Here is a 54,230-nt window from a genome sequence, read left to right as displayed (position 1 = left end):
TCTGTGGCCCGCCCCTACTCCCCCCACCACCCCCCCCCCGGGGGGGGGGGGGGGGGTGCGCGCCCCCCCCCCCCCCCCACCACCCGCCAACAACCCGGCAACTCCTCCACGCAGCAGAAACGTTCATCCACGGCGAGCGACTGCGGGCCTAGCGGCTCGACACAGGAAGTCGAGGCGGCCGACTTCCTGCGCAGGAACGAGACGTCCGAGGGGTCGGCCTTCCACTCCGGTTGCCGCTCGCCCGGATCGGGCGAGCGGCAACCGAACCGGTTGCTGGAGTGGGAAGTCGGAGAGGCCGACTTTCCGTTCCGCCTGCCGGTCGGCTCCTGGCCGCCCTTCCGGGCGGGAGGCATGGCCGGGGTGTGGGTTCTGCGGCGGGGCCAACGGGTCCGAAGGGTCTTGCTTCCGGTGCCCCCTTGCGGTTCGCAAGGGGGCACCGGCCTGCTGTGGTGGCGACCGGCCCCGAAGTGGGAAGTCGGCCTCACCGACTTCCCACTCCGGACTCCTGCCGCTCGCTCGGCCCGAGCAAGCAGCCCCCTTGACTCGGGTCGGCGCGGGAAGTCGGCCTGCCCGACTTCCCGGTCCAGGGGGCAACACGCTCGAGCACCGCCGCCAACGACCCAGCAACTCCCCCGCGCAGCAGAAACGTTCATCCACGGCGAGCGACTGCGGGCCTAGCGGCTCGACACAGGAAGTCGAGGCGGCCGACTTGCTGCGCAGGAACGAGACGTCCGAGGGGTCGGCCTTCCACCCCGGTTGCGGGACTGGAAAGTCGAAGAGGCCGGCTCCCCACTCCGCCTGCCGGTCGACTCCTGGCCACCTTCCCGGGCGGGAGGAACGGCCGGGGTGGATTCTGCGGCGGGGGTCCACGGGGCCGACTTCCTGAGGACGGTTATGCGTTCGGTACCCCCTTGCGGTTCGCAAGGGAGTACCGGCCTGCTGCGGTGGCGACCGGCCCCGTAGTGGGAAGTCGGTGGGGTCGACTTCCCACTCCACGATCCGACCGCCCCGGACCGCCACCCGGGTGCCGCTCGCTCGGCCCGAGCGAGCGGCACCCCCTCAGCAACTGGGGTGGCAAGTCGGCAGTCCCGACTTCCCACCCCGGGGTTCTTCGTTCGGTGGCCCCTTGTCGCTCACAAGGGGCCACCGGGCAAGCACGGGCGAGAGGTTGGTGGAGTTGGTTCGCCCTCCGCCCAGTGCCTGCTGCCCCTCACTCGGATCTGGCGAGGGGCAGCCACTCCCGACCTACCACCTGCGGTGCGATCTAGGAGCAGGAAGTCGATGCGACCGACTTCCTGCTCCTGGGTACTGCCCCGGTGCCTCCCTCGCCGCCAGTAAGGGAGCCACCCACGATCGGGCCGCGCGCCACCGGGTACCGGGACGTCGGAACGGTCGACTTCCCACGCGCAGTTGGTTCTTCCGAGATACACAGCCGGGATCGGAGTGGGAAGTCGGCGGGTCCGACTTCCCACTCCACGCTCTGGCGGCGGGGCGTCCCACTCGATGCTTGCTGCCCCGTGCTCGAATCGAGCGAGGGGCAGCAGTCCACAGCCGACCGCTTCTCGGACCAGGTCGAGCGTGGGTCGGCGCAGGAAGTCGACGGGATGGACTTCCTGCGCCTTCCCGATGAGCCCCTTACTGGTCGCAAGGGGCCACCGCTGGGGTGCGGTTTTGGGGCCAGTGGGGCTGCGGGCTGTCGGGGTCGGCTTGGTGGGGGGTCCAGGTGTGTTCGGTGGTGCCGTCGGGGTGGGTGTGGGGTTCCCAGTGGCCGTGGCGGGTGATCGGGGGTGGGGGCGGGCCGATCTTCAGGGCGGTGACGACGCCGGTGATCACGGTGGCGATGGCGAGGGCGAGGAGGACGGTGAAGGCGGCGCCGACGAGGAAGGTGCTCATTCCCGGGTCACCTCGCGCAGCAGGGTGAGGAGGTTGAGGAGGGTGGAGACGGGGGCGTCGCCGAAGTCGACGAGCAGGCGGCCGTCGATGGTGGGGTCCGAGACGGCGGCGGAGCCCCAGCGCAGACCGAGGGGTCTGCCGCGTTCGTGGAGTTCACGGAGGAGGGCGGTGACCTCGGGTTCGGTGTAGGTGCGCAGGATGCGGTCGTGGGGGTCGATGGGGGTGTTCACGCGGCGAAGTCCAGTTCGAACCAGACGACCTTGCCGGTCTTGGTGGAGTCGGCGCCCACCCGGTGGGTGAGGGCGCGCACGAGGTGGAGGCCTCGCCCGGAGACGGCGTAGGGATCGGCGGAGATCCGGGGCGAGGGCAGGTCGGGGCAGTCGTCGCACACCGAGACCCGGAGCATGGCGGGCCGGAGGCAGACCAGGACGGGCGGCGCCTGGCAGCCCCCGTGCTGCCAGGCGTTGATGTACAGCTCCTGGAAGGCGAGTTCGGCATCGTCGATGACGCCCGGCGGCCAGCCGGCGGAGGTGAGGGCGGCCCGGAGTTCGGCACGGGCGAGAGAGCAGTCGGGCGGGATGAGGGCACGCATGAGAGACCTCCAGGGGAGGGGCAGGGAGGGAGAACGAGGGATGCCACGAACGAGGCCAGCCCGGACCCGGCTGATGCGCGGCGAGAAGCGGGCAGCCTGCGCCTACTGCCCGAAGAAAAGGCACTGATGACGATCAGTCATGTGACCGACGCAACACTGACGGTAGGCCATTAGGTTCCACGTGTGCAACACGATCCGGGAAGATGGCCGGGCGGGGGCGAGAGCTCTCACTCTCGCGAGTGGCATCCCGGGCCTTCACAGCGAGAGACTTCCCAGACACGGAAGGACACCCCTTGGCACTCAGGACCCAGATCAGTGAGAGGCAGCGCCGCTTCGGCGCTGAGCTGAGACGCCTGCGCGAGGCCGCCGGACTGGCGGTCAAAGACGCCGGTGCGCTCGTCGGCATGGGCGGCCCGCAACTCAGCCACATCGAGGCCGGACGCACCGGGCTGGATCCGGACCGACTCACCACCCTGCTGAACGCCTACGGTCACATGGATGAGACCTATGTGACGGCTCTCCAGGAGATGGGGCTCAGCAACGGCAAGGGTTGGTGGAGCGCCTTCAAGGGGTCGGTCAACGCCTCGGCCCTCGATCTGGCCGAGTCCGAATCGACCGCCGCTTCCCTCTCCAGTTACGAGACCCTGCTGATCCCCGGACTGCTCCAGGTACCTCGTTACAGCGAGGTCATCCTCAGCAGCGACGAGAAGAAGATGGAGTTCCGTCGTAGCCGCCAGCAGGTCATAGACGGGGACGGGGCCATTCCCTTCCATGCGGTGATCCATGAGGCCGCTCTGCACACCCGGTTCGGCGGCCCGGACGCCATGAGAGATCAGCTGGACCATCTGGTCGAGATCAGCGAACTCGACCACGTGACAATCCAGATCCTTCCCTTCCGTTGCACCGACTACGTCTCCACGGGCACACCGTTCATGATCGTGCATGGCGCGCACCGTGATCTGGACACAGCACTGATGGAACACCCCGGCGGTACCTCGTATTTGAGCGACCAGGCGGAGGTTGCCGCCTACCGTGCGAAGTTTGATGCGCTCAAGGCACTTGCGCTCCCGGCGCTGGACGCATCGCTCCCTCTACGATCTCGTGTCGAACACGACTCATGGGGATTGGTCCAGCACCTCCGTTACACCCTCTGAAGAAGGCGAATATGGCACAGCTCGATTGGCAGAAGTCCAGCTTCAGCGGAGACGACTCCAACTGCGTCGAGATCCGTACCGGGGACGGCCTGGTCGAACTCCGGGAGTCCGACGACGGCGACACCGTCCTCCACACAACCCCGGCCGCCTTCGCCAGCCTCCTCCGAACCATCAAGGCCGACCGACTCGACCACCACGCATAACTTCCAGGTGCCCTCGCTCGGATAGAGCGAGGGCACCAAACCCGCCCCAAAACCGCGGCACGGGAGGCAAGCAATGCGAGATCACCACTGGCAGAAGTCCAGCTTCAGTGGCGCATCCAATGAGTGTGTCGAGGTCCGCATCGGGAGCGGCCTGGTCGAACTCCGGGAGTCCGACGACGGCGACACCATCCTCCGCACCACCCCGGCCGCCTTCGCCAACCTCCTCCGCACCATCAAGGCCGACCGACTCGACCACCCCTTCTAGCCACCACGGCGCTTCCATCGCGCAGGAAGTCGGCCGATCCGACTTCCTGCGCACAGCGCTGTGGCCCCCAGGACCCCGACAGTGTGCAGCCCGAACGATTCCTGGTACTGATGGGGCGTGCGCTTCGACACTGTCCCGATACCCCCGTCCATTGATGCCCGGCCCCGCGACGTGCGCGGCTACCCCGTTCCGGCGATCACGCCGTGGGAGGGCGAGCAGCCCCAGTTCGCGTTGACGGACTACGGCCGCAGCGCCGACTGCGCGCGGGGGCGGCTCTGTTCGGTCTGCAACAAGCTGATGCCCAAGGGGCCGGTGTGGCGGGTGGTCGGTGAGACGGAAAGCGCCGCGATCGCCGAGGCGCTGGCGGCCGGCCGCCCCTACCGCAATCTCTCCCCGACCCTCGAGGGCCCCGGCCACCGCGCGTGCATGCTCTACGCCTCGATGGTCTGCCCCTACCTGGCCCGGCCCAACGCGCGGCGCCGGCAGTCGGCCGAGCAGCCCGACGAGATGACCGAGCACGTCGTCCGGGGCGCGGTCCGGGGCACGACCGGCGCCGTGGTGGGGTTCGCCGACTACGAGTACGGGATCACCGAGACCCGGGTGCTGTTCCGCTTCGTCGACGTGGTGGAGTTCTTGCCCCACGACAACGCGGACGAGCATCTCCCCGACCTCCAAAAGGAATTGGACCGCCTGGCCGGTAGCTGACCCGGCCGGGCGGTCCAACGGTCCTCGAGCTCGTCGGTGTCAGCCGCGGTAGGCCGGCAGGCCGACCCGGCTGGTGACCACGGTGGGCTTGGCGGCACCGCTCGCCGGGAGGGTGACGATGCCCTTCGGCGTGCGGGCGGCGATGGTCCGACCGTCCGGGGAGAAGGTCGGCTGGGTGTAGTCGGTGGTGGCCTTGGGGGTCAGGTCCTTGGCCGTCTTGTCGTGCACGCCCTGCACGAACAGGTGGTCGTGGCCCTGCACCGAGCGGACGAAGACGACGTCCTCACCGTCGGGCGAGAGCGCGGGCTGGGAGCCCTTGGTCAGCACGTCGCTCTGCGAACGCAGGTAGTCGTCGTGGATGTAGACGGTGCCGGTGCCGGGGTTGGCGTAGACGGCGGTGCCCTTCTTGCTGCTCGCGTTCGGCCAGATGTTGCCCGTCTCCGGCAGCTCGGGACCGTCGAAGCCACCCGAGACGGCCAGGTCGGTCGGCTGGCCCTGGACGGCGTTGGCCGGGATGGTCTCCAGGCGGGAGACGCCGTTCTTCCGGGCGACGAAGACGATGTTGTTCCGGGAGAGCAGGCCGCCCTCGGCGTAGCCCGGGATCGTCTGCCAGGTCGGGTGGTTCCAGTTCTGGCCACCGGGGTTCTTGGCCACGGTGACCCGGTTGCTGCCGTCCGCGTCGGAGATGACGAGGTTGCTCGCACCGTCGATGAAGACGGCCTTGTTGCCGTCCGGGGACCAGGCGAGGTCCCGCACCACGGTGCGGAAGTCGACCGTCTTGCCGTCGATCTGCACGTACCGGGTGCCGTTGCTGACGGTCAGCACGTTGTGCTTCAGCCCCTTCGGACCCGCGGCAGCGGCCGAGGCGGCCTGGGCGGCCGGGCTGACGGCGGCCACGAGGCCGACCGTGATGGCGCCGATGGCGGCGAGCTTGGCGATGCGGGACGAGGACTTGCGGAACGAAAGGGCCTTGCTCATGATCGTGTATCCCCCGAGAACGCTGTGACGGTCCGATGCTGTGCCAGAGCCGCTTCCATCGCCCCCGGGACTGTCGTCCACTCGTTCGGCCGCTCGCTGCTCTGTGCGATGAGAGAAGCCTGTCAGCCGAGCTTCCTTGATCTGTACGGCAACCGTCACAGGCGTGAAACAGCGTCACACGATCTACACAAACGGGACATCGAGCTCCGGCGCCGACCGGGGATCCACCACCCGGCACACCACCTCGGCTCCGTCGGCTCCCCCGCCGAGCACTGTGGCCCTCGCTCGGACCGAGCGAGGGCCACAGTGCACTTCGGACCGGATGTCAGACGCTGAGCGACTTCCGGTGGCGGGCCAGGGCGGTGGCGCCGCCGCCCAGGAGCAGCAGGCCGGCGGCGGTGGCCAGCAGCGGGACGACCGGGGTGTCCGAGCCGGTGGAGGCCAGCACGCCGGAGCCGCCGAGCGAGGAGGAGCTGCCGCCGGTGGTCAGCGAGGCGCCGCCGACCGTGCCCGCGCCGGAGACGCTGCCCGTTCCGGTGCCGGTGCCGGTGCCACCGACGGAGCCGCCGGCACTGCCCGCACCGCCCGTACCGCCGCCCGCCGTGCCGGTCGGCAGCTGGGCGTTCTTGTCGAAGGCCAGCGAGACGGTGACCGGGTCGAGCGCCTCGCCCGCCTTGTAGTTGGCGAAGGCCGGCACGCCCTCGGCGGTCAGCTTGGCCGGGACGGCGTTCAGCGTCACGACACCGTTGACCGGGGCGAGGCTCGCCTTGGAGAGGTCCAGCTCGGCTATCCGGGCGCCGGACAGCGTGGTGGTCTTCCCGTCCAGCGACTTGGCGTTGACGTCGGCGGTCAGGAAGGCGCCGTCCTTGTCGATGCTCAGGCCCAGCTTGGAGAAGGTGGTGTCCAGCTGGTAGCCGCCGCCCTCGCCCGGGTGGCCGAGGAAGCGCACCGAGCCCGCGAAGCCCGCGGAGAGCGCGTGGGTCTTGGTGTTGTACGCGCCCTTGGCACCGCTGAACCGGTAGTCGGCCGCGCCGCCCGCGAACTCGACCTTGCCGTTGGCCACCGGGCTCTGCAGGTACTTGCGGAAGCTCTCCTTGACCTGCCAGTCCAGGGTGCCGTTGACGACGGCGAGCTCACCGTTGCTCGGCGCGGTGGACGGGCTGCCGGTCGCGGTGGGCGAGTTGGTCGCGCTCGGCGAACCGGTGGCGGTGGGCGAGGAGGTGGCGGTCGGGCTGCCGGTCGCGGTGGGCGAGGCGGTCGCCGTCGGCGAGGCCGTGGCGGTGGGCGACGCCGTGGCGGTCGGGGAGGCGGTGGCCGTCGGGCTGCCGGTGGCGGTCGGCGTGGCGGTGGCCGTGGGGGTCTGCGTCGGCGTCGGCGTGGCGGTCGGGGACGGCGTGGCCGGGCTCTGCTTGAGCAGCAGCGACAGCGGGTCCATGTCCGACCCGGCGGCGTAGAAGCCGGCGAAGGCCTTGGCGCCCTCCTCGGTCAGCTTCGCCGCCGTCGGCGTGCCGTTGGTGGTGTCCCGGCCGACCGTGAAGGTCACCAGCGGGACGTCGTCGCGGCGGGTCGGCTCGGGGGCGCCCACCGTCTCCTTGGACGCGGTGTCGGCGGTGAGGGTGCCGACCGTGCCGGCGGTGGTGATCTTCAGGTCGCTCAGGCCCACGTCCAGCGCGCCGTGGTGGGCGGTGAACCGCACCCCGCCGGTGAAGGCGGAGGTCAGCACGTGGGTGCCCATGTCGTAGCTGGCGCTCGCCAGCCCGAAGTGGAAGCTGCCGTCGGCGTTGGTGGTCGCGCCGCCGCTCAGCTCCACCGCACCCTGGCCGACCGGCCCGGTGACGTAGCTCCGGAAGCTGGCCTTGACCCCCCAGTCCAGCGAGCCGGTGTCGTAGGTGACACTGCTCGGCGCGCCGGCACCGAAGGCCAGGACCGGAGCGCCGAAGGCGGTCAGGCCGAGGCCGGCGGTGACGGCGGCCAGGGCGGCCATCCGGGTGCGGTTGCGGGACATGGGGGTCTCCGTTCGTGAGCGGGGAAGTGGAAGGGGGGGTCAGGCCGCGTCGGCGGGGGTGGCGCGACGGCGGCGGAGGACGAACAGGCCGGCGGTCACGGCCAGCGCGACGGCGAGCAGGCCTCCGCCGACCAGGGCCGCGGTCGGGACGCCGCCCGAGTCGCCGGCGTCCGCGGCGACCGGCGCCGCGGCGGGCGTGGCCGGCGGGGCGGTGGTGGCCGACGGGGTCGGCGCGACCGCCGGGGCGCTGCCGAGGTCCGGCAGCGGCGGGAGCGCGGCCGCCGGGTCGAGCGCGACGGCGAAGCTCAGCGGGTCCATCGCGGTGCCCGCCGGGTAGAGGCCGCCGAAGGCCTTGCCGCCCGCCTCGGTGAGCGTGAGCGGGAGTTCGACGGCCTTGAGCAGGCCGCCCTCGGTGCTCAGCCCGGCCGGGTCGAAGGTGCCCAGCTCGACACCGGTGAGCTGCTGGGTGCCGCCGTCCGGGGTGCGGCCGGCGACGTCGGCGCGCAGCACGCCCTTGCCGTCGGCCACGGTGACGGCGGTGTTGGCCAGGGTCAGGTCCAGGCCGTAGGCGTCGCCGCTCTTCAGACCGGTGAAGCGGACGCTGCCGGTGAAGGCGGCGGTGAGCGCACCGGTGGCCTGGTCGTAGCTGCCCTTGGCGGGCGTCCAGCGGTAGAACGCGCCGCCGTCGGCCGCGCCGCCGGACAGCTCCCACCGGCCCTGGGCGATCGTGCCGGTGACGTAGTCGCGGAAGGTCCGGCGCACGCCCCAGTCGAGCGCGCCGTTGGCGAACTCGGTGGCCGGGGTGGCGGCCGGGGTGGTCGGAGCTGCGGGGCTGGCCGGAGCAGTCGGCGCGGTCGTGCTCGGCACCGGCACCGCCGGGGCCGACGCGGACGGCGACGCGGAGGCGGTCGGCGAAGCGGGAGCCGTCGGCGTCGGCGTGGCCTGCGCCGCCGGGAGGTTGACCGAGAGGCTGACCGGGTCGAGGGCCGTCCCGGCGGTGTAGAAGCCGCCGAAGGCCTTGGCCCCCGCGTCGGTCAGGGTCGCCGGGACGTTGCTGAGCGACAGGGTCCCGGCCGCGCCGCGCAGGTCGACGCCGGCCAGCGAGAGCTCGGCCAGCTTGGCCTGGCTCGCGTTGCTGACCTGCCCGGTCTCCCGGGACTTGCTGCTGACGTCCGCGTAGAGCCCGGCCGCGCCGCCCGCGGCGGCCCGGAAGGTGAGCCGGCCGATGCTCAGGTCGAGCGCGTTCGTGCCGTTCTCCTGGTGCCCGGTGAACCGGACCCCGCCCGAGAACGCGGCCGTCAGCGCGCCGTTCGCCGGGTCGTACGAACCGGTGGCCGAGTGGAACCGGAAGCCGCTGCCCGACACCGTGGCAGCGCCCCCGGTGAGCGCCCAAGTGCCCTTGGCGATGGGGCCGGTGACGTAGGTCAGGAAGGACTGCTTGATCCCCCAGTCCAACCGCCCGCCGGACACCTTGCCCTCGGCCGCCACCGCCTGGCCGGGGAGGACCACAACGGTCAGCAGGGCCGCCAGGGCGGTCACCAGGGCGGCGGCCAAACGGCGGAGCCGATGGGGCAGAGGCACGCGGATCACTCCTCGGCGCGGCGGGAAGGGCAAGTGGGAATTCGGGGTCGGCGCAGCACGGACCCCCTTGCGAGCTTTAGGTAAGGCTAACCTAATATATGAGTCAAGAGCCCCGCCGGGCACCCCCCGCACCCCCGCACCCCGGCGGCGACAACTCCCACCGAAGGGAACGATCTTGAGCGGCAGTACACCCCGAACCAGGGCCGCCCGCCGGCCCGCGATCCTGCTGCTGCTCCTCGGTCTGCTGCTCGCCCTGACCGCCTGCGGCTCGGCCTCCGGCGGCGCCGGAGCGGCCGCCGGGAAGGGCGCCTCGCGCGCCCCGGACGCGGTCGAACCGCTGGCCGACGCACCGGTCCCCGCACTCCCGGCCACCGCGACCTCCGCCGACGGCCGGACCGTCACCGTCGCCAGCGCCGAGCGGATCATCCCGCTCAACGGCAGCCTGGCCGAGATCGTGTTCAGCCTCGGCCTCGGCCCCAAGGCCGTCGCCCGGGACGTCTCCACGACCTTCCAGCAGGCCGCCGCCCTGCCCGTGATCACCCAGGCCCACGACGTCTCCGCCGAGGGCGTGCTCTCGCTGCACCCGACCGTCGTGCTCGCCGACCGCTCCACCGGCCCCGCCGAGGCGATCGCCCAGATCCGCGCGGCGGGCGTCCCGCTCCTCGTCCTCGACGACGCCAAGCGGCTCGAGGACGTCGGCCCGCGGATCGACACCGTCGCCGCCGCACTCGGCGTCCCGGACGCCGGCAAGCGGTTGAAGGAACGCACCGAGCAGCGGATCACCGCCGCCAGGGCCGACCTGCCCGCCGTCGAGCGGCACCCCAAGGTCGCCTTCCTCTACCTGCGCGGCAGCGCCTCGGTCTACCTGCTCGGCGGCCCGGCCTCCGGTGCCGGCTCGCTGATCACCGCGGTCGGCGGCGAGGACGCCGGCACCGCCGCCGGTCTCACCGGCGACTTCACCCCGCTCACCAGCGAGGCCCTGGTCAAGGCCGCCCCCGACGCGATCCTGGTGATGAGCAAGGGACTCGACTCCGTCGGCGGCGTCGACGGCCTGCTCAAGCTCCCCGGCGTCGCCCAGACCCCGGCCGGCCTCGACCGCCGGATCGTCTCGATCGAGGACGGCCAGCTGCTGAGCTACGGCCCGCGCACCCCCCAGGTGATCAACGAGATCGCCGAACAGCTCTACCCCAAGGCCGCCGAGTGACCGCCGCGGCACCCGGGAAGAGCATCCCGCTGACCGCCCGGCGGCCCGGCCGGACCACCCTGCTCACCGTCGGCCTGGCCGTCGCCCTGGTGGTCTTCGCCGTGCTCGCGGCCGGGATCGGCGCCTACCGGATCCCGCTCGGCGACATCCTCGCCTCCTTCGGCCACCGGCTCGGCCTCGGCGGCCACGCCCTCGACCGGGTCCCCGAGTCGGTGCTCTGGAACGTCCGGCTGCCCCGGGTGGTGCTGGCCCTGCTGGTCGGCGGATCGCTCGGCTGCGCGGGCGCCCTGATGCAGGGTGTGTTCGGCAACCCGCTGGCCGAACCGGCCGTCATCGGCGTCTCCTCCGGCGGCGCGGTCGGTGCCGTCGGCTGCATCGTGCTCGGCCTGGACGCGCTCGGCACCTGGACGGTGACCGCCTCCGCCTTCGTCACCGGCCTGCTCACGGTCTTCGCGGTGTACGCGATGTCCCGCTCCGGCGGCCGCTCCGAAGTGGTCACCCTGATCCTCACCGGCGTCGCGGTGAACGCCTTCTGCGGCGCGCTGATCGGCCTGTTCCTCTTCACCGCCGACACCGCCGCGATCAGCCAGGTCACCTTCTGGCAGCTGGGCTCGCTCTCCCAGGCCACCTGGGGCAAGGTCCTCGGCGTGCTCCCGTTCGCCCTCGTCGGTCTGGCCGTCGCCCCCCGCTACGCCCGCTCGCTGGACCTGCTGGCGCTCGGCGAACGGCCCGCCCGGCACCTCGGCGTGGACGTCGAGCGGATGCGGCTGGTGCTGATCACCCTCGTCGCCCTGCTCACCGCCGCCGCGGTCGCGGTCAGCGGCATCATCGGCTTCGTCGGCCTGGTCGTCCCGCACCTGCTGCGGATGCTCGCCGGACCGGGCCACCGCTTCCTGCTGCCCGCCTCGGCACTCACGGGCGCGCTGGTCCTGGTCGCCGCCGACCTCGCCGCCCGCACCCTGGCCGAACCGGCCGAACTCCCGCTCGGTGTCCTCACCGCGCTGATCGGCAGCCCGTTCTTCTTCTGGCTGCTGCGCCGCACCCGGACCAAGCAGGGAGGCTGGGCATGAGGCTCGGACTGCGCAACCGCCCCGAGGTGCCCGAACGCCCCTCCCCGGGCACCGAACTGCTCACCGCGAAGGCCGTCCGGCTGAGCCTCGGCGGCCGCGAACTGCTGGCAGGCGCGGACGTCCGGGTCACGGCCGGCGAGGTGGTGGCCCTGCTCGGACCGAACGGCGCCGGCAAGTCCACCCTGCTCTCCGTCCTGGCCGGCGACCTCGTCCCGACCGCGGGCGAAGTCCGGCTGGACGGCCGCCCGCTGACCGACTACCGGCCGCTCGACCTGGCCCGGCGGCGCGCGCTGCTCCCGCAGGCCGCCGCGCTGTCCTTCCCGTTCCCCGCCGACGAGGTGGTCCGGATGGGCCGCGCCCCCTGGGCCGGCACCACCGCCGCCGAGGAGGACGAACGGGTGGTCGCCGAGGCGATGGCCGTCACCGAGTCCGCCGCGTTCACCGGACGGCCGTTCACCGCCCTCTCCGGCGGCGAACGGGCCCGGGTCGCGCTGGCCCGGGTGCTCGCCCAGCGCGCGGCCCTGCTGCTGCTGGACGAGCCCACCGCCGCACTCGACCTGCGGCACCAGGAACTCGTGCTGCGCCTCGCCCGGAGCCGGGCCGCCGCCGGGGACGGCGTGGTCGTCGTCCTGCACGACCTGTCGCTGGCGGCGGCCTACGCCGACCGCGTGGTGCTGCTGGCCGACGGCGCCACCGTCGCCGACGGGCCGGTGGCGGAGGTGCTGCGGGCACCGCTGCTCAGCGAGGTGTACGGGCATCCGGTCGAGGTGCTGCCGCATCCGCGGACGGGTGTGCCGCTGGTGCTGCCGGAGCGCCGGTAGGCCCGGCGGCGCCCCGGCGCCGTCAGCTCTCGTCGTCGAGCCGGAAGCCGATCTTCAGGCCGACCTGGAAGTGCTGGATCCCGCCGTCCGCGAGATGGCCCCGGACCTGCGTGACCTCGAACCAGTCGAGGTTGCGCAGGGTCCGGGAGGCCCGCTCCACGCCGTTGCGGATCGCGGCGTCGATGCTCTCGGTCGAGGACCCGACGATCTCGGTCACCCGGTACACGTGCTCGCTCATGACGGACTCCCTCAGCTGTGCGACGGCCCCCGGTCCACCGTGCACCGGGCCCCGCCCGTCCGCACTCCGGCAACCGCCGGACGGAGAGAGGTGCCTCGGGGCGGGGCGCGACGCCCCGCCCCGGGAACCGTCCGTCAGAAGGTCGCGCGCACCTCGCCCACCGGGATCCCGCCGCCCAGCAGCGGCGCGGCGGCGATCCGGTCGATCGTGCCGTCCCCGGTGGTGACCCCGAGCCGGCGCAGGGCGGCGGCGAGCACCGGGCCGCGGGCCCGCTCCGCACCGTCCTCGATCTTGAAGGCGAGCGCCCGGCCGTCCGGCAGCGCGACCGCCTGGACCGCCTCGGCGCCCATCTTGGCGAGCGCGCCCGGCACCGCGCGCATCAGCCGGGTGTCGGCGCGGCGGGTGCCGGCCACGTACTCGGGGTGCGCCCGCATCGCGTCGGCGACCCGGCGCTGCGGGGTGCCGGGCCCGGCCAGCAGCAGGGAGCGGTAGCCGCGGGCCAGGCCGGTCAGGCTGACGGCCAGCAGCGGCGCGCCGCAGCCGTCCACCCCGGCGTGCGCGGAGGTCTCGCCGACGGCCTCCTCCAGGGCCTCCTGGGCCAGCCGCTGGATCGGGTGCGCCGGGTCGAGGTAGCTGTCGGTGGGCCAGTCGTTGGCCACGCAGGCGGCCAGCCAGCCGGCGTGCTTGCCGGAGCAGTCCATCAGCACGGGCTCGTGGTCGCCGCCCCAGCGCAGGTGGAGTTCGGCCTCCGTCTCGTCCAGCGGGAGGTCGGCCGGGGTCCGCAGCGCGGTCTCGTCGAGGCCGGCATCGGCCAGTATCCGCCGCACACCGGCGAGGTGAAACGATTCTGCCGAGTGGCTGGACGCCGCCAGCGCCAGCAGCTCGCCCTCCAGCGCCAGCCCGGCCCGCAGGGTCGCCACCGCCTGGAAGGGCTTGGCGCAGGAGCGGGGGAACACCGGGGCGTCCGGCGCGCCGAGGGCGAACTCGACCGAGCCGTCGGCGGCGAGCAGGACCAGCGAGCCGTGGTGCCGGCCCTCGACGAAGCCCGAGCGGACGACCTCGGCGAGCACGGGCAGGGCGGGGTTGGACATGGCGAAGAGCCTTCCGGAGGTGAGGGTGGGCCGGGGGCGAGCCGGGCCCGTCCCCACCCCGGGTGCCTCGTCCGATCAGAGCGGGCCGCCTGCGAGCAGGTCCTCGACCCGTGCTTCCCCATCACGGTACCTGCGGGTGATTTCGGCGTTGCAGCCGTCCGCCGTCCGCAGCAGCCGCTGCCGCCGCCCGGACACCTCGCGCTCGTGCGCGCGCAGCCGTTCCAGCGCCGCCAGCAGCTCCGCCGCCGGGTGCGCCGCCAGGTCGGCCAGCTGCACGTCCCCCATCAGCGTGTCCGCCTCCAGCTGGGACTGCTGCCCCCGCGGCGGCCCCAGGGTGACGTGCCGGGCCGAGCGGCGGACGGTCGGCGCCGCGTCCGTCAGGATCGCCGGCAGCCGTTCCAGCAGGGCGCCGGCCGGCTCCGCCGGGTCGGCCGGACGGGCCGCGCCGCCGTCGGGCCGGCGGTCCAGCTCGGCCAGCAGGATGTCCATCCGGCCGTGCAGCAGCCGCCGCAGGTAGGAGAGGTCCTCCTCCTGCTCCAGGGTCTCCCGGCGCAGGATCCGCAGCTGGTCCAGGCCCAGCCCTTCGAGGTCCGGTCCGGAGCCGGGCTCCTCCGGCGCCCGTCCGTACCGGTCCTGTGCCGTGCCGATCGCGTCCATCAACCAACCCACCTGCCGTCGTCCCGATCCCGCCCGCTCGCGGCACCCCGTCGCCTGCCGCCGGTCCGGCCCGTCACCGCCGCGCGCGCCGTCGGCGCGTTCCCGTCCGGAGGCACGCCCGGACGCCCGCGATGGTTCCCTCCCCCGGCCGTGGCCACCCACCGGGGCGACACGACCAGAACGCCTGACCTACCGGCTCGACCGCCCGGCCGAACCGGGCCCGGCGCGGCGGACCTTCGGCGCCCCGGACCACGGACGTGCCCGGCCTCCCCCCGCATGACGCGGCGGACGGCCGGCTCCGCCCTTGTACGGTCCCCCAGCGTGCCACCCCGCCCGCCGCCGCCGCACCGCCCGTGCACCCGAACGGCCCCCTGGCGAAGAGGGGTGGCTGATACGACCGAAGCTTTTCGCAGCAGGAGCGGCGCCAAGGAGCGCGCAGGCGCACGCTACCCGGCGCACGCCAGGCCGACAGGCGCCCCTGGGGGGCCTGCTCGCGCCCCCACCGCCTCCGGCAGAATGACCGCATGCGAGCAGTGGTGCAGCGAGTGAGCGAGGCCCGGGTGACGGTGGCCGGCGAGACCGTCGGCGCGATCGAGGGGCCCGGGCTCTGCGCCCTGGTCGGCGTCACCCACGACGACACCCCCGCCAAGGCGGCCCAGCTCGCCCGCAAGCTGTGGACCCTGCGGCTGCTGCCCGCCGACGGGGACGGGGTCGAGCGGTCCTGCTCGGACATCGCGGCGCCGCTGCTGGTCATCAGCCAGTTCACGCTCTACGGCGACGCCCGCAAGGGCCGCCGCCCCACCTGGAACGCCGCCGCGCCCGGCCCGGTCGCCGAGCCGCTGGTGGACGAGGTGGTCGCCCAGCTGCGCGCGCTCGGCGCCGAGGTCGAGACCGGCCGCTTCGGCGCCGACATGAAGGTGGCGCTGGTGAACGACGGCCCGTTCACCGTCCTCGTCGAGGTCTGATCCCCGGCCGGGTCCGGTCCCGCCGGACCCCGCCGGACTGCCGCTACTGCCGCTACTGCCGCTACTGCCGCTACTGCGGGACGATCACGTCCTGCGTCCCCGGCACCGTGCCGGCCAGCAGCACCGCGTCCACCGGCACGTTCCGCTTCACGACGGCCAGCGCGACCGGCCCGAGCTCGTGGTGGCGCGCCGAGGAGGTCACGAAGCCGAGCGACCGCCCCTGCGGGTCCGAGGCGAGCCGCACCTCGGTCCCGTGCGGGGGCAGCACCTCCTCGGTGCCGTCCAGGTGCAGGAAGACCAGCCGGCGCGGCGGCCGCCCCAGGTTGTGCACCCGGGCCACCGTCTCCTGCCCCCGGTAGCAGCCCTTCTGCAGGTGCACGGCGGTGGCCAGCCAGTCCACCTCGTGCGGGATGGTCCGGTGGTCGGTCTCGAAACCGAGCCGCGGCCGGTGGCCCTCGATCCGCAGCGCCTCGTACGCCCACACGCCCGCGGCCGGGCCGTACCCCGCGGTCAGCGCGGCGAGCTCGGCGCGCGGCAGGAAGAGGTCCCGGCCGTACGTCAGTTCGCGGACGGCGGCCGCACCCTCGGCGGAGGCGGTCGAGCCGGCCGGCAGGTGGACCACCGCGAAGTCGGCGGTCGCGTCGGTCACCTCGACCCGGTAGAAGAACTTCATGCTCTCGAGGTAGCCGATCAGCGCCTGCTGGGTGCCCGGCTCGACGTGCGCCCAGGTGGTGGTGCCGTCGTCGACCAGGTAGAGGGCGTGCTCGACGTGCCCGTTGGGCGAGAGCACCAGCGCCTCGGTGGCCTGCCCCGACGGCAGCGCGCTGACGTGCTGGGTGAGCAGCAGGTGCAGCCAGCTCAGCCGGTCGTCGCCGGTGACGGTGAGCACCCCGCGGTGCGAGAGGTCGACGAAGCCGGCCCCCCGGGCGAGGCTGCGTTGCTCGCGGAAGAGGTCGCCGTAGTGGGCGGCGACGCCCTCGTCGGCGCCCTCGGCGGGGACGGCTCCGGGCAGCGCAAGCAGCGGGCTCTTCAGACCGGTCATACCGGCAAGCTTACGGCCGCTCGGCGGCGCGCTTCGCGGAGCAGTCGGCGCAGCGGCCGAAGATGGCGAAATGCTTGAGGTCGGTGTCGAAACCGTGCGCGGCGCGCAGGCTGTCGATCAGCGGCTGGGCGATCTCGGTGCCGGTCTCGGTGACCTTCTCGCAGTCCCGGCAGACCAGGTGCAGATGGTGGTGGCGGCCGGCCAGGTGGTAGGTCGGGGCGCCGTGGCCGAGGTGGGCGTGCGAGACCAGGCCGAGTTCCTCCAGCAGCTCCAGGGTCCGGTAGACGGTGGAGATGTTGACGCCGCTGGCGGTCTGCCGGACGTGGCAGAGGATGTCGTCCGGGGTGGCGTGGTCGAGCGCGTCGACCGCCTCCAGGACGAGCTGGCGCTGCGGGGTGAGCCGGTAGCCGCGTTCGCGCAGGTCGGCCTTCCAGTCGCCGGAGAGCTGCCAGTCGGTGGTGCCGGTGTCCGCCACGGTCCTGTTCCCTGCCAAACGTCGGGGGTCCTGGAACAAGTGTAGGGACCGGCCGACGGGCCGGTCCCTGCACCTGTGCGCCTCGGCGGACGCCGCGTGCTTCCTACTTGAAGAACGCGATGCCGTCGTCCGGCAGGTCGTTGATGTCCTTGATCAGCTGGGCCGGCGAGAGCACCTTCTTCAGCTGGGCGGACATGTACGGGCGCAGCGGGACGTTCGGGGCGGCCTTCTCGCCGACCCAGAGCAGTTCCTCGTTGACGAAGCCGTAGAGCCGCTTGCCGCCCGAGTACTCCGGGGAGCCCTCGATCCGGGCCACCGCGTCGGTGGAGACGTCGATCTGCGGCTTGCCGTCGGCCAGCTCGCCGTACCAGATCTCCACCGTGCCGTCGTCGCGGACGGAGGAGATCTCGATCCCGCGGGCACCGCTGGCGCCGTGCTGGTTGCTGGTCACGCGCCAGAAGGCGTGCTCGTTCTCCAGCGGACGGACCTTCTCGCCCTCGTTGTCCAGCACCCAGGTGCGGGAGCGGAACTCCAGGAAGGGCCGTCCGTCGTGGCGGATGACGATCTCCTGGCCGAAGTTGCACTTCTCGGTGTCCTGGCCCTCCGAGCCCGGCAGGGGGGCGTAGACGCCCGCGCCCTCCCAGGTGCCGAGGAGGAAGGCCAGCGGGACGACGTCCTTGTGGAGGTCAGAGGGGATCTCGATCATGTTCCTGGTCGCTGTCGTCGGTGCGGGATCACTTCAACCGTACGGCAGTCGCTCAGCGCTGGCCCTGGTACAGCTTCATCACCGAGAAGACGGCGAACCAGGTGATCAGCACGGCCATGAGGGCCAGCAGACCGTCGAAGAAGATTTCCAGACCGGACACGGGGGGCTCCCAGGGCGGCGACAGTGTGTGGATTTTGCTGCCGCTCACTCTATCCGGCGGGCCCGGACGGGTCTCGGTGAGCCCCACCACGTCGGCGATCTAGTGTGTCGGGCATGTCGTCTCAGAAGAAGCTCGTCATCAAGGTCACCGCCGGAGCGGACGCGCCGGAGCGGTGCTCGCAGGCGTTCACGGTGGCGGCGGTCGCCGTCGCCAGCGGGGTCGAGGTCTCGCTCTGGCTGACCGGGGAGTCGTCCTGGTTCGCCCTTCCGGGGCGCGCGGCCGGGTTCGAGCTGCCGCACGCGGCCCCGCTGCCGGACCTGCTGGAGTCGGTCCTGGCGGCCGGCACGGTCACCCTCTGCACCCAGTGCGCGGTGCGGCGCGGGATCGAGCAGAAGGACACCGTCGAGGGCGTCCGGATCGCGGGCGCCCAGGTCTTCGTCAGCGAGATCATGGCCGACGGCGTGCAGGCGCTCGTCTACTGAGGCCGGCGCGGGTCCTCACCGCCCGTCTGGGCGGTCCCGGTCGGGGCGGTCCCGGTCGTGGCCGGGCTCGTCCCACTTCGGGTCCTCCCAGCGCGGGTCGTCCCACCAGTCGTCCTCGGGGTCCCGCCGGTTGGCGAACACCGCCGCGACCGGCGGGATCACCATCGCGACCACGCACATGCCGATCGCGGCCGGGACGGACCAGAACCGCACGACGCCCCAGGCCAGCACGAACAGCCCGAGGCAGACGCCCATCATGGCGAAGTAGTAGCGGTGTCGCCGGCGTGCCTGCACACCTCCACGGTATGCCCGAGGGCCCCCGCACGGCAGGGGCCCTCGGTGACGCCGGTCCGTCGTGGACGGTCAGACCGCGATCGCGACCTCGGTCAGGTTGCCCTGGGAGGCGACCACCTGGCGGTCCACGGTCTGGCCCGGGACGAGCGCCCGCAGGGTCCACTTGCCCGGGCGGGCGAAGAACCGGAACTGGCCGGTCGCCGAGGTGGGCACCTCCGCCGTGAACTCGCCGCCCTCGTCGAGCAGTCGGACGTAGCCGTTGACCGGCTCGCCGTCGCGGGTCACGGAACCCTGGATGATCGTCTCGTTCGCCACGTCAACTCCTGCCAGGTCCGGCCCACCGGCCTTCGCACCGCACATGTCTTGTCTTCCCTTCAGCCTTACGGGTGGAGCGGGCGGCTCAGTTGCCGAGCTCGATCGGCACGCCGACGAGGCTGCCGTACTCGGTCCAGGAACCGTCGTAGTTCTTCACGTTCTCCTGGCCGAGCAGCTCGTGCAGGACGAACCAGGTGAGCGCGGAGCGCTCGCCGATGCGGCAGTAGGCGATGGTGTCCTTCGCCAGGTCGACGCCCTCGGCCTCGTACAGGGCCTTGAGCTCGTCGTCGCTCTTGAAGGTGCCGTCGTCGTTGGCGTTCTTCGCCCACGGGATGTTGCGCGCGGAGGGCACGTGGCCGGGGCGCTGCGACTGCTCCTGCGGGAGGTGGGCCGGGGCGAGCAGCTTGCCGGAGAACTCGTCGGGCGAGCGGACGTCGACCAGGTTGAGGGTGCCGATGGCGGCGATCACGTCGTCGCGGAAGGCGCGGATCGAGGAGTCGACGGCCTGCGCCGTGTACTCGGTCGCGGCGCGCTGCGGCACCTCGGAGACCAGGTCGCGGGAGTCGAGCTCCCACTTCTTGCGGCCGCCGTCGAGCAGGCGGACGTCACCGTGGCCGTACAGCTTGAAGTACCAGTAGGCGTACGAGGCGAACCAGTTGTTGTTGCCGCCGTAGAGGACGACGGTGTCGTCGTTGGCGATGCCCTTGGCGCTGAGCAGCGCCTCGAAGCCGGCCTGGTCGATGAAGTCGCGGCGGACCGGGTCCTGGAGGTCGGACTTCCAGTCGATCCGGACGGCGTTGCGGATGTGGTTCTTGTCGTAGGCGGAGGTGTCCTCGTCGACCTCGACGATGACGACCTTCGGGTCGTCCAGGCGGGCCTGGACCCAGTCGGCGTCGACCAGGACGTCGCTGCGGCTCATGGTGATGTTCTCCATCCGGGGGCGGTTTGCGGAAGGTGGTGCTGCTGGTGGCTGCTTCGGGTGCTGCGGCGCAGCGGGGGTGCGGCCGCCCGCCGGACGCCGGTCCGAATTCCTGTCCGAATACTGGGACATGCGGCGGCGTGCGGTGCGAGCGGGCGAGAGGTGCGGAGCAGGGCGGCCGCGCCCGGCCCGAGGGGCCGGCACAGGTCACCGGAGAAATCGGCGGCGGGCGGCAACTGCCCTGCCAGGACGCCGAGTCAGCGCATTCGACACAGACAGGCGGCCACGCGGCACAGGTCTACCGCCCGCCGCTTCGTGAGGTCCGTCTGTCGCTTCATGCCAACGATGCTAGGGACACCCGGCGCCCGCTGTCATCAGCGTATCGAATAACGAGACCAGATCGCTCGAATGCTGGGATTTGACCCTCTCATGGGCGTCCGGAACCGGCCACGGCCCGAACGAGGGGGCCCCGGGGGCCGGTCCCGGGGCGGGAACAGCACAGCTCCGCGACCGGCGCTGGACAGCGCGTCTCGCGGAGCGGAACGGTGGACGGCGGGGTCCGGTCAGCCGATGAGCTTGACGTCCTTGCCGTCGAAGGCCAGCCGGAAGCCCTCCTCCTGCGGTGTCACCGAGGCGAGGTTCAACCCGGCGGGCAGCGCGGAGAGGGTGAAGCTGATCGGGTCGATGGCCTGGTCGGACACCCCGGCGAGCAACGAGGCCATCGCGCTCATCCGGAAGCCGTCCACCGTCACGGTGTTCCCCTTGTTGTGCACCGAGGCCTCGCCGACCGGGAACGGCCCGAGCGAGGCCTTGACCTTGCCCGGCCCGCCGTAGGAGAGGGTCAGCCTGGTGTTGGCGCCGAGCGAGAGCCGGCCCGCGTTCGGCACCAGCTCCGAGGCCGGCGGCAGCAGCCGCGACAGGTCCGCGTAGTCGATCAGCCCCGAACCGGACCCGGTGTCCACGGTGGCGCTGCTCATGTTGTCGCTGACCTCGACACCGGAAAGTCTGGCCGAGAAGGAGTGCAGCGCGACCTTGTCCTTGCCCTCGCCGACGGTCAGCCCGTCCGCGGAGATCCGCACATCGTCCAGCTTCTGCGAGACGACCTGGGTGAGGAACGGGAAGCCCTCGATCGACACGTGCGGCTTCTGGCTCATCCGGCCGCTCTTCAGGATCTGGTCGGCCGCCTCGTCCTCGGCGACCCCCACGGCTATCCGGTCGGCGCCCACCAGCACCCCCGAGAGCACCACCAGGCCGATCGTCGCCTTCAGCCAGCCGCGCATCGCTCTCCCCCGTCGTCGCCGGTCGCCGTCGTTCGCTGTCGTTCGCTGTCGTTCGCTGTCGTTCGTTCCGGTGCGCTGTCCGGCACCGTCCCCGCACCGCGGTCGTGCCGCGGTCGGTGCTCGCGGCGGCGGATCCGGGCACTCCGGTACGACCGCTCCGCACGACCGTACGACGTCCCGCCCCGGAGCATGGTTCCGGAGCGGGACGCCGTGGGGAAGGCCGCCGCGGCGGCCGCGGTCAGCCGAGCAGGTCCGTGGCGATCCACACCAGCGGCGCCGCGACGGCGAGCGGCAGCGCCACGCCGGCCGTCATGTGCACGAACCGGGACGGGAAGTCGTACCCCGCCACCCGGCGACCGATCAGCGCGCCGAGACCGGCCGCCGCGCCCAGCGCCGGCGGGGCGCCGACCGCGAGACCCAGCCCGACCGCCGCGAGCAGCCCCAGCAGGGGTCCCAGCCACTTCGGCCCGGGCAGCGGCGCGGCCGCCAGCAGCGTCGCCAGCGCGACCGCCCCGACCGCGGCCGGCACCCAGTCGGCCAGCAGCAGCGCGGTGCAGAGCACCGTCACCACGGTGGCCGAACCGAGCACCGTGAGCGCGTAGAACCGCTCCTTCGGATCGGCCGGCCGGAACGTCTGCAGCACCAGGACCAGCAGGAAGAACCCGCCGAGCGTGCCGACCACCGCGGCGATGCCGCCGTCCCCGTCGGCCAGCAGCACCGCCGCGTCGGCCACCACGCCGGACAGCGCGGCCAGCGCGATGCCCTGCCGGGCCGGCCACATGCCGTTCAGCCGGAACCAGCCGGCCGCGGTCAGGCCCTGGAGCAGCACCAGGACCAGGGCGAGCGGGATCTGGCCGAGCGCCGCGCCACCGGCCAGCAGGGCGGCGGCGCCGGCGGTGATCAGCGCCGGCTGGAGGCCGGGGTCGTTGATCGGCGAACCGGTCCGGACGGCGGGCGCCGCCGGGGCCGCGGCCCGGACCTGGGCCGGGGCAGGCGCCGGGGCGGTGAACGGCGCGGCCGGCGCCACGGGGGCGCCGGGGCCACCGGGTGCCGCGTGCGGGTTCTGCGCGGCGCGGGCCGCCCTGGCCGCGCGGGCGGCGGCCGGGTCGGTCAGCACCGGGGCCGGCGGCTCCGGGCGCTTCAGGGTCATGGTCGGCTGGTCCAGGCCCTGCCCCTGGTCCGGCACCGGCACCGGCGCCTGGGCCGGCGCCTGCATCGGGGCCTGAGGGTGGGACGGGGCGCGGTCCCGCGCCGGGCCCTGACCGTACGGGGCACCGGCCGGGGCCTGGCCCTGCGGCCGGCCGTGCCGGGCCCGGGGCTGCGGCTGGGCCTGCGGCTGCGGCTGGGCGTGGCCGGGCGGCACCGCACCGGACACCCGCACGGGCGGGAGCAGCGCCGTCGCGGCGTCGTCCAGCGGCGGCACCGGCGGCAGCAACGCCGTCGCGGCGTCGTCCACGGCCGGACCGCCGCCCGGCCCCGCCCCGTACGGCGACTGCGCGTACGGCTGCTGACCGTAGGCCTGCTGACCGTACGGCTGCTGCTGCGGGTACCCCGCCGGCTGCGCCGACGGTCCGCCGTACGACGGTGCGCCCGCCCCGGGGGCGTGCGGCTGCGCCGCGAGCCCCTGCTGCGCATAGGGATCCGGCGCGTACCCCTGCTGGGGGGCGTACGGATACGGCGGCTGCTGCGGGTGGTACCCCTGCGCCCCCGGCTGCTGCGGCCGCGCCTGCCCCGGCCCGGACTGCCCCGGCTGCTGCGGCGGCTGCCCGTACGGGTACTGCGGTTGCTGCGGTTGCTGCGGCGGCTGCTGGGGGTGCTGCCGCGGCCGGCCCTCGGGGGTCCCGTTCGTCCCGGTCATGCCGCTCACCCGCCCGCGAACGGCGGGAGGACCTCGACGGTGCCGCCCTCGCTGAGTGCCACCGTCGTGTGGTCACGGCCGCCCACCGGCGAACCGTCCACCAGGTAGGAGCAGTGGCCGAGCAGCAGGACCAGCTTCGGCCGGTCGGCGTGCCGCGCCTTGGCCTCCGCCAGCGCCTCGGCCAGGGTCGCCGCCAGGTACGGCTCCTCGGCCAGCCCGGCCTCCGACTTCGCCGCCGCCCAGTAGCGGATGGTTCCGCTCACCCGAACGGCGGCCGCCGGGTCGTGCCCGGTGGTCGCGCCCATGGCAACCCCTTCTCGTCGTCCTCGCCCGTTCCCGGGTACCCCGGCCGGGTCCACCACCGGAGGTGTCCGCGCCTCGCCCGAAAGGTGTACGCGCACGGTGCCGCCGATGTGCGTCCCATGATGGCGTGTTCGCCCGCACGAGCGGCAATCGCCCTGGCCCGGTCCCCGGCGGCGCCGTCGCGAAGCTGTGGCGGGACTCACCCGGGGCGGGCCCCGAAAGGGCCGAACCGCCGGGTCGGAGCCCTCCCGGCCCGGGGACCGGTCGGCTATCCTCGACCCCTGAGGGATCCGGGCAGAGTCGCCCCCGGGTCCTTTTGTGCTTTCAGGACGCCAGTACGGACGTTCTTGCGAATCGTCGGCCCACCCCCGGCGGTCCGCGGGAACCGCCCCCGCCACGCACGGCACAACGACGTGCCGGACCCGGCAGGGGCGTCGGACAACCCCGGCTCCGGGCCGCCGCCCGGGACGGGCCAGGACCGGAAGGTTCGCGGGATGAACAGGGCAGAAACGGTGCATCGCGGGTTGCGGGACCCCCGGCACGTGCCCCGTTCCGCCGTCCGCGCCGTCGGGTCCGGCGGTTCCCGCCCGGCGTCCCCCTCCTCCCCCTCACCAGCACGTGCGCCATCCGGCTGTGGCGGCAGCCGGAACGCGACCGCGACGACCCGGAAAGGGGACTACCGGGTATGAGTTCTCTGCTCCTCCTCACCAACGCGCTGCAGCCCTCCGCGGAGGTACTGCCCGCGCTCGGCCTGCTGCTGCACAGCGTCCGGGTGGCGCCCGCCGAGGGTGCCGCCCTGGTCGACACCCCCAGCGCCGACGTCATCCTGGTGGACGGCAGGCGCGACCTGCCGCAGATCCGCAGCCTCTGCCAGCTGCTGCGCTCCACCGGCATCGGCTGCCCGCTCATCCTGGTGGTGACCGAGGGCGGCCTCGCCGCCGTCACCGCGGAGTGGGGCATCGACGACGTCCTGCTCGACACCGCCGGCCCGGCCGAGGTCGAGGCCCGACTGCGGCTGGCCCTCGGGCGGCTCCAGGTGACCACCGACGACAGCCCGATGGAGATCCGCAACGGCGACCTCTCGGTCGACGAGGCGACCTACTCGGCCAAGCTCAAGGGCCGGGTGCTCGACCTCACCTTCAAGGAGTTCGAGCTGCTCAAGTACCTCGCCCAGCACCCCGGCCGGGTCTTCACCCGGGCGCAGCTGCTGCAGGAGGTCTGGGGATACGACTACTTCGGCGGCACCCGGACGGTCGACGTGCACGTCCGACGGCTGCGGGCCAAGCTCGGCGTCGAGCACGAGGGCCTGATCGGCACCGTCCGCAACGTCGGCTACCGCTTCGTCGTCCCGGAGAAGCCGGACAAGGGCGAGCGTCCCGACCAGGCCGCCCGGCGCCCCGCGACGGTCCTGGAAGCCTGACCGGCGGGCCGGGCGGGACCACTCCGCGCCGCCCGGCCCGGCCTGTCCGGATTCGCCCCACCCCGTCCGGCGGACGCCGCACGATCGCCCCTGGCCGGGGGCGATCCCCACTGCCCCGCCGCACGCCACACGCGTAGACTCCCCCCGTGGCCAAAGTGACGCGCGACGATGTAGCCCGACTGGCTGGTACCTCGACCGCGGTCGTCAGCTACGTGATCAACAACGGGCCGCGGCCGGTCGCGCCCGCCACCCGGGAGAAGGTGCTCGCCGCGATCGAGCAGCTCGGCTACCGGCCGAACAGCGTCGCGCAGGCGATGGCCTCCCGCCGCACCAACCTCATCGGCATGGTCGTCCCGGACGCCCGCCAGCCGTTCTTCGCCGAGATGGCGCACGCCGTGGAACGGGCCGCCTCCGAACGCGGCAAGCTGGTGCTGATCGGCAACTCCGACTACGTCGACGACCGCGAGGTCCACTACGTCCGCGCCTTCCTCGGCATGCGGGTCTCCGGCCTGATCCTGGTCAGCCAGGGCCCCTCCCAGCGGGCCGCCGAGGAGTTCGCCGCCATGGAGGGGGCCAAGGTCGTGCTGCTGCACCGCCGCCCCGAGGCGATCGACGACGTCGCGGTGGTCACCGACGACGTGGGCGGCGCCGAGACCGTCGTCCGCCACCTGCTGGAGGTGCACGGGCACCCGTACGTGGCCTGCTTCGGCGGCCCGGTCGAGTCCCCCGCCCCCGGCGACCCGGTCATCGACCACGTCGAGGGCTGGCAGCGCGCCATGGACGCGCACGGCCTGCCGACCGAACCGCACCTGATCGACGCGCCCTTCCACCGCTACGGCGCCTACGAGGTCGCCCTCGGCGTGCTGCGCTCCGGGAACCGCCCGCCGGCGATCTTCTGCTCCACCGACGACCAGGCCATCGGCGTGCTGCGGGCCGCCCGCGAGGTGGGCCTGCGGGTGCCGGAGGACCTCGCCGTGGCCGGCTTCGACGACGTGCCGGAGGCCGCGCTCGCCGACCCGCCGCTGACCACCGTCGCCTCCGACCGCGACGCGATGGCCCGGGCCGCGGTGGACCTCGTCCTGGACGACTCGCTGATGGTGCCCGGCTCGGACACCGAGCGGGTCCGCAAGTTCCCGTCGCGCCTGGTCGTACGGCGTTCCTGCGGCTGCTCCCCGGACGGCGCCGACGCCTAGGCCGGGCCTGCGCCTGACCAGGCTTTATGAGAAGTCAACGGGCTTCTCGGACCCTTCTGAGCGCACTCTCACCGGATTCTCATCCACCGGGCGGACGTTGGTCGCCATGAGCGATCACCAGCAGTGGCAGCACCGCACCGACGGCCCCCACGACGGACCGTCCGAGCCCCCGGCGGGGCCCTCCCGGGACCGGATCATCCCGGGCACCGTGCTCGGCGGCAGCCGGTACGAGCGCACCGGGGACGCGAGCACCGTGTACGCGAACACCGGGGAGCCGACCACCGGGGACCCGAGCACCGCGTACGCGAGCACCGAACACGGCAGCGCCGGGTACGGCAGCGCCGCCCACCCCGCCGCCGGCACCCCGCCCCCTCCCCCGCTCCCGCCGTTCCCGCCCGAGCCGGCCGGCCCGGCCCCGTCCGGGGGCCCCGGCCACCGGGCCCGGCGCGGCCTGCTGCGCGGACGGCTCGCCCTGGTCACCGCCGTCGCCGCGGTCGCCGCCGTGCTCGGCGGCGTCACCGGCGGCGTCGTCGCCGCCCAGGACCACGGCTCCGTGAGCCGCACCGGCACCGTCGCCAGCCCGGTCGCCGCCCGTTCCGACGGCAGCGCCGACGTCGCGGCCGTCGCCGCCGCCGTCTCGCCCAGCGTCGTCCAGATCACCGTGCAGACCGCGAACGGCACCGCCACCGGCACCGGCGTGGTCCTCACCGCCGGCGGCCAGATCCTCACCAACTACCACGTGGTCTCCGGCGCGGCCGACGGCGGCCGGATCACCGTCACCTTCCACGACGGCTCCACCGCCGGCGCCGCCCTCACCGGCACCGACAAGAGCCTGGACGCCGCCGTGATCACCGCGAGCGGCGCCAAGCAGCTCACCCCCGCCGTGCTCGGCGATTCCTCCGCCGTCTCGGTCGGCGACCCGGTCGTCGCCATCGGCAACCCCGAGGGCCTCACCGGCACCGTCACCTCCGGCATCATCAGCGCCGAGCACCGCGAGGTCACCGTCCAGCTCGACGAGGGCACCACCAGCGGCAACGGCGGCTTCGGCCTCCCCAACCTGCCCGGCCTGCGCGGCAACGCCCCGCAGAGCGGCGGCAGCACCGCCACCTACCAGGCCTTCCAGACCGACGCCGCGCTCAACCCGGGCAACTCCGGCGGGCCGCTGATCAACGCCTCGGGGCAGGTCATCGGCATCAACTCGGCCATGTACTCGCCGAGCGGATCGAGCGCCACCGCCGGCGGCAGCGGGGCCGGCAGCGTCGGCCTCGGCTTCGCCATCCCGATCGACGACATCAAGCAGGTGCTGCCCCGGCTGCAGTCCGGCCAGAACGTCTGAGCACGTCCGACAATTGACCCGAGCAGGGCCTCCCGCCACCAGAAAGGGCAACCGCCGATGACCCCGTCCGCCGACGACCGCACCCCCGCCGAGCCCGGGCAGCAGAGCACCGCCCGGCTCCTCGTGGTCGACGACGAACCCGCCCTCCGGGACGCCCTGGAGAGCAGCCTCGTCTTCGAGGGCTACGAGGTCGCCACCGCCACCGACGGCTACGAGGCCCTCGAATCCGTCGAACGCGACCGGCCGGACCTCGTCCTGCTCGACATCATGATGCCCCGGATGGACGGCCTCACCGCCGTCCGCCGGATGCGCTCCCGCGGCGACACCGTCCCGGTGCTGATGCTCACCGCCCGCGACGCCGTCGGCGACCGGGTCACCGGCCTCGACGTGGGCGCCGACGACTACCTCGCCAAGCCCTTCGAACTCGACGAACTGCTCGCCCGGGTGCGCGCCCTGCTGCGGCGCAACGCGCTCGCCAACGAGGCCGCCGCCCGGGCGGCGGCCGTCGAGGAGGAGACCGACGTCCTGGCCTTCGCGGACCTGCGGATGAACACCGCCACCCGCGAGGTCACCCGGTCCGGCCGGCCGGTCGAACTGACCCGCACCGAGTTCATGCTGCTGGAGATGTTCCTCGCCCACCCCCGCCAGGTGCTCACCCGGGAGCAGATCCTCAAGGCGGTCTGGGGCTTCGACTTCGAGCCCTCCTCCAACTCGCTGGACGTGTACGTGATGTACCTGCGCCGCAAGACCGAGCAGGGCGGCCTGCCCCGGGTCATCCAGACCGTCCGCGGGGTCGGCTACGCACTCCGCCCGGCCGCCGGCACCGCGGCGTGAGCCCCACCGTCCCGCCGCCGCCGCTCACCCCGCCGCGCATCCCGCGCCGCGGCCGCCTCACCACCTGGTACCGCGCCCGCTCCCTGCGCAGCCGGTTCGCCATCCTCACGGCGGCGGCGGTCGCGGTGGCGATCGCGCTGTCGACGCTGGCCTGCTGGTTCATCGTGGAGAAGCAGCTCTACGACCAGGTACGGAACGATCTGGAGAGCGTTCCACCACCGCAGGCGGCGACTTTCCAGCGGCCCTGCCCGCCGACTCCCGAAGCAGCCCTCGAACAGTCCCAGACGGCCCAGCGGGCCGGAGACCTTCCGGACCTCCCGCGCGGTGGACCCGCACCCCGGGACACCCAGTTCGTCTGGGCCGACCAGGGCTGTGTCTCCGTCCCCGCCGGCGCCACCCGGGCCATCGTGATCCAGCCGAACGACACGACCGCGGCCCTTTCCCTCAGGCCGAACCAGGCCATCATCCGCGACGGCAGGTACACCAACGGCGATCCCGCCATGGTCCGGCTCACCCTGGTGCGCGGCCCCGCCCACAACTCCATCGTCGTCATGGTCGCCACTCCCACCAAGGGCGTCGACGAATCCCTCCGCCAGCTCGCCTTCGTCCTCGGCGGCGTCGCCCTGGGCGGCATCATCCTCGCCGCCGTCGCCGGGCGACTCGTCGCCCGCTCCGCGCTCAAGCCGGTCGACCAGCTCACCGACGCCGTCGAGCACATCGCCCGCACCGAGGAGGTCGGCACCACCATCGCGGTCCAGGGCGACGACGAGATCGCCCGGCTCTCCACCTCGTTCAACTCCATGAGCACCGCGCTCGCCAACTCCCGCGAACGGCAGACCCGGCTGATCGCCGACGCGGGCCACGAGCTGCGCACCCCGCTCACCTCGCTGCGCACCAACGTCGATCTGCTGATCCGCAGCGACGACACGGGCCGGCCGCTGCCGCCCGCCACCCGCACCAAGCTGCTCGGCAACATGAAGGCCCAGATGCAGGAGCTCACCGTGCTGATCGGCGACCTGCTCCAGCTCTCCCGCCCGGACTCCCCCAAGCCGGTCCGCACGCTCTCCGTGGTGGCCCTGCACGAGATCGCCGAACGGGCCGTCGAGCGCGCGAAGCTGCGCGGCCCGGGGCTGGCCTTCGAGACCTCCACCGCGCCCTGGTTCGTGCACGCCGACGCCGCCGGACTGGAGCGGGCGGTGATCAACCTGCTGGACAACGCGGTCAAGTACAGCCCGCCCGGCGGCACCATCGCGGTCCGGCTCGACGGGGGCGTGCTGACCGTCCGCGACCACGGTCCCGGCATCCCGCAGGACGAGCTGCCGTACGTCTTCGACCGGTTCTGGCGCTCCCCGTCCTCGCGCCAGCTCCCCGGCTCCGGCCTCGGCCTGTCGATCGTCGCGCAGACCGTCCGGGAGGCCGGCGGCGAGGTGTCGCTCGGACCGGCGCAGGACGGCGGCCCGGGCGCGCTGGCCACCGTGCGGCTGCCCGGCGGCCCCTCCCCCGAGTGAGACCGGGCGCCGACCGCCGGACCTGGACGCGGGCACGAAGAGGGCACAAAAAAAGGGCGGGGCGCCCCGACAGCGCCCCGCCCCGGCCGGCTCACGGCCAGCGACCCTCGACTAGTCGAGGACGCTGCCCGGGCCGATGACCTTGATGCGGTCCTGCGCCGGCGCCTTCAGCGGCGCGGCGGCCGAGCTGTTGGCACCGAGGTAGGCGGCGAAGACGTCCAGGTCGGAGGCGCCCACGAGCTTGTCGGTACCGGCCGCGAAGGCCGGGAAGCCGTCGCCGCCGCCGGCCAGGAACTCATTGGCCGCGACCCGGTACTTGGCGGCCGGGTCGACCGGCGCGCCGTTCAGGCGGATCGAGTCGACGACGACCCGGTCGGCGCCCTTGTTGCGCATGTCCAGGGTGTAGGTGAGGCCCTTGGACGGCTGCAGGATCTTCGGCGAGGCGTCGTTGGAGCCGCTCACCTGCTGCTGCAGCAGCTGGATCAGCTGGGCCCCGGTCAGCGTCTTGACCTGCATCATGTTGGTGAACGGCTGGACGGTGAACGCCTCGCCGTAGGTCACAACGCCGTCGCCCTCGGCGCCGCTCTGCTTGTAGACCAGGTCGGAGCGGATGCCGCCGGGGTTCATGAAGGCGACCTGCGCGCCGCCCTTGTCGGCGGCCGCGAGACCGGCCTGCTGGGCGTCGGCGATGACGTCGCCGAGCGGCTTCTCCGGGTCGTTGTTGCCACGGCCGTTGATGTCCGAGGCGATGTAGCCCAGCGGACGGTTGGCGATCGGGGCGGCGAGCTTGGAGTAGTGCGAGATCAGCTCCGTCATGTCCGGAGCCTTCTCGACGGTCCGGCGCACGATGTGGTTCTCGGCCTTGACCGACGGGCGGACGATCGCGCCGGTGGTCTTGTCGAGCTTCAGGTCGATCTCGGTGTACAGCCGGCCGAACGAGGCGGCGCTGGTCACCGAACGCGGCACGCCCTGCGGGTCGGGGATGGTGCAGGAGTACGCGTTGTGGGTGTGGCCGGTGACGATGGCGCCGACCGCCGGGTCGATCTTCTTGGCGATGTCGACGATCGGGCCGGAGATGCCCTCGCCGGCCGCGCCGCAGTCGTAGTTGTAGGTGCTGCTGGCCGGCAGACCGCCCTCGTGGATCAGCGCGACGATCGAGTTGACGCCCTTGGCCTTCAGCTCGGCGGCGTACTTGTTGATCGTGCTGACCTCGTTGGCGAACTTGAGGCCCTTGACGCCCTCGGCGGTCACGATGTTCGGCGTGCCCTCCAGGGTGACACCGATGAAGCCGACCTTCACGCCCTGCGACTTGGCCACCCAGTACGGGGCCAGCAGCGGCTTGCCGGTCTTCTCGTTGGTGACGTTGGCCGAGAGGTAGTTGAAGTTGGCGCCCTTGAACGTGCGCCCCTCCTCGTAGCAGCCGTCGGTCGGGTGGCAGCCGCCGTCCTGGAGCCGGAGCAGCTCGGCGGAGCCCTCGTCGAACTCGTGGTTGCCGACCGAGGTGACGTCCAGGCCGAGCTTGTCCAGCGCCTCGATGGTGGGCTCGTCGTGGAACAGCGCGGAGGTCAGCGGCGAGGCGCCGACCAGGTCGCCGGCGGCGACGGTGATCGAGTCGTCCGCGGGGATGCGGGCCTGGCGCAGCGCGGTGGCCAGGTACTCGATGCCGCCGGCCGGGGTGTTGACCGGCTGGCCGGTGGCCGGGTCGATCTCCCGGATGGTGCCGGAGGAACCGGCCGGGGGCTCCAGGTTGCCGTGCAGGTCGTTGATGGCCAGCAACTGGAGGTTGACGGTCTTGGGCTTCTTGGCGGTCGCGGCCTGGGCCGCGGACGGCATGGCCACCGTGCCGACGAGGCCGGCGGCGGCGACGACGGCCAACGCAGACCGTCGGGTTCTGACGGAGAGCATGTAGGGGGTCCCCTGCACCTGTGAGAGCGCCCAGCTGTGGACAGGCCCGGGCGCGCGAGACGAGTGTCGTTGCGCGAGTGCAGCCTAGGGTCAACGCGCGTAGCTGTCAGGCCCCTGGACGTAACGACAGGGTTACCTACTGACGAATCGTCGTTGGATTCCGACCGCCGCGCGGCCGTGCGCACCGCCCGCCGGACGCGCGCCCCGGGGCGCGCGTCCGGGGCCCGGGAGCGCGCCCCGGGCCCGTCGGCCCCGGGCTCAGATCCCCGGCTCGGCCGCCAACTGGTGCTCGGCGCGCGCCCGTTCGGCCACCGCGTCCTCGGTCATCGCCCGGTCGGTGTAGACCAGTGGGCGCTCCGCCTCGGTGATGATGTGCTTCACCACCTGGACGTTGCCGTTGACGTCCCAGACCGCGATGCCCGGCGAAAGTGTGGGGATGATCTCCACCGCCCAGCGGGGCAGACCGAGCACCCGCCCGGTGGCCCGCGCCTCCTCGGCCTTCTGCATGTAGATCGTCCGGGTGGAGGCCATCTTGAGGATCGCCGAGGCCTCCTTGGCCGCCGCCCCGTCCACCACGTCCGACAGGTGGTGCACCACGGCCACGAAGGACAGGCCGAGCCGGCGGCCGAACTTCAGCAGCCGCTGGAACAGCTGGGCGACGAAGGGGCTGTTGATGATGTGCCACGCCTCCTCGACCAGGAAGATCCGCTTCTTGCGGTCCGGCCTGATCCAGGTGTGCTCCAGCCAGACGCCGACGATCGCCATCAGGATCGGCATCGCGATCGAGTTGCGGTCGATGTGCGACAGGTCGAAGACGATCAGCGGCGCGTCCAGGTCGATGCCGTCGGTGGTCGACCCGTCGAACATGCCCCGCAGGTCACCGTCGACCAGCCGGTCCAGCACCAGCGCCACGTCCAGGCCCCAGGACTGCACCTCGTCCACGGCCACGCCCAGCGACTCCACCGAGGAGAGGTCGGGGTTGCGCAGGGTGTCGATGATGTCGTCCAGCACCGGCTGGCGGTCCCGGACCGTCGCCACCACGTGCCCGTGCGCGGCCTTCAGCGCGAAGCCGGCCCGCTCCTCCAGACCGCGCCCCATCGCCACCTCGACGATGGTCCGCAGCAGCGACAGCTGCCCGGTCTGGGTGATCGCCGGGTCCAGCGGATTGAGCTTCACCCCGCCGTCCCTGGCCGCCATCGGGTCCAGCCGGATCGACTTTATGCCCAGCGCGTTCGCGATCAGGTTCCACTCGCCGACCCCGTCCTCGCCCTGCGCGTCCAGGACCACCACCTGCCGGTCCCGGAACCGCAGCTGGCGCAGCACATAGGTCTTCTCCAGCGCCGACTTGCCGTTGCCGGACTCCCCCAGCACCAGCCAGTGCGGGGCGGGCAGCTGCTGGCCGTACAGCTGGAACGGGTCGTACACGTACCCCTTGCCGCTGTACACCTCGCGCCCGATGATCACCCCGGAGTCGCCCAGCCCGGGCGCGGCGGTCGGCAGGTACACCGCCTGCGCCTGGCCGGTCGAGGTGCGCACCGGCAGCCGGGTGGTCTCCACCTTGCCGAACGCCAGGCTGGTGAACGCGTCGGTGAGGTTGCCGATCGCCATACGGGGGCCTCCAGATCAGTCGCCCGGCCGGGACCCGCTCAGCGGCGGATACCGGTGGCGAACGGCAGGGTGTTGACGAACGCGCGGTGGTGCTCGCGGTCGCACCACTCCAGCTTCAGATAGCTCTTGCCGGCCGAGGCCCGGATCGTCCGCTTGTCCCGGGCCAGCGCGTCCGGATTGCGCGAGGAGACCGTGATGTACCCGACCAGGTTCACGCCGGCCGCGCCGGACGCCAGGTCGTCGCCCCGCTGGTCCACCCGGCCGGTGTGGGCCAGGTCGCGCGGGTCCACCGTGCGGTTCATCTTGGCGGCGCGGCTGGCCTCCGCCTCGTCGTTGGTCTTCTCGGTGAGCATCCGCTCGATGGCGACATCGGTCGGTTCCAGGTCCATCGTCACCGCCACCGTCCGGATCACGTCCGGGGTGTGCACCAGCAGCGGCGCCAGGAAGTTGACACCGACCGGGGTCAGCGGCCACTCCTTGATCCACGCGGTGGCGTGGCACCACGGCTCCCGGGTCGCCGACTCCCGGGTCTTCGCCTGGAGGAACTGCGGGTGCGTGGCGTCCAGCTCGGCCGGCCAGGCGTTGCGCCTGGACATCGCCTGGATGTGGTCGATCGGGTGGTCCGGGTCGTACATCGAGTGCAGCAGCGAGGAGAGCCGCGCCTGGCCCAGCGGCTGCCGCACCCGGATGTCCGCCTCCGCCAGCCGGGCGCAGATGTCGGTCAGCTCGCGGGCCATCACCGAGGCGAGACCCTCGTCGTCCCGGGCCCGCCGGCCGGTGGCCGTCCGCCCCATCGCGTGCGCCTCGGCGGCGAGGTCCCGGGTGTAGTGCATGCACGCCACCAGGTACGCCCGGTGCTGCTCGGACGAGGTCGACACCATCGACTGCAACTGGTCGTACGAGTCCTTCAGCCAGTTCGGCGCGCCCGGGTCGCCGCGCCGCTCCACGTCCTTGGCGTGCGCGTCCGGGTCGGCCGGCAGGGTCCGGGCCAGGATCTGCAGCCGGGTCACGAAGCCGTCCCCGTTCGCGACGTGCTTCAGCAGCGTCCCGAACCGGTCGACCAGCGCCTCCTGGTCCTCCGAGTCCCGCAGCCCGACGCCCGGGCCCTCGATCTCGATCGCCGCCGTCACCGTGCGCCGCTCCAGGTGCATCAGCACCCCGACCTCGTCCGGCCCGAACGGCGCCGACAGCCAGCGCAGCCGCCCCACCCCGGGCGGCGGGCCGATCTCCACCTCACGGCCGTCCAGGCGGGTCCCGGCGTCGACCGCGTCCGACTTCCACACCGCCCGCCCGCTGCGGACCGTCCGCCGGTAGGTGCGGTTGATCTCCACCCACTTGTAGAACGTCCGACGCCGGTACGGCACGTACACGGCCGCGATCGCCAGCGCCGGCAGACCCACCAGACCCCCGATGCGCAACGGCAGGACCGGCATCAGCAGACCCCAGAGCATGCCGAGGAACGCGCCGAAGATGATCAGCACGATCTCCCCGGACTCCCGGTTCCGGCCGATCGGCGCGTTCGGGCGGGCCTTGCCGATCAGGTAGGTGCGGCGCTGGTGCACGTACGGCTGGGCGTACTGGGCCCCGTACTGGCCGAGCGGTTCGCTGCTCACTTACCCGTCACCCTCCCTTCGCTGGATTGCTGTCGCGGATCGGACCCGAGGCCTGGGCCGGCGGCCCGGCCTGCGGCGGCGGCGAGGGCGCCCGGGACGCGTGGGCAGCGATGCCCGGGGCGACCGAACCGCCGCCGGCGGCCCCACCGCCCCCGCCGCCCGGCGCGCCGCGCTCGCCGTGGGTGCTGATGCCCTGCCGCATGAAGTTCGCGGTCCCGTTGATCATCGCCGACCCGGCGGACACCGCGCTCGCCCGGGCGTGACGCATGTTCATGATCTCGTCGCCGAAGCCCGGCACGAAGCGGTAGACGGCGGCGCTCGCGAAGATCGACAGGAACAGGATCGCCAGCCCCGACAGCACCCGGGCGAAGTCGTCGCTCGCCCCCGCCCCGGCCGACACCGCCCCGGCCAGTCCGAGGATGATCACGATGATCGGCTTCGCCAGGTCCACCGCCAGCATCACCCCCGCCCAGCGGCGCACGTGCTTCCACAGCTGCTTGTCCACCAGCCCCGCGTACACCGCCGTCCCCAGCAGCGCACCCACGTACAGCATCGCCGCCCGGATCAGCAGCTCGATCCAGAGCACCGCCGCGGCCAGCACGGCCACCAGCGAGGTGATGATCAGGATCAGCGGCCCGCCGCCGATGTCACCCTTCTCCAGGGTGTCCGCGAACCCGCCCAGGTACGTCCCGGTGTCCGACTTCGTCCCCACCGCGATCGCCTTGGTCAGCCCGTCGGTCGCGCTCACCACCGTGTACAGGATCAACGGCGTGAACGCCGACGCCACCACCGTCAGCCAGAGGAACCCGATCGCCTCCGAGATCGCCGTCGTCAACGGCGCCCCGCGCACCGCCCGCTTGGTCACCGCGAGCAGCCACAGCACCAGCGTGACGACCGTCGACGCGGCGAACACCACCGCGTACTGCTGCAGGAACGACGCGTTGGTGAAGTCCACCTCCGTCGTCCCGTCGATCGCCCCCGACAGCTTCCGCACCACCCACACCGCCGCCTGGGCGCACCCCTTCGCCAGCGCCCCCAACGGGTCCGTCACCGTCCCGACCGTCCCGCTCCCGGGGATCACCACAGCACCGTTCGGGGCACAACCCGCATCGCTGCCGGGGATCGGGAGGTCCACCTTCTGACAGGTGGCCGACGGGGAGGGCGACGGCGTCCCCGTCGGGGACGGCTCGGCGAAGACGCGCTGCGCCGCGAGCAGGGCCGCGAGCTGCACGGTCGCCAGCGCTCCCGCCAGCGTTCCCGCACGGCGGACGGCGGGCCGGACGGCACCGCCCTGCCCCGTTCGGCGGCCGGCCGGCCGGTCGGCGGTCAGGTCAACGGGCATAGCGGAAACCCCCGAGCTGCTGGACGGCGCCGGTGATCTCCTCGGCGGTGGCGGCCTGTTCGTCGCCCGGCATGGGCGCGGGCCCCTGCCGGCTTGCGTAGTCCGTGAGCTTCCAGTCTCCGCCCGTCCAGCGCAGATCGAGGGTGAGCGTGAACCAGCTCGCCACCACCGGCTGCACCGAGCGTTCGCCGGCCAGACCGTTCAGACCGGTGCACCAGACCTCGACCTTGGTCTCGGTGTCGGTGTAGCCGACCGCCCTGGCTCCGACCGGGACGGTGCGACTGACGAAGGTGAGGCCCTTCGGCGCGCGGCCCTGGGCGTCCAGCCCGTAGCGGGCCACCGTGTCGGCACCGAACCCCTGGTCCAGCCGGGACTGCAGGGCCTGGGCGGCGGCCGGGTCGGCGATGGTGCTGACGATGGTGCGGCGGCTGTCCGCGCGGAACATCTCGGCGGAGCCGATGGCCACGGCGTAGTTGGCGGCGGCGGACTGGGCGCCCCCGTCGGTGTGCGGGAAGCCGGTGGCGATGCCGTTGACGGTGGTGCTCACCGGCTGGTCCCCGCTGGGCGCGGGGCCCGCCCCCGACGTGGCGGTGGCCGCGGCGGCCCGGTCGGCGGAGCGTCCGGCGGCGGAACCGCCGGGGTCGGGCTTGCCCCGGTTGGCGATGGAGATCGCCAGCACGAGCAGGGTGACGACCACCAGGACGGTCAGCAGGGTCCGCAGCGGCCGCGCCTGACGGGCACTCGCCTGCGAGGAGGGCTGTTCGCCGACCGGCAGCCGCGTACGGGTGTGCGGCTGGTCGTCGGACAACGGCACGGCGGCCCTCCTGGTGCGGGGAGCCGGGGGCGGCTCCGGGGGCCCCTCCGACCGTGGGCGGGCGGGAGGGAAGGGGTGGTGGATGGATTCCCGGCGTGACGCCGGACATGCGCGGACGCCCGGCCGGACGGTCCGGCAGTCGGACGGTCAGACGATCGGACAGGTCGACCGGCAAGGATGCCGCGCCGTCCGCCGGCGCGTCACGACGGTCCGCCCGGTGGGCGCCGTCGGCTCCGCCCCGGCTGTCCGCTCCGCCTGTCCGGCCCGCGCTGCCCGATCGTCAGATCGCCATGCCGTACACAATGGTGAACAGAGTGCCAAGTGATCCAATGATGAACACGCCGGTCAGGCCGGCGATGATCAGCCCCTTGCCCTGTTCGGCACCGAAACTGTCACGCATCGCGGTGGCGCCGATCCGCTGCTTGGCAGCACCCCAGACGGCGAGGCCGAGGCAGGCCAGGATCGCCACGGCCATGACGACCTCGACCATCACCCGGGCCTCCGAGCCGAGACTCGCGAACGGACCCCAGTCCGGGGCGATCCCGCCGATGATGGTGTCGATATTCGGCTTCTTTGGAGGGTCCTCGGCCAGGTGGCCGATCGCGATGCTGTGCACGCTGCTCTGGTTCATTTCCATCTCACCGCCCGATCAGGCAAATTCAAGGGCCCAGACCCCGCCCGCGCGAAGGGTCGGTACCTATTCTTGGCCAGATCTGATGTCGACTTGGCTGCTTCTCGCGGATTGGTCGTGAGGCATCGGACATGTACGCGAGGATGTCCACCGTACGAAGGATAGCGCTCACTCTTTGTATCTCTGATGATTGCGGTGAGCAACGCCTTCCGGGACACTTCGACTGACGATTCGTCGGGATGGTGCTGATGGTACTCCGGAAGGGCGCTACGGCCGCCGCTGCCGCAGGAGTTGTCGCGGTCGGCTTCGTCGGGCTGGTGACGTTCGGGACGTATGCGGCGAGCGGGACTCCGCAGCGCCAGGGCAATGCGGCCGGACTCTCCCCGGGAACCGTTCCGGCCGCGTACCAAGGCCCGATCGAACAGTGGGGCCGGCTCTGCCCCGATCTCTCCCCCCCGTTGCTCGCGGCGCAGTTGTACCAGGAAAGCGGTTTCGACCCACGGGCCCGTTCCGGGGTCGGGGCGGAGGGACTGGCGCAGTTCATGCCGGCCACCTGGGCGACGTACGGCACGGACGGCAACAACGACGGCCGGAAGGACCCCTGGGAGCCGCTGGACGCGATCGCCTCGGCCGCCACCTTCGACTGCGCGCTCGCCACCTACGTCGGCAAGGTCCCGGGCGACCGCCAGTCGAACATGCTGGCCGCCTACAACGCCGGGCCGGGCGCGGTGACGAAGTACCAGGGCGTGCCGCCCTACCGGGAGACCCAGGGATACGTGCGGAACATCCTGGCCACCGCCCGCAGCTTCGCCGCCCCGGACGCACCGGTGGAGGTCTCCGCGCAGTCCGCCGGGGCGATCTACTTCGCCCAGGGCAAGCTCGGCACCCCGTACCTGTGGGGCGGGGACGGGCTCGCCTGGCAGAACGGGCGGTTCGACTGCTCCGGGCTCACCAAGGCGGCGTTCGAGAGCGTCGGCATCATCCTGCCCCGGGTCGCCAACGACCAGTGGTACGCCGGCCCGCACCCGTCCCGCGACCAGCTGCGCCCGGGCGACCTGGTGTTCTGGGCGACCGATCTGACCGACCCGCGCTCCATCCACCACGTCGGCATCTACGTCGGCGGCGGGTACATGATCAACGCCCCGCACACCGGTGCGGTGATCCGCTACGACAAGATCGACACCAAGGAGTACATCGGCGCCACCCGGGTGACCTCGGACGCCGCCCAGGCCCTGCCGAACCGCAACGCCGAGGGCGGGGTGATCGCCCCCAGCCGCCCCGGCGACCCGGCGGCAACCCCGGCCCCGGCCACGACCCCGGCACCCGGCACTCCGGGGCCGACCGCGCCCGGCAGCCCCGCCCCCGCGGCGCCGGCGGCCCAGGCGGCACAGGCGGCCCCGGCCGCCCGGCCCACCGCGGTCGCCGCCACCGGACCGGCCGGTTCCGGTCAAACCCCCGCAAAGAACTGATCCGCGACCGCCCGGCCGGTGTGCGCGCCGCGTGGACGCTGAGTCAAGTTTCCATAACCGCGCGTTTCCGTGGAACGCTGTCCGTCGGTTATGACGTTGTGTCCGTTGGCCTTCCGTCAGCCGCCCTGACCTGGGCGACGGCGGACGGGCCACGGCCGGAACGATCCAGGTGCAGCGGACCAGAAGGAGGTGCGGCGTGTCGACGCCGCTTGCCGACACGACCAACCCCGACCTCGGCCTGCTCTACGCCGTCAACGGCCTGGCCAAACACGCCCCGGCCCGACTGGACCACCTGGTCTCCTGGATCGGCGAGTACGGCATCCTGATCGGCCTCGCACTGCTGGGCCTGGTCGGCTGGCTGCAGGCCCGGCGGCGTCCGGACGCCCCGGTGGCGGTCGCCGGACTGCTCTGGGCCCCGCTGTCGGTCGCCATCGCCGAGCTCGCCAACCTGCCGATCGCGGCGATCGTGGACCGCCCCCGGCCCTTCGTCGACCACCCCGACCTGGAGGTGCTGGTCGAGGGCAAGGCCGGCACCTACTCCTTCGTCAGCGACCACTCCACGATGTCGATGGGCATCGCGGTGGCACTCTTCCTGGTGAACCGGCGGCTGGGCTGGATCGCCGGCGGCCTGGCCCTGCTGCAGGGCTTCTGCCGGATGTACATGGGCGTCCACTACCCCACCGACGTGATCGGCGGCTTCGCGCTGGCCGTCGCCGTGGTGCTGCTGCTGGCGCCGATCGCGATGGCCGTGCTCGTCCCGCTCTGCCACGCCCTGACCCGCACCCCGCTCGCCCCGCTGGTCCGCGCCCGACGGCGCGGCGAGTCCGGCGGCGGCGGGCGGGGACCCGGGCGCGGTGGGCGGGGGCGACGCGGCGGCGGAACGCGTGGCACGGTCCGCGCCGAGGAACCGCGGCCCGAGTCCGACCTGGCCGCGTGATCCGCACGGCCCGCCCTACGCCGGGGCGGTGCCGTGACCGGCCAGGTGGTCGTCGGCCTCGCGGCGGGCGAGGTCGCGCGAGCGCCGGGCCGGGGAGAACCAGCCGCAGCTGCAGGTCGCGAAGCAGAAGGAACCGCGTTCGCTGATCGCGACACGGTGCTCGGGCATCCGGGCAGTGCCGGAAACGTCCGGCAGCTCACTGTGCACGTGGTTCACGGTAACGCGCCGGGCCACCGGCGCGCGACATCCGGAACGCGCCGGGTCCCGCGTAACCCCTCACGCCCCAACTCGTTTGCCCGGAAAGAGCTCTGCCCACCCCCTGGTGGTGGCCGGCGGGGCAGTCGGGCCCGAGGGGGTTTCGCGAGGATGAAGATGACCGACCAGCAGCGCACCGGCCGAACGGTCGGCCGGGCGGAGCGGCGGCCGCGGCCGGCGGCGGGGGCCGTGCTGCTCGCCGCCGTCCTCACCGGCGCGGCCGGACTGGCCGGCTGCTCGCCGGACAGCGCCGGGGGCGCATCGGCCGACCAGCAGGCCAGCAGCACCCCGGACCAGCTCTCCACCGACCCGCTGACGGCGGTCCGGGGCACCGCGGACATCACCGGCCGGGCCGGTTCGGCGCACGCCGCCACCGAGCTGGTGACCGAGTCCGCCGACAAGAAGGCCGTCTTCACCGGCACCGGCGGCTACGACTACGTGAAGCGGATCGGCCGGCTGGAGGTGCAGGTGCCGCCCGGTGCGGCGACCACCGGCAAGATCGTCGAGGTGCTGCTGCCCGGCACCGTCTACCTCCAGAACAGCGGCGCCAAGGTGCCGGAGGGCAAGTGGGTCAAGCTGGACGTCCGCCAGCTGCCGGACGGCAACCTGGTCAGCGGTGGCGCCACCGACCCGGCCTCCGCCGCGGGCGCGCTGCGCGGGGCGCAGAAGGCCGAGGCGGTGGGCACCGAGACGGTCGACGGGGTGCCGCTGAAGCACTTCCGCGGCACCCTGGACCTCGCCAAGGCGGCCGACGCCACCGGCGGACGGGGCGGGGACGGCCTGCGGATGGGGGCACAGACCTTCACCGTGAAGGACGTGCCCTACGACGCCTGGCTGGACGACCAGGGCCGGCTGCACAAGGTGGTCGAGGTCTTCACCTTCGCCGGGGTGGCCGGGTCCAAGGAGGCGAAGGACCAGGTGAAGGTGGTCTCGACCACCACACTGACGGACTTCGGCAAGCCGGTGGAGGCCGCCGAGCCCGCCGCCTCGGACATCTTCACCATGAAACCCGGTGAGAGCCCGAAGTAGCTCGGCGTGGGAGGCCGCCGGTCCGGGTGGGCCCGGGAGTCCCGGAGCCCACCCGTTTCGGCGGCGCCGAGATGGCCCGTCCGTGCCATGTGGACGGGCTCCGAAGTGCCTAGGCTGGACGTCGGGTGGCTGCCGCCCGGGCTGGTGAGGCGCTGAAGGGGTGGTGCAGGTGATGGCGTCCACGGGCGACCGCAGCGGCGGCCACGACGACGCGGCCCTCGACGAGATCGAGCTGGCCGGTGAGCTGATGATCGCCGCCACGGCCAGCAGCGGTGACCGGCTGCCGACCGAGCGGATCGACGAGGTGCTGCTCGACCGGCCCGACGCCGGCCCGGTACCCGCATCCGCGCCGGAGTCGGCGGACCCGCGGGAGCTGCCGGACCCGCGGGAGCTGCCGGACCCGCGGACGTCGTCGGACCCGCAGGCGTCACCGGACCCGCAGGCGTCACCGGACCCGCGGGACCCGTAGGCCCTGCGGCACCCGGACCGCCGGCGCCGCCGGCCGCGCCGGGCTCAGCTCCGCAGCAGCCGGGCGATCGCCGCGGTGGCCTCGGCGACCTTGGCGTCCAGCTCGCTCCCGCCCTCCTCGGCGGCGGCCGCGACGCAGTGCCGCAGGTGCTCCTCGAGCAGGGAGAGGGCGAAGGACTGCAGGGCCTTGGTGCTGGCCGAGACCTGGGTCAGCACGTCGATGCAGTAGACGTCCTCGTCGACCATCCGCTGGAGGCCGCGGATCTGGCCCTCGATCCGGCGCAGCCGCTTGAGGTGCGCGTCCTTCTGGGCGCTGTACCCGTGCGGGCCGTGACCGGTGTGTGCGGACCCGGCGGTGTCCGGGGAGACCGCGTGCTCGCCCTGCGGTTCCGCCCCGGGCGCCTGCTCCGGCCCGGTACGCGCTTGCGTGGTGGTCATCGGCCCGCCTTCGTCTGGGTGGCTGCGTCGGCCTCCAGTGTCCAACACCCGGGCCCGTCGTGGTGTTCCTCCGGCAGCGTCGGCCCGGAGCCGGCCGACGAAGGCCCGACGAAGGCGCGGCGAAGGCCCGACCGCGGCTCGTCGAGCGGTCGACGCCGGACCCACGCCGGGCCGGGAGCGGCAGTGGGCCGGGAACGGCGGCGTCGGTTCCCGGCCGGAGCCGGGTTCCCCCGTCCGGGCAACACCCCGCCGTTCCGCCCGCACGGCAGGGGCAATCCGGGCGAGGTTCCGTCAGACTGGGGGCTCACGCCCGTGCCTGTGGTGCATCGGACCCACCGTTGCGGCAGCCGAACGGAAGGGGAGGTTCCGACTCCTTTTCGGCCACCCCGTTTGCGCGCCCACGCGCGGTTGCACCTAGCATCGTTCAGTCCCCTACCCCGCACATCGGAGATTTCCGTGCGTTTTAGCCTGACCCCGAAGGAGACGAGTTTCTACGACATGTTCGCCGCCGCCGCGGAGAACCTGGTCGTGGGCTCGAAGCTCCTGCTGGAACTGCTGGGATCAGACGTGTCGGCCCGCGCGGAGATCGTCGAGCGCATGCGCGCCGCCGAGCACGCCGGAGACGACACCACCCATGCGATCTTCCACCAGCTGAACTCGTCCTTCATCACGCCCTTCGACCGCGAGGACATCTACAACCTCGCCTCGTCGCTGGACGACATCATGGACTTCATGGAGGAGGCCGTCGACCTGGTCGTCCTCTATGACATCCAGACCCTGCCGAAGGGCATCGAGCAGCAGATCGAGGTCCTGGCCCGCGCCGCCGAGCTGACCGCCGGGGCGATGCCGAACCTGCGGAGCATGTCCAACCTGACCGAGTACTGGATCGAGGTCAACCGGCTGGAGAACCAGGCCGACCAGATCCACCGCAAGCTGCTCGCCCACCTCTTCTCCGGCCAGTACGAGGCGATCGAGGTGCTCAAGCTGAAGCAGGTCGTGGACGTCCTCGAACAGGCCGCGGACGCCTTCGAGCACGTCGCCAACACGGTGGAGACCATCGCGGTCAAGGAGTCCTGACCCCCGTGGACATGGCAGCACTCATCGCCGTCGTCGGCGTTGCGTTCTTCTTCACCTACACCAACGGCTTCCACGACTCGGCCAACGCGATCGCGACCTCGGTCTCCACCCGGGCGCTGACGCCCAGGGCGGCGCTGGCGATGGCCGCGGTGATGAACCTGGCCGGCGCCTTCCTGGGCAGCGGGGTGGCGCACACCGTCTCCCAGGGCATCATCGAGACCCCGACCGGCAACCAGGGGATGGCGATCCTGTTCGCCGCGCTGGTCGGTGCGATCGCCTGGAACCTCGTCACCTGGTACTTCGGCCTCCCCTCCTCCTCCTCGCACGCGCTGTTCGGCGGCATGGTCGGCGCGGCCCTGGCCGGCGGCACCGAGGTGATCTGGAGCGGCGTCGTCGACAAGATCATCATCCCGATGATCGTCTCCCCGGTGGTCGGCCTGGTCGGCGGCTTCCTGGTGATGCTGGCGATCCTCTGGCTGTTCCGCCGGGCCAACCCGCACCGGGCCAAGCGCAACTTCCGGGTCGCGCAGACCGCCTCGGCCGCCGCCATGGCGCTCGCGCACGGTCTGCAGGACGCCCAGAAGACCATGGGCATCGTGGTGATGGCCCTGGTGATCTCGGGTCACGAGAGCCCGGACGACCCGATCCCGGTCTGGGTGAAGATCTCCTGCGCGACCATGCTCTCGCTCGGCACCTACGCCGGCGGCTGGCGGATCATGCGGACCCTGGGCCGGAAGATCATCGAGCTCGACCCGCCGCAGGGCTTCGCCGCCGAGGCCACCGCCTCGACCGTCATGTACATCACCTCGTTCGTCTTCAAGGCGCCGATCTCCACCACCCACGTGATCACCTCGGCGATCATGGGTGCGGGTGCCACCAAGCGGATCCGCGCGGTGCGCTGGGGCGTCGCCAAGAACATCGTGCTCGGCTGGTTCATCACCATGCCGGCCGCCGCCCTGGTGGCGGCGCTGGTGTACTGGTTCGTCCACCTGTTCTGGGGCTGACCGGCCCGCACCCGTCCGGCCCCGGACACCGAAGCGGACACGCGGACACACAGGCACACAGGCACACAGGCACACAGGCACCAGCACGGACAGCGACGCGGACGGCGACGCGGACGGCGACGCGACAGGGCCCGCCCCCGGAGACCGGGGGCGGGCCCTTCTCATGCTTCGCGGCGGCACCGCCATGCAGCACCGCGAAGCAGCCTGTGACGCGCTGCCCGCGCGGTCCGGCGGTCTAGCCGAAGCGGCCGGAGATGTAGTCCTCGGTCGCCTGCACGGACGGGTTGGAGAAGATCCGCTGGGTGTCGTCCAGCTCGATCAGCTTGCCCGGCTGGCCGACGCCGGCCAGGTTGAAGAAGGCGGTGCGGTCGCTGACGCGGGCCGCCTGCTGCATGTTGTGCGTCACGATGACGATGGTGAACTGGGACTTCAGCTCGCCGATCAGGTCCTCGATGGCGAGGGTCGAGATCGGGTCGAGGGCCGAGCAGGGCTCGTCCATCAGCAGGACCTGCGGCTCGACCGCGATGGCGCGGGCGATGCAGAGGCGCTGCTGCTGACCGCCGGAGAGGCCGGCGCCCGGCTTGTTCAGCCGGTCCTTGACCTCGTTCCAGAGGTTGGCGCCCTGGAGGGACTTCTCCACCACGCCGTCCAGCACGGACTTCTTGCGGACACCCGCGAGCTTGAGACCGGCGACCACGTTGTCGTAGATCGACATGGTCGGGAACGGGTTCGGACGCTGGAAGACCATGCCGACCGAGCGGCGGACGGCGACCGGGTCGACGCTGGTGCCGTACAGGTTCTCGTCGTCCAGGAGCACCTTGCCCTCGACGCGGGCGCCCGGGATCACCTCGTGCATCCGGTTGAGGGTCCGCAGGAAGGTGGACTTGCCGCAGCCGGAGGGGCCGATGAAGGCCGTCACCGAGCGGGGTTCGATCGCCATCGAGATGTCCTCGATGGCCTTGGTGGAGCCGTAGTAGGCGGACAGTCCGCTGACGTCGATGCGCTTGGCCATGATCGTTCGTCTTCTCTCAGTCTTCGTCGTCGTACGTCAGTCGGTCGCTCAGTGCCCGGCCTTGGGCGAACGCCAGCGGGCGATGCCCCGGGCGATGAGGTTGAGCCCCATCACGAAGGCGATCAGCACGAGCGCGGCACCCCAGGCACGGGCGTAGCCGTACTGGTTGTTCACCTGGGAGTACTGCAGCCAGATGTACATCGGCAGCGACTGCTGCGGCCCGTCGAACGGGTTGTTGTTGATGTAGTCCGCGCCGAAGACCAGCAGCATCACCGGTGCGGTCTCACCCGTGATGCGGGCGACCGCGAGCATCACACCGGTGGTGATGCCGCCGATGGCGGTGGGGATGACGATCCGGAGAATCGTCTTCCACTTCGGCACGCCGAGCGCGTACGACGCCTCGCGCAGCTCGTTCGGAACGAGCTTGAGCATCTCCTCGGTGGATCGGACCACGACCGGCAGCATCAGGATGGCCAGCGCGAGGCTGCCCGAGAAACCGGAGTAGTTGAAGCCGAGGGCGAGGTTCCAGACGGACAGGATGAACAGACCGGCGACGATCGACGGGACACCCGTCATGACGTCGACGAAGAAGGTGACCGCCTTGGCCAGCTTGCCCCGGCCGTACTCGACCAGGTAGACGGCGGTCAGCAGGCCGATCGGGGCGGCCATCAGGCTGGCCAGGAAGACCTGCTGCAGGGTGCCGATCAGCGCGTGGTAGATACCACCGCCGGGGCCGGAGGCCCGCACACCCCGCATGGAGTGGGACAGGAAGTTCCCGTCCACCACCTTGGCGCCCTGCTGGACGGTGTAGATGGTCAGGGCGAGCAGCGGGATCACGGCCAGGATGAAGGCGACCCAGACCACCGAGGTGGCGAGCCGGTCCTTGGCCTGGCGGCGGCCCTCGACCTGCGCCGAGAGCACGTAGCCGATGACCACGAAGAGGATCGCGGAGATCAGGCCCCACTGGAGCTTGCTCTCCAGACCGCCGACCGCGCCGATGCCGCAGCCGAGGGCGATGGAGCCGGCCGCCGTGGCGGCCGGGGCCCACTTGGGCAGCCGGTTGGCGGTCAGTGGACGGCCCAGCGGACGGGCGTCCGCCGGGACCGACGTCGTTGCGGCGCTCATGCGTTGGCCCCCGAGTACTCCTTGCGGCGGGCCACGATCAGGCGCGCGGCACCGTTCACCAGCAAGGTGATGACGAACAGGACGAGACCGGAGGCCATCAGCGCGTCCCGGCCGAAGGGCTGGGCCTCGCTGAACTTCAGCGCGATGTTCTGCGCGAAGGTGCCGCCGCCCGGGTCGAGCACGTGCAGCGAGAGGACGCTGCTGGAGGAGAGCACGATGGCGACCGCGATGGTCTCGCCGAGCGCGCGGCCGAGGCCGAGCATCGAGGCCGAGATGATGCCCGGGCGACCGAACGGCAGCACCGCGGTGCGGATCATCTCCCAGCGGGTCGCGCCGAGCGCGAGCGCGGCCTCCTCGTGCATCCGCGGCACCTGCCGGAAGATCTCACGGCTGACCGCGGTGATGATCGGGAGGATCATGATCGCCAGCAGGATGCCGACGGTGAACAGGTTGCGCGGGGTGGTCGCCCGGGACTGGTCGAAGATGTACGTCCAGCCGAGGTAGTCGTCCATCCAGCTGGTCAGGCCCTCCAGGTGCGGAACCAGGAAGAGCGCGCCCCACAGGCCGTAGATGATGCTGGGCACGGCCGCCAGCAGGTCCACCAGGTAGGCGAACGGCTGGGCGATCCGGCGCGGGGCGTAGTGGGAGATGAACAGCGCGATCCCGATCGCCACCGGCACGGCGATCGCCATCGCGATCGTCGCGCTGACGATGGTGCCGAACACCAGGACGGCGATGCCGAAGACCGGCTTCGGGGCGTCCGGCGTCCACTCGAAGGTGGTGAAGAAGTTGCCCTCGTTCTTGCTCAGGGCGATGCCCGAGCGCCAGGTCAGGAAGCCCGCGATGGCGGCCATGACCACCAGCAGCAGGATGCCCGACCCGCGGGACAGGTTCATGAAGATCTTGTCGCCGACCCGGCTGTCGCGCCGGCGGCGCTCCCCGCCGGGCGGGGCGGCAGGGGTGTTTGAAGTCATTGGTCTACTCCGGTCTGGTGGTGCGGCCCCGAGGGGGCGGCACCATGGCGGCGGTGCCCCGGACGTGGTGCGTACGTCGGTACGTTCCGCTGGGGACGGCCCCGGCCCCCCTCGTTCACGGGGCCGCCCCAGCGGAGGGTGCTACTGGATCAGGCGAGGGCCTTGACCGCGGCGGTGACCTTGCCGGTCAGCTCCTTCGGCAGCGGGACGTAGCCCGCGTCGCCGATCGCCTTCTGGCCCGCGTCACTGATGGAGTAGCCCAGGAAGGCCTTCAGGGCGTCCAGCGTGTCGGCCTTGTTGCCCTTGTCGCAGACGATCTCGTAGGTGACCAGGACCAGCGGGTAGGAGCCCTCGTCCTTGGTCGCGTAGTCGAGGGTCAGCGCCAGGTCGCTGCCGGTGCCGGCGATCTGCGCCTTGGCGAAGGTGTTCGCGGCGTTGACCGCGGTGGCCTCGACCGGCTTGGCGGCACCGGTGTTGATGGCGGCGCTCTTCAGGTTGTTGGTCTGGGCGAACGACAGCTCGGCGTAGCTGACCGAGTTCTTGACCTGCTTCACCTGGGCCGAGACACCGGCCGAGCCGCTGGCGCCCTGGCCGCCCTTGCCCGCCCACGCCTTGCTGGCCGGGTAGGACCAGGCGCCGCCCGAGGTCTTGGCGAAGTACTTGGTCAGGTTCTCGGTGGTGCCCGAGTCGTCGGTGCGGTGGAACGCCTGGATGTCGGCGTCCGGCAGCTTGGCACCCGGGTTCAGGGCGACGATGGCCGGGTCGTTCCACTTGGTGATCTGCGAGTCGAAGATCTTCGCGACCGTCGGGCCGTCCAGGACGAGGTTGTCGACGCCCTCGACGTTGTAGACGATCGAGATCAGGCCCGCGACGACCGGCAGGTTGATGCCCTGGCCACCGGTGCAGACGGCCTTGCTGGCGTCGACCTCGGCCGGCTTCAGCGCCGAGTCCGAGCCGGCGAACTGGATCTTGCCCTGGTTGAACTGCTGGACACCGGCACCGGAGCCGCCGCCACCGTAGTTGATGGTGGTGTCCTTGCAGGCCGCGCCGAAGTTGTTCTTCAGGATGTCGATCGCGTTGCCCTGGGCGGTGGAGCCCGCGGCCACCAGGGGGGCCTGCTTCGGGCCGCAGTCGATCGCCGGGGCCGCGGCGGAGGAGCCGCTGGCGCCGGTGGACGCGGTGGTGTTGTTATCGTCCGAGCCGCAGGCCGCGAGCGACAGCGAGCTGACGAGCGCCATGGCACCGATCGCGAGGGCCTTGGAGCGGCCGTTCCGCTGGAGCTTCACAGGTGTCCCTTTCTGTGGCATTGCCCGACGCGCGGGTCGTGGCAAGCACGACGCAGCACGGGTTTTGCTGAGGTCCGGGGCCCGTTCGGCCCGCCGGTGATACCGAAAGTAAGCCGGGCAGGTGACGCGTCAGCCGGTCGTAAGTGAACGCAGAGTGAACCTCGGACGGATGACAGGAAACTAGGCCAGGTAGTAACGGTTGCGTCACGGCAAGAGCGCGGGAAGATCACTTCCACTCTTCCTTCACGACTCCCGGTCCCGCGACCTCACCGGCTTCGCCCCCAGCAACGCCAGCAGCGCGTCCACCAACCGCCGGTCCCGCTCATGGGTCAGCCGCGCCCGCGCCTTCCCGGCCGGCAGCCACTCCAACAGGTCCACCTCCCGGTTCGGCCGGAACGACCCTTCCGTCGGCACCGCCGCCCAGTACCGGACCTCCTTCGGCCGGCCCTGCGCCAGATAGTGCTGGGTCGGCAGCTCCGCCCCCAGCACGCAGGAGAACCCGGTCTCCTCCCGCACCTCGCGCAGCGCCGCCTCGACCACGCTCTCGCCGGGCTCCAGCTTCCCCTTCGGCAGACTCCAGTCGTCGTACTTCGGCCGGTGGATCACCGCCAGCCGCGGCCGGCCCAGCCGCCCGCTCCGCTTCGGCCGCCCCGGCAGCCAGAGCACCGCCCCCGCCGCCAGCACCACCGGCCCACGGCCGACCGGCCACCGGTCCGCCGGCACCGGCCGCCCGCCCACCTCAGGCCGTCCGCGATTCCGGCGCCGACCCCCAGCCCTCGGCCGGTGGCAGCTCCAGCCACGCCTCCGCCCCCGGCGGCAGCTCCGGCCAGCGTCGGCCGAAGGCGTACCGTGCCGCCTCCACCTCCAGCCGCTGATCGGCGTGCACCACGCCCAGCACGTACGCCGTCGCCGGAGTGATCCGCGGCGTGCGCGCCGCCGTCGCCGCCGTCACCGCCGCCTCCGACGCCTCCTGGTGCCGCAGCAGCACCTGGTCCAGGTCGTCCAGCACCGCCGACGGCCGCCCGCACACCTCCAGCGCGTACCGGGCCCGCTTCACCAGCACCCGGGTCCGGTGCCACGGCGCGTCGTCCGCGGCCAGCGCCGCGTCCGCGTCCAGCGCGCCCCGCGCACTGGGCACCGACCCCAGCCGACGCAGCCCGTCCCCGCCGTACGGCGTCGCCGCCCGCTGCAACGGCAGCAGCTGGGTGCTCGCCGCCAGCGCCCCGAACGCCGCCGCCGCCTGCGGCATCAGCACCGCCCCGGCCCGGCCCTCGGCCGGCTTCGCCAGCGGCGCGTCCGCCACCAGCAGCGTCATCCGGTCCGCCAGCGCGTGCAGCCGCGCCGACCGCAGCTCCTGCAGCACCGTCGAGTGCGCCCTCGTCCGGGCCAGGGTCAGCTGCCGGTCCAGCAGCGCCCGCGCCTTGGGCGCGCCCGCGTGACCGGCCAGCATGCCCGGCCCCTCCGTCTCGCTGCCGCTCAGCCCGTCCAGCGCGCCCAGCAGCCGGGCCGACCGCCGCACCAGCCCCGGCTCCAGCGCCAGCAGGTTCAGCAGCCAGGACAGCTCGGTGCGCGACTCCTGGACCCAGCCCGGCTCGAAGGCCGCGCCGAAGGTGTGCAGCAGCCCCCCGATCCGCCGCACCGCCCGCAGCAGGTCCCCCGTGCCCGCGGAAGGGACCGGCGCCGCACCCGGTCTCGCGCCGACCTCGCCCACCGCCAGCGGCAGGGCGCGCAGGAACGCGCCCGCCAGGCCGGTGAGATGGCTGGAGAGGATGTCCCCGGCGGTCGCGGTCGAGGCCGCCTGGGCCGTCATCGGCGCTTCGGTCATGGCTAGGTAGATCCCCGTTCCCCCGGGGCCGTCCCCGGGGCTGGTGGCCGACCGCTCAGCGGGTCCCTACCGCTCAGCGGCTCGCGTCGGTGGGTCGCGCGGTCGCGTCGTCGAATCTCGTGCCGTCGTGTCCCCCGGCGGCGTGGCCCGCACCGTTCGGTCCGGTGCGGGCACGCCGCGCGGTGTCGCGGCTCACGTCGTCACGTCCGGCGTCAGCGGGGTCGTGGCGGCGACCGGCACTCATCTGGCCGCGACGGCCCGACGGCGCTGACGCGAGTCGATGAGAAGGTCCTGGACGTGTCGCAGCTGCTTGCCGTCGGCGTCCTGGGCGTGCCGGGTCCAGGACCCGTCCGCCCCGAGGTGCCAGGACTCCGTCTCGTCCGACATCCCGAGGTCCAGCAGCCCGGACAGCTCGGCCCGGTGCGCCGGGTCGGTGATCCGCAGCAGCGCCTCGATCCGGCGGTCCAGGTTGCGGTGCATCATGTCGGCGCTGCCGATCCACACCTCCGGATCGCCGTTGTTGCCGAACACGAAGACCCGCGAGTGCTCCAGGAACCGCCCCAGGATGCTGCGCACCCGGACGTTCTCGCTCAGTCCCGGCACCCCGGGCCGGATCGCGCAGATGCCGCGCACCCACACGTCCACCGGCACCCCGGCCTGCGAGGCCCGGTACAGCGCATCGATCACGGCCTCGTCGACGATCGAGTTGACCTTGAGCTTCACGTGCGCCGGACGCCCGGCCCGGTGGTTGGCGATCTCGTTGTGGATCCGCCCCACCAGACCGTCCCGAAGCCCCCGCGGCGCGGTCAGCAGCCGGCGGTAGGACTCGCGGCGCGAATAGCCGGAGAGCCGGTTGAAGAGGTCCGAGAGGTCCGCGCCGACCTGCGGGTCCGAGGTCAGCAGACCGAGGTCCTCGTAGAGCCGGGCGGTCTTCGGGTGGTAGTTGCCGGTGCCGACGTGCGAGTAGCGGCGCAGGGTGTCACCCTCCTGCCGGACCACCAGCGACAGCTTGCAGTGCGTCTTCAGCCCGACCAGGCCGTAGACCACGTGGCAGCCGGCCTCCTCCAGCTTGCGGGCCCACTTGATGTTGGCCTGCTCGTCGAAGCGCGCCTTGATCTCGACCAGGACCAGCACCTGCTTGCCGGACTCCGCCGCGTCGATCAGCGCGTCGACGATCGGCGAGTCCCCGGAGGTCCGGTACAGCGTCTGCTTGATCGCCAGCACGTCCGGGTCGGCGGCGGCCTGCTCCAGGAAGGCCTGCACCGAGGTGGAGAAGCTGTCGAACGGGTGGTGCAGCAGCACGTCCCGCTCGCGCATCGCGGCGAAGATGTCCGGCTGCGAGGCCGACTCGACATCGGTCAGGCCGCGCGCGGTGCCCGCCACGAACTTCGGGTACTTCAGCTCCTGCCGGTCCAGCCCGGCGATACCGAACAGCCCGGTCAGGTCGAGCGGGCCGGGCAGCGGAAAGACCTCCGCCTCGGTGATGTTCAGCTCCCGCACCAGCAGGTCCAGGATGTAGGGGTCGATCGACTCCTCGACCTCCAGCCGCACCGGCGGGCCGAAGCGCCGCCGCATCAGCTCCTTCTCCAGGGCCTTGAGGATGTTCTCGGTGTCGTCCTCCTCCACCTCCAGGTCCTCGTTGCGAGTGACCCGGAACGCGTGGTGGGCGAGCACCTCCATCCCCGGGAAGAGCTCCTCCAGATGCGCCCCCATGACGTCCTCCAGCGGCACGTACCGCTGCGGGGAGGCCTCCAGGAAGCGGGCGAGCGACTGCGGCACCTTCACCCGGGCGAAGTGCTTGTGCCCGGACACCGGGTTGCGCACGACGACGGCCAGATTGAGGGAGAGCCCCGATATGTAGGGGAAGGGGTGCGCCGGGTCCACCGCCAGCGGGGTGAGCACGGGGAAGATCTTCTGCCGGAACAGCGAGTGCAGCCGCGCCTGCTCCTTCTCCGCCAGCTCCGACCAGCGGACCACCTCGATGCCCTGGGCCGCGAGGTCCGGCAGCACCTCCTGCTGGAACGCGGCGGCATGGCGGGCCATCAGCTCGCGGGACCGGGTCCAGATGAGGTCCAGCACCTCGCGCGGCTGGAGGCCCGAGGCACTGCGCTGGGCCACACCCGTGGCGATCCTGCGCTTGAGGCCGGCCACCCTGACCATGAAGAACTCGTCGAGGTTGCTCGCGAAGATCGCCAGGAACTTGGTGCGTTCCAGCAACGGGATCTCCGGGTCCTCCGCCAGTTCCAGGACCCGTTCGTTGAACGCGAGCCAACTGCGCTCACGGTCCAGGAAGCGGCCCTGCGGCAGTTCCTCGACGTCCTGCTCGTCGGCGACGGTCGGCTCCGGCGGTATCCCCAGCGCGCTGGACAACCGCGCGGGTGGGGAGGGCGGGGCAGGGACGGGGCGGGGGATGCTCATGGGCTCCAGCTCCTCCAGCAGGACGGCGTCCGGACACGAAATGCTCTTCGAGCCGTCGCCCTCGCCCATCACCAGCGCCCACCCACCCGGCGCGGTCGCCACAGCACCGGCCACGTGTCGGCCGACGCTGCACGAGCGAGACACTACGGACTTCATCCTGTGATCTTCGCGGCATTAATTGAATCCACGGTAAACACCGCATGGCCAGGAGGAAAGCTGAGGCGGTCAGTGCCGCGGCACCGGGTGCACAACCGTTGCCGCGGCCTCCTTCTCTCCGCTAGGCGGCGCCGGGGCGCCCTTTTTCGACCGTCACTCTCCGTTACGCGGAAAGGGGCGGCGGAACGGACCCGGACGACCCGACTCCGGCCCGGTACATCAGGTCGATCTCGTGGACGGTGAACCCGAGCCGTTCGTACACCCGCACCGCCGCCGGATTGTCCGCGTCGACGTACAGCAGCACGGTGTCCAGCCCCCGCTCCCCGGCGGCGCGGCCGGTCAGATGACGCAGGCCCGCCGCGGTCAGCGCCCGGCCCAGGCCGCTGCCCTGCTCCGCCGGATCCACGCCGACCACGTACACCTCGCCGAGCTCGGGCTCGGTGGCGGTGGCCGGGTGCACCTTCGTCCAGTGGAAGCCGACCGGCCTGCCGTCGCGGGTGGCGAGGAAGAAGCCGGCCGGGTCGAACCAGGGCTCGGCCAGCCGGTCGGCGAGGTCCTCCGCGGTCCAGGAGCCCTGCTCCGGGTGGTGGGCGAAGGCGAGCGCGTTCAGCCGGAGCCAGTCGGCGTCGTCCTCGCCGGGGCGGAAGGTCCGCAACTCGATCCCGGCCGGGAGCGCGGCCTCCTCGGTCTGCTGCCCGGTCCGGCGCATCTGCCGCAGTTCGCGGACCAGCTCGGCACCGTAGGCGTCGGCCAGGTGCCGGGCCGCCGGGTGGCCACCGTGCACCCAGAAGTCGACATGGTCCCGGCCGGCCTTGCCTGCCTCGGCCAGTACGGCGTCCACCAGCGGACGGCCGAAGCCCCGGCCCCGGTCGGTCGGAGCGACCAGGAGCTCGGCGGCCGGGTTCGCCCCGCCGTTGTCCGGCACCTCCAGCTGGCCGTAGCCGACGACACCCGCCGCGTCCGCGTCCGGGCCGGCGAGCGCGAGGAAGTGTGTCACTCCGGCCCGGGCCGTCTCCGGGGAACGCAGGCGGAGCCGTCCCTGCTCGGACACGGCCGCCCGGCCGTCCACGGCCTGGGCCTCCGCCAGAACCCGGAGGGCCGCGTCCCGCTGGGCCGGCCGCAGTACGTCGGAGGCGATGACCGTGGTCGCGTCGCCCGTTGTTGCCGTTCGCTCGTCCATGCCCTGACGATACGTCAACGGCCAACGCAAAGAACCCCCGCCGGTTTCCCGACGGGGGTTCTTCACAATGATTGTTCGGCGGCGTCCTACTCTCCCACAGGGTCCCCCCTGCAGTAC

Annotated in this window: 55 protein-coding genes; 20 read left to right on the top strand and 35 right to left on the bottom strand. The window is 72.5% G+C overall.

The genetic code is table 11. From position 1 onward, the window contains the following. Nucleotides 1-1,635 precede the first annotated feature (1,635 nt). Genes ACIPYS_RS35665 through ACIPYS_RS35655 form a run of 3 tightly spaced genes read right to left on the bottom strand, consistent with a single transcriptional unit; the run spans nt 1,636 to nt 2,485 of the window. A complete protein-coding gene (locus tag ACIPYS_RS35665; RefSeq protein WP_400754136.1) occupies nt 1,636-1,893 on the bottom strand; it encodes a hypothetical protein in 258 nt (85 codons plus the stop codon). Continuing rightward, nucleotides 1,890-2,123: a hypothetical protein gene (locus ACIPYS_RS35660; protein WP_400745333.1), complete on the bottom strand. Its 234-nt coding sequence runs from the start codon at nt 2,121-2,123 to the stop codon at nt 1,890-1,892. Before ACIPYS_RS35660 ends, ACIPYS_RS35665 begins: the two co-directional genes overlap by 4 nt. Continuing rightward, nucleotides 2,120-2,485, bottom strand: a complete 366-nt coding sequence (locus ACIPYS_RS35655; RefSeq protein ID WP_400754133.1) for an ATP-binding protein — start codon at nt 2,483-2,485, stop codon at nt 2,120-2,122. Before ACIPYS_RS35655 ends, ACIPYS_RS35660 begins: the two co-directional genes overlap by 4 nt. Nucleotides 2,486-2,778: 293 nt before the next feature. Between ACIPYS_RS35655 and ACIPYS_RS35650 the strand changes: the two genes are divergently transcribed. From ACIPYS_RS35650 to ACIPYS_RS35635, 4 genes are all read left to right on the top strand, one after another. Beyond that, on the top strand, nt 2,779-3,639 hold the full coding sequence (locus ACIPYS_RS35650) for a helix-turn-helix domain-containing protein (protein ID WP_400754130.1): 861 nt from the start codon (nt 2,779-2,781) through the stop codon (nt 3,637-3,639). A gap of 11 nt (nt 3,640-3,650) precedes the next feature. Next, nucleotides 3,651-3,842: a DUF397 domain-containing protein gene (locus tag ACIPYS_RS35645; protein ID WP_400754127.1), complete on the top strand. Its 192-nt coding sequence runs from the start codon at nt 3,651-3,653 to the stop codon at nt 3,840-3,842. A 73-nt stretch (nt 3,843-3,915) separates the two neighbouring features. Further along, nucleotides 3,916-4,107, top strand: a complete 192-nt coding sequence (locus tag ACIPYS_RS35640; RefSeq protein WP_400754124.1) for a DUF397 domain-containing protein — start codon at nt 3,916-3,918, stop codon at nt 4,105-4,107. Between the two features lie 117 nt (nt 4,108-4,224). Then, nucleotides 4,225-4,812, top strand: a complete 588-nt coding sequence (locus ACIPYS_RS35635) for a hypothetical protein (protein WP_400754121.1) — start codon at nt 4,225-4,227, stop codon at nt 4,810-4,812. Nucleotides 4,813-4,851: 39 nt separating this feature from the next. Here ACIPYS_RS35635 and ACIPYS_RS35630 read toward each other — a convergent pair whose 3' ends face one another. The 3 genes from ACIPYS_RS35630 to ACIPYS_RS35620 form a co-directional block, all read right to left on the bottom strand. Continuing rightward, a complete protein-coding gene (locus tag ACIPYS_RS35630) occupies nt 4,852-5,790 on the bottom strand; it encodes a hypothetical protein (protein WP_400754118.1) in 939 nt (312 codons plus the stop codon). Nucleotides 5,791-6,115: 325 nt separating this feature from the next. Then, complete coding sequence (locus tag ACIPYS_RS35625) at nt 6,116-7,795, bottom strand: HtaA domain-containing protein (protein WP_400754115.1); 1,680 nt, start codon at nt 7,793-7,795, stop codon at nt 6,116-6,118. A gap of 39 nt (nt 7,796-7,834) precedes the next feature. Then, nucleotides 7,835-9,376, bottom strand: coding sequence for an HtaA domain-containing protein (locus ACIPYS_RS35620; protein WP_400754112.1), 1,542 nt, complete (start codon nt 9,374-9,376; stop codon nt 7,835-7,837). A 175-nt stretch (nt 9,377-9,551) separates the two neighbouring features. On the opposite strand from ACIPYS_RS35620, the gene ACIPYS_RS35615 reads away from it, so the two are divergent. The 3 genes from ACIPYS_RS35615 to ACIPYS_RS35605 are packed head-to-tail and all read left to right on the top strand — an operon-like array spanning nt 9,552 to nt 12,471. Next, nucleotides 9,552-10,580: a hemin ABC transporter substrate-binding protein gene (locus ACIPYS_RS35615; protein WP_400754109.1), complete on the top strand. Its 1,029-nt coding sequence runs from the start codon at nt 9,552-9,554 to the stop codon at nt 10,578-10,580. After that, a complete protein-coding gene (locus ACIPYS_RS35610; RefSeq protein WP_093861468.1) occupies nt 10,577-11,650 on the top strand; it encodes an iron ABC transporter permease in 1,074 nt (357 codons plus the stop codon). The genes ACIPYS_RS35615 and ACIPYS_RS35610 overlap by 4 nt, the downstream gene beginning before the upstream one ends. Continuing rightward, nucleotides 11,647-12,471 (top strand): heme ABC transporter ATP-binding protein, encoded by an 825-nt coding sequence (locus ACIPYS_RS35605; RefSeq protein ID WP_093861467.1) that lies wholly within the window; start codon nt 11,647-11,649, stop codon nt 12,469-12,471. The genes ACIPYS_RS35610 and ACIPYS_RS35605 overlap by 4 nt, the downstream gene beginning before the upstream one ends. A gap of 22 nt (nt 12,472-12,493) precedes the next feature. Here ACIPYS_RS35605 and ACIPYS_RS35600 read toward each other — a convergent pair whose 3' ends face one another. The 3 genes from ACIPYS_RS35600 to ACIPYS_RS35590 form a co-directional block, all read right to left on the bottom strand. Then, nucleotides 12,494-12,709: a dodecin gene (locus tag ACIPYS_RS35600; protein WP_400754105.1), complete on the bottom strand. Its 216-nt coding sequence runs from the start codon at nt 12,707-12,709 to the stop codon at nt 12,494-12,496. 134 nt (nt 12,710-12,843) lie between these two features. After that, nucleotides 12,844-13,800: an asparaginase gene (locus ACIPYS_RS35595; protein WP_400754102.1), complete on the bottom strand. Its 957-nt coding sequence runs from the start codon at nt 13,798-13,800 to the stop codon at nt 12,844-12,846. Nucleotides 13,801-13,875: 75 nt separating this feature from the next. Then, entirely contained in the window at nt 13,876-14,457 is a 582-nt protein-coding gene (locus ACIPYS_RS35590) for an ABC transporter substrate-binding protein (protein WP_231977722.1), read from the bottom strand. A gap of 524 nt (nt 14,458-14,981) precedes the next feature. Here ACIPYS_RS35590 and dtd point away from each other — a divergent pair. After that, nucleotides 14,982-15,422, top strand: a complete 441-nt coding sequence (dtd, locus tag ACIPYS_RS35585; protein ID WP_030397548.1) for a D-aminoacyl-tRNA deacylase — start codon at nt 14,982-14,984, stop codon at nt 15,420-15,422. A gap of 70 nt (nt 15,423-15,492) precedes the next feature. Here dtd and ACIPYS_RS35580 read toward each other — a convergent pair whose 3' ends face one another. The 3 genes from ACIPYS_RS35580 to ACIPYS_RS35570 all read right to left on the bottom strand — a co-directional run bounded on the left by ACIPYS_RS35580 (nt 15,493) and on the right by ACIPYS_RS35570 (nt 17,645). Beyond that, complete coding sequence (locus tag ACIPYS_RS35580; protein WP_400754165.1) at nt 15,493-16,455, bottom strand: YgfZ/GcvT domain-containing protein; 963 nt, start codon at nt 16,453-16,455, stop codon at nt 15,493-15,495. 19 nt (nt 16,456-16,474) lie between these two features. Beyond that, nucleotides 16,475-16,939, bottom strand: coding sequence for a Fur family transcriptional regulator (locus tag ACIPYS_RS35575; protein ID WP_400754097.1), 465 nt, complete (start codon nt 16,937-16,939; stop codon nt 16,475-16,477). 103 nt (nt 16,940-17,042) lie between these two features. Beyond that, nucleotides 17,043-17,645 (bottom strand): FABP family protein, encoded by a 603-nt coding sequence (locus ACIPYS_RS35570; protein ID WP_093861463.1) that lies wholly within the window; start codon nt 17,643-17,645, stop codon nt 17,043-17,045. 273 nt (nt 17,646-17,918) lie between these two features. Between ACIPYS_RS35570 and ACIPYS_RS35565 the strand changes: the two genes are divergently transcribed. Continuing rightward, complete coding sequence (locus ACIPYS_RS35565; RefSeq protein WP_093861462.1) at nt 17,919-18,287, top strand: DsrE family protein; 369 nt, start codon at nt 17,919-17,921, stop codon at nt 18,285-18,287. A gap of 15 nt (nt 18,288-18,302) precedes the next feature. On the opposite strand, the gene ACIPYS_RS35560 is transcribed toward ACIPYS_RS35565, so the two are convergent. The 7 genes from ACIPYS_RS35560 to ACIPYS_RS35530 form a co-directional block, all read right to left on the bottom strand. Further along, nucleotides 18,303-18,581 carry a DUF3099 domain-containing protein gene (locus tag ACIPYS_RS35560; RefSeq protein WP_093861461.1) on the bottom strand — a complete coding sequence of 93 codons (279 nt, stop codon included), beginning with the start codon at nt 18,579-18,581 and terminating at the stop codon, nt 18,303-18,305. A 69-nt stretch (nt 18,582-18,650) separates the two neighbouring features. Then, nucleotides 18,651-18,941 carry a DUF1416 domain-containing protein gene (locus tag ACIPYS_RS35555; RefSeq protein WP_093861460.1) on the bottom strand — a complete coding sequence of 97 codons (291 nt, stop codon included), beginning with the start codon at nt 18,939-18,941 and terminating at the stop codon, nt 18,651-18,653. A 40-nt stretch (nt 18,942-18,981) separates the two neighbouring features. Continuing rightward, the gene (locus ACIPYS_RS35550) at nt 18,982-19,815 is read right to left on the bottom strand and encodes a sulfurtransferase (protein ID WP_093861459.1); all 834 of its coding nucleotides are present in this window, start codon (nt 19,813-19,815) and stop codon (nt 18,982-18,984) included. Between the two features lie 257 nt (nt 19,816-20,072). Continuing rightward, complete coding sequence (locus ACIPYS_RS35545) at nt 20,073-20,153, bottom strand: Ms5788A family Cys-rich leader peptide (RefSeq protein ID WP_350517234.1); 81 nt, start codon at nt 20,151-20,153, stop codon at nt 20,073-20,075. 225 nt (nt 20,154-20,378) lie between these two features. Further along, nucleotides 20,379-21,095: a DUF2993 domain-containing protein gene (locus ACIPYS_RS35540; RefSeq protein WP_159424966.1), complete on the bottom strand. Its 717-nt coding sequence runs from the start codon at nt 21,093-21,095 to the stop codon at nt 20,379-20,381. A gap of 238 nt (nt 21,096-21,333) precedes the next feature. Further along, complete coding sequence (locus tag ACIPYS_RS35535) at nt 21,334-22,953, bottom strand: hypothetical protein (protein WP_400754090.1); 1,620 nt, start codon at nt 22,951-22,953, stop codon at nt 21,334-21,336. 5 nt (nt 22,954-22,958) lie between these two features. Beyond that, the gene (locus tag ACIPYS_RS35530) at nt 22,959-23,258 is read right to left on the bottom strand and encodes a MoaD/ThiS family protein (RefSeq protein ID WP_093861456.1); all 300 of its coding nucleotides are present in this window, start codon (nt 23,256-23,258) and stop codon (nt 22,959-22,961) included. Nucleotides 23,259-23,941: 683 nt separating this feature from the next. Between ACIPYS_RS35530 and ACIPYS_RS35525 the strand changes: the two genes are divergently transcribed. The 5 genes from ACIPYS_RS35525 to ACIPYS_RS35505 all read left to right on the top strand — a co-directional run bounded on the left by ACIPYS_RS35525 (nt 23,942) and on the right by ACIPYS_RS35505 (nt 29,547). After that, a complete protein-coding gene (locus ACIPYS_RS35525; protein WP_093861455.1) occupies nt 23,942-24,676 on the top strand; it encodes a response regulator transcription factor in 735 nt (244 codons plus the stop codon). Between the two features lie 146 nt (nt 24,677-24,822). Beyond that, nucleotides 24,823-25,869: a LacI family DNA-binding transcriptional regulator gene (locus ACIPYS_RS35520; protein WP_400754085.1), complete on the top strand. Its 1,047-nt coding sequence runs from the start codon at nt 24,823-24,825 to the stop codon at nt 25,867-25,869. A 106-nt stretch (nt 25,870-25,975) separates the two neighbouring features. Then, nucleotides 25,976-27,205 carry a S1C family serine protease gene (locus ACIPYS_RS35515; protein ID WP_400754082.1) on the top strand — a complete coding sequence of 410 codons (1,230 nt, stop codon included), beginning with the start codon at nt 25,976-25,978 and terminating at the stop codon, nt 27,203-27,205. A 57-nt stretch (nt 27,206-27,262) separates the two neighbouring features. Then, nucleotides 27,263-28,039, top strand: a complete 777-nt coding sequence (locus ACIPYS_RS35510) for a response regulator transcription factor (protein WP_093861452.1) — start codon at nt 27,263-27,265, stop codon at nt 28,037-28,039. Then, nucleotides 28,036-29,547 (top strand): sensor histidine kinase, encoded by a 1,512-nt coding sequence (locus ACIPYS_RS35505; protein WP_400754078.1) that lies wholly within the window; start codon nt 28,036-28,038, stop codon nt 29,545-29,547. Before ACIPYS_RS35510 ends, ACIPYS_RS35505 begins: the two co-directional genes overlap by 4 nt. Nucleotides 29,548-29,658: 111 nt before the next feature. Here the strand turns inward: ACIPYS_RS35505 and ACIPYS_RS35500 are convergent, their stop codons facing one another. The 6 genes from ACIPYS_RS35500 to ACIPYS_RS35475 form a co-directional block, all read right to left on the bottom strand. Then, nucleotides 29,659-31,452 carry a bifunctional metallophosphatase/5'-nucleotidase gene (locus ACIPYS_RS35500; protein ID WP_400754075.1) on the bottom strand — a complete coding sequence of 598 codons (1,794 nt, stop codon included), beginning with the start codon at nt 31,450-31,452 and terminating at the stop codon, nt 29,659-29,661. A gap of 258 nt (nt 31,453-31,710) precedes the next feature. After that, on the bottom strand, nt 31,711-33,060 hold the full coding sequence (locus ACIPYS_RS35495) for an ATP-binding protein (RefSeq protein ID WP_400754072.1): 1,350 nt from the start codon (nt 33,058-33,060) through the stop codon (nt 31,711-31,713). Between the two features lie 38 nt (nt 33,061-33,098). Next, entirely contained in the window at nt 33,099-34,673 is a 1,575-nt protein-coding gene (locus ACIPYS_RS35490) for an SCO6880 family protein (RefSeq protein WP_231977721.1), read from the bottom strand. A gap of 7 nt (nt 34,674-34,680) precedes the next feature. Beyond that, the gene (locus tag ACIPYS_RS35485) at nt 34,681-36,015 is read right to left on the bottom strand and encodes a hypothetical protein (RefSeq protein ID WP_400754069.1); all 1,335 of its coding nucleotides are present in this window, start codon (nt 36,013-36,015) and stop codon (nt 34,681-34,683) included. Then, the gene (locus ACIPYS_RS35480; protein ID WP_400754066.1) at nt 36,005-36,829 is read right to left on the bottom strand and encodes a hypothetical protein; all 825 of its coding nucleotides are present in this window, start codon (nt 36,827-36,829) and stop codon (nt 36,005-36,007) included. The genes ACIPYS_RS35485 and ACIPYS_RS35480 overlap by 11 nt, the downstream gene beginning before the upstream one ends. A 280-nt stretch (nt 36,830-37,109) precedes the next feature. Continuing rightward, entirely contained in the window at nt 37,110-37,460 is a 351-nt protein-coding gene (locus tag ACIPYS_RS35475) for a hypothetical protein (protein WP_045941228.1), read from the bottom strand. Nucleotides 37,461-37,699: 239 nt separating this feature from the next. Here ACIPYS_RS35475 and ACIPYS_RS35470 point away from each other — a divergent pair, with 239 nt between their 5' ends. After that, nucleotides 37,700-38,929 carry an NlpC/P60 family protein gene (locus ACIPYS_RS35470; RefSeq protein ID WP_400754062.1) on the top strand — a complete coding sequence of 410 codons (1,230 nt, stop codon included), beginning with the start codon at nt 37,700-37,702 and terminating at the stop codon, nt 38,927-38,929. A 196-nt stretch (nt 38,930-39,125) separates the two neighbouring features. After that, a complete protein-coding gene (locus tag ACIPYS_RS35465; protein ID WP_231977718.1) occupies nt 39,126-39,866 on the top strand; it encodes a phosphatase PAP2 family protein in 741 nt (246 codons plus the stop codon). Between the two features lie 15 nt (nt 39,867-39,881). Here the strand turns inward: ACIPYS_RS35465 and ACIPYS_RS35460 are convergent, their stop codons facing one another. After that, on the bottom strand, nt 39,882-40,073 hold the full coding sequence (locus tag ACIPYS_RS35460) for a hypothetical protein (RefSeq protein ID WP_400754058.1): 192 nt from the start codon (nt 40,071-40,073) through the stop codon (nt 39,882-39,884). Between the two features lie 165 nt (nt 40,074-40,238). Here ACIPYS_RS35460 and ACIPYS_RS35455 point away from each other — a divergent pair, with 165 nt between their 5' ends. After that, the gene (locus tag ACIPYS_RS35455; protein WP_093861447.1) at nt 40,239-41,150 is read left to right on the top strand and encodes a hypothetical protein; all 912 of its coding nucleotides are present in this window, start codon (nt 40,239-40,241) and stop codon (nt 41,148-41,150) included. 172 nt (nt 41,151-41,322) lie between these two features. Continuing rightward, nucleotides 41,323-41,619 carry a hypothetical protein gene (locus tag ACIPYS_RS35450; protein ID WP_400754055.1) on the top strand — a complete coding sequence of 99 codons (297 nt, stop codon included), beginning with the start codon at nt 41,323-41,325 and terminating at the stop codon, nt 41,617-41,619. Nucleotides 41,620-41,663: 44 nt separating this feature from the next. Here the strand turns inward: ACIPYS_RS35450 and ACIPYS_RS35445 are convergent, their stop codons facing one another. Next, nucleotides 41,664-42,056: a metal-sensitive transcriptional regulator gene (locus tag ACIPYS_RS35445; protein ID WP_231977717.1), complete on the bottom strand. Its 393-nt coding sequence runs from the start codon at nt 42,054-42,056 to the stop codon at nt 41,664-41,666. A gap of 456 nt (nt 42,057-42,512) precedes the next feature. Between ACIPYS_RS35445 and ACIPYS_RS35440 the strand changes: the two genes are divergently transcribed. Beyond that, nucleotides 42,513-43,133 (top strand): DUF47 domain-containing protein, encoded by a 621-nt coding sequence (locus tag ACIPYS_RS35440; protein ID WP_093861445.1) that lies wholly within the window; start codon nt 42,513-42,515, stop codon nt 43,131-43,133. Between the two features lie 5 nt (nt 43,134-43,138). Further along, the gene (locus tag ACIPYS_RS35435) at nt 43,139-44,137 is read left to right on the top strand and encodes an inorganic phosphate transporter (RefSeq protein ID WP_093861444.1); all 999 of its coding nucleotides are present in this window, start codon (nt 43,139-43,141) and stop codon (nt 44,135-44,137) included. Between the two features lie 235 nt (nt 44,138-44,372). Here the strand turns inward: ACIPYS_RS35435 and pstB are convergent, their stop codons facing one another. The 8 genes from pstB to mshD form a co-directional block, all read right to left on the bottom strand. Next, entirely contained in the window at nt 44,373-45,149 is a 777-nt protein-coding gene (pstB, locus tag ACIPYS_RS35430) for a phosphate ABC transporter ATP-binding protein PstB (RefSeq protein WP_093861443.1), read from the bottom strand. 48 nt (nt 45,150-45,197) lie between these two features. Beyond that, on the bottom strand, nt 45,198-46,274 hold the full coding sequence (gene pstA / locus ACIPYS_RS35425) for a phosphate ABC transporter permease PstA (protein ID WP_093861442.1): 1,077 nt from the start codon (nt 46,272-46,274) through the stop codon (nt 45,198-45,200). Then, a complete protein-coding gene (gene pstC / locus ACIPYS_RS35420) occupies nt 46,271-47,248 on the bottom strand; it encodes a phosphate ABC transporter permease subunit PstC (protein WP_093861441.1) in 978 nt (325 codons plus the stop codon). The genes pstA and pstC overlap by 4 nt, the downstream gene beginning before the upstream one ends. A gap of 149 nt (nt 47,249-47,397) precedes the next feature. Beyond that, on the bottom strand, nt 47,398-48,534 hold the full coding sequence (pstS, locus tag ACIPYS_RS35415; protein WP_093861440.1) for a phosphate ABC transporter substrate-binding protein PstS: 1,137 nt from the start codon (nt 48,532-48,534) through the stop codon (nt 47,398-47,400). Between the two features lie 243 nt (nt 48,535-48,777). Continuing rightward, complete coding sequence (locus ACIPYS_RS35410) at nt 48,778-49,257, bottom strand: NUDIX hydrolase (RefSeq protein ID WP_093865027.1); 480 nt, start codon at nt 49,255-49,257, stop codon at nt 48,778-48,780. Between the two features lie 16 nt (nt 49,258-49,273). Next, complete coding sequence (locus ACIPYS_RS35405; RefSeq protein ID WP_400754045.1) at nt 49,274-50,359, bottom strand: CHAD domain-containing protein; 1,086 nt, start codon at nt 50,357-50,359, stop codon at nt 49,274-49,276. 240 nt (nt 50,360-50,599) lie between these two features. Continuing rightward, nucleotides 50,600-52,777, bottom strand: coding sequence for an RNA degradosome polyphosphate kinase (locus ACIPYS_RS35400; RefSeq protein WP_231977716.1), 2,178 nt, complete (start codon nt 52,775-52,777; stop codon nt 50,600-50,602). Between the two features lie 319 nt (nt 52,778-53,096). Continuing rightward, nucleotides 53,097-54,113: a mycothiol synthase gene (gene mshD / locus ACIPYS_RS35395; RefSeq protein WP_400754042.1), complete on the bottom strand. Its 1,017-nt coding sequence runs from the start codon at nt 54,111-54,113 to the stop codon at nt 53,097-53,099. Nucleotides 54,114-54,230 lie beyond the last annotated feature (117 nt).

This window comes from Kitasatospora sp. NPDC089913 (genome assembly GCF_044748625.1).
In the GTDB taxonomy this organism is placed as follows: domain Bacteria; phylum Actinomycetota; class Actinomycetes; order Streptomycetales; family Streptomycetaceae; genus Kitasatospora.
Note: the sequence above shows the minus strand (reverse complement) of the source record. Positions and strands in the feature narration are given on the sequence as shown.

Excerpts from the sequence above, each read along its gene's own strand:
- ACIPYS_RS35515 (WP_400754082.1), top strand. The coding sequence starts at position 25,976 with ATGAGCGATCACCAGCAGTGGCAGCACCGCACCGACGGCCCCCACGAC.
- ACIPYS_RS35630 (WP_400754118.1), bottom strand. The coding sequence starts at position 5,790 with ATGAGCAAGGCCCTTTCGTTCCGCAAGTCCTCGTCCCGCATCGCCAAG.
- ACIPYS_RS35475 (WP_045941228.1), bottom strand. The coding sequence starts at position 37,460 with ATGAACCAGAGCAGCGTGCACAGCATCGCGATCGGCCACCTGGCCGAG.
- ACIPYS_RS35550 (WP_093861459.1), bottom strand. The coding sequence starts at position 19,815 with ATGAGCCGCAGCGACGTCCTGGTCGACGCCGACTGGGTCCAGGCCCGC.
- ACIPYS_RS35595 (WP_400754102.1), bottom strand. The coding sequence starts at position 13,800 with ATGTCCAACCCCGCCCTGCCCGTGCTCGCCGAGGTCGTCCGCTCGGGC.
- dtd (WP_030397548.1), top strand. The coding sequence starts at position 14,982 with ATGCGAGCAGTGGTGCAGCGAGTGAGCGAGGCCCGGGTGACGGTGGCC.
- ACIPYS_RS35570 (WP_093861463.1), bottom strand. The coding sequence starts at position 17,645 with ATGATCGAGATCCCCTCTGACCTCCACAAGGACGTCGTCCCGCTGGCC.
- ACIPYS_RS35555 (WP_093861460.1), bottom strand. The coding sequence starts at position 18,941 with ATGTGCGGTGCGAAGGCCGGTGGGCCGGACCTGGCAGGAGTTGACGTG.
- pstB (WP_093861443.1), bottom strand. The coding sequence starts at position 45,149 with ATGGCCAAGCGCATCGACGTCAGCGGACTGTCCGCCTACTACGGCTCC.
- mshD (WP_400754042.1), bottom strand. The coding sequence starts at position 54,113 with ATGGACGAGCGAACGGCAACAACGGGCGACGCGACCACGGTCATCGCC.
- ACIPYS_RS35530 (WP_093861456.1), bottom strand. The coding sequence starts at position 23,258 with ATGGGCGCGACCACCGGGCACGACCCGGCGGCCGCCGTTCGGGTGAGC.
- ACIPYS_RS35470 (WP_400754062.1), top strand. The coding sequence starts at position 37,700 with ATGGTGCTGATGGTACTCCGGAAGGGCGCTACGGCCGCCGCTGCCGCA.
- ACIPYS_RS35485 (WP_400754069.1), bottom strand. The coding sequence starts at position 36,015 with ATGCCCGTTGACCTGACCGCCGACCGGCCGGCCGGCCGCCGAACGGGG.
- ACIPYS_RS35535 (WP_400754090.1), bottom strand. The coding sequence starts at position 22,953 with ATGACCGGGACGAACGGGACCCCCGAGGGCCGGCCGCGGCAGCACCCC.
- ACIPYS_RS35625 (WP_400754115.1), bottom strand. The coding sequence starts at position 7,795 with ATGTCCCGCAACCGCACCCGGATGGCCGCCCTGGCCGCCGTCACCGCC.
- ACIPYS_RS35510 (WP_093861452.1), top strand. The coding sequence starts at position 27,263 with ATGACCCCGTCCGCCGACGACCGCACCCCCGCCGAGCCCGGGCAGCAG.
- ACIPYS_RS35405 (WP_400754045.1), bottom strand. The coding sequence starts at position 50,359 with ATGACCGAAGCGCCGATGACGGCCCAGGCGGCCTCGACCGCGACCGCC.
- ACIPYS_RS35540 (WP_159424966.1), bottom strand. The coding sequence starts at position 21,095 with ATGCGCGGCTGGCTGAAGGCGACGATCGGCCTGGTGGTGCTCTCGGGG.
- ACIPYS_RS35565 (WP_093861462.1), top strand. The coding sequence starts at position 17,919 with ATGTCGTCTCAGAAGAAGCTCGTCATCAAGGTCACCGCCGGAGCGGAC.
- ACIPYS_RS35600 (WP_400754105.1), bottom strand. The coding sequence starts at position 12,709 with ATGAGCGAGCACGTGTACCGGGTGACCGAGATCGTCGGGTCCTCGACC.
- pstC (WP_093861441.1), bottom strand. The coding sequence starts at position 47,248 with ATGACTTCAAACACCCCTGCCGCCCCGCCCGGCGGGGAGCGCCGCCGG.
- ACIPYS_RS35500 (WP_400754075.1), bottom strand. The coding sequence starts at position 31,452 with ATGCTCTCCGTCAGAACCCGACGGTCTGCGTTGGCCGTCGTCGCCGCC.
- ACIPYS_RS35665 (WP_400754136.1), bottom strand. The coding sequence starts at position 1,893 with ATGAGCACCTTCCTCGTCGGCGCCGCCTTCACCGTCCTCCTCGCCCTC.
- ACIPYS_RS35640 (WP_400754124.1), top strand. The coding sequence starts at position 3,916 with ATGCGAGATCACCACTGGCAGAAGTCCAGCTTCAGTGGCGCATCCAAT.
- ACIPYS_RS35400 (WP_231977716.1), bottom strand. The coding sequence starts at position 52,777 with ATGAGCATCCCCCGCCCCGTCCCTGCCCCGCCCTCCCCACCCGCGCGG.
- ACIPYS_RS35525 (WP_093861455.1), top strand. The coding sequence starts at position 23,942 with ATGAGTTCTCTGCTCCTCCTCACCAACGCGCTGCAGCCCTCCGCGGAG.
- ACIPYS_RS35545 (WP_350517234.1), bottom strand. The coding sequence starts at position 20,153 with ATGAAGCGACAGACGGACCTCACGAAGCGGCGGGCGGTAGACCTGTGC.
- pstA (WP_093861442.1), bottom strand. The coding sequence starts at position 46,274 with ATGAGCGCCGCAACGACGTCGGTCCCGGCGGACGCCCGTCCGCTGGGC.
- ACIPYS_RS35655 (WP_400754133.1), bottom strand. The coding sequence starts at position 2,485 with ATGCGTGCCCTCATCCCGCCCGACTGCTCTCTCGCCCGTGCCGAACTC.
- ACIPYS_RS35445 (WP_231977717.1), bottom strand. The coding sequence starts at position 42,056 with ATGACCACCACGCAAGCGCGTACCGGGCCGGAGCAGGCGCCCGGGGCG.
- ACIPYS_RS35590 (WP_231977722.1), bottom strand. The coding sequence starts at position 14,457 with ATGGACGCGATCGGCACGGCACAGGACCGGTACGGACGGGCGCCGGAG.
- ACIPYS_RS35645 (WP_400754127.1), top strand. The coding sequence starts at position 3,651 with ATGGCACAGCTCGATTGGCAGAAGTCCAGCTTCAGCGGAGACGACTCC.
- ACIPYS_RS35450 (WP_400754055.1), top strand. The coding sequence starts at position 41,323 with ATGGCGTCCACGGGCGACCGCAGCGGCGGCCACGACGACGCGGCCCTC.
- ACIPYS_RS35495 (WP_400754072.1), bottom strand. The coding sequence starts at position 33,060 with ATGGCGATCGGCAACCTCACCGACGCGTTCACCAGCCTGGCGTTCGGC.
- ACIPYS_RS35455 (WP_093861447.1), top strand. The coding sequence starts at position 40,239 with ATGACCGACCAGCAGCGCACCGGCCGAACGGTCGGCCGGGCGGAGCGG.
- ACIPYS_RS35605 (WP_093861467.1), top strand. The coding sequence starts at position 11,647 with ATGAGGCTCGGACTGCGCAACCGCCCCGAGGTGCCCGAACGCCCCTCC.